General features: G+C 66.6%; 44 protein-coding genes, 1 tRNA gene and 1 pseudogene (2 of these 46 only partly in view). 19 read left to right on the top strand and 27 right to left on the bottom strand.

From position 1 onward, the window contains the following. Together murJ and secB are read right to left on the bottom strand one after the other, a co-directional pair. Window positions 1-1,082: the 5' portion of a murein biosynthesis integral membrane protein MurJ gene (gene murJ / locus NZL82_RS12895; protein ID WP_261270150.1), read on the bottom strand. Its footprint begins 496 nt before the window's first position; 1,082 of the gene's 1,578 nt are visible here — the first part of the coding sequence; the start codon lies at window positions 1,080-1,082; the stop codon falls past the left edge of the window. A gap of 13 nt (window positions 1,083-1,095) precedes the next feature. Beyond that, window positions 1,096-1,611: a protein-export chaperone SecB gene (gene secB / locus NZL82_RS12890; RefSeq protein WP_261270204.1), complete on the bottom strand. Its 516-nt coding sequence runs from the start codon at window positions 1,609-1,611 to the stop codon at window positions 1,096-1,098. Window positions 1,612-1,803: 192 nt separating this feature from the next. On the opposite strand from secB, the gene NZL82_RS12885 reads away from it, so the two are divergent. From NZL82_RS12885 to NZL82_RS12875, 3 genes are read left to right on the top strand one after another with little or no spacing between them, the layout of a single operon-like run. After that, the gene (locus NZL82_RS12885; protein WP_261270149.1) at window positions 1,804-2,454 is read left to right on the top strand and encodes a Tim44/TimA family putative adaptor protein; all 651 of its coding nucleotides are present in this window, start codon (window positions 1,804-1,806) and stop codon (window positions 2,452-2,454) included. Between the two features lie 24 nt (window positions 2,455-2,478). After that, window positions 2,479-3,837, top strand: coding sequence for a murein transglycosylase A (locus NZL82_RS12880; protein WP_261270148.1), 1,359 nt, complete (start codon window positions 2,479-2,481; stop codon window positions 3,835-3,837). Window positions 3,838-3,862: 25 nt separating this feature from the next. Then, window positions 3,863-4,390 carry a Smr/MutS family protein gene (locus NZL82_RS12875; RefSeq protein ID WP_261270203.1) on the top strand — a complete coding sequence of 176 codons (528 nt, stop codon included), beginning with the start codon at window positions 3,863-3,865 and terminating at the stop codon, window positions 4,388-4,390. On the opposite strand, the gene dapE is transcribed toward NZL82_RS12875, so the two are convergent. After that, a complete protein-coding gene (gene dapE / locus NZL82_RS12870; protein ID WP_261270147.1) occupies window positions 4,368-5,483 on the bottom strand; it encodes a succinyl-diaminopimelate desuccinylase in 1,116 nt (371 codons plus the stop codon). The genes NZL82_RS12875 and dapE overlap by 23 nt on opposite strands. Before the next feature lie 118 nt (window positions 5,484-5,601). Between dapE and NZL82_RS12865 the strand changes: the two genes are divergently transcribed. Beyond that, window positions 5,602-5,772 carry a hypothetical protein gene (locus NZL82_RS12865; RefSeq protein WP_261270146.1) on the top strand — a complete coding sequence of 57 codons (171 nt, stop codon included), beginning with the start codon at window positions 5,602-5,604 and terminating at the stop codon, window positions 5,770-5,772. Between the two features lie 78 nt (window positions 5,773-5,850). On the opposite strand, the gene NZL82_RS12860 is transcribed toward NZL82_RS12865, so the two are convergent. The 6 genes from NZL82_RS12860 to rpmH form a co-directional block, all read right to left on the bottom strand. Next, window positions 5,851-6,513 carry a glutathione S-transferase family protein gene (locus NZL82_RS12860; protein WP_261270145.1) on the bottom strand — a complete coding sequence of 221 codons (663 nt, stop codon included), beginning with the start codon at window positions 6,511-6,513 and terminating at the stop codon, window positions 5,851-5,853. Window positions 6,514-6,615: 102 nt separating this feature from the next. Then, complete coding sequence (yihA, locus tag NZL82_RS12855) at window positions 6,616-7,290, bottom strand: ribosome biogenesis GTP-binding protein YihA/YsxC (RefSeq protein ID WP_261270144.1); 675 nt, start codon at window positions 7,288-7,290, stop codon at window positions 6,616-6,618. Beyond that, a complete protein-coding gene (yidC, locus tag NZL82_RS12850) occupies window positions 7,287-8,984 on the bottom strand; it encodes a membrane protein insertase YidC (RefSeq protein WP_261270143.1) in 1,698 nt (565 codons plus the stop codon). The genes yihA and yidC overlap by 4 nt, the downstream gene beginning before the upstream one ends. Before the next feature lie 18 nt (window positions 8,985-9,002). Continuing rightward, window positions 9,003-9,215: a membrane protein insertion efficiency factor YidD gene (gene yidD / locus NZL82_RS12845; RefSeq protein ID WP_042490341.1), complete on the bottom strand. Its 213-nt coding sequence runs from the start codon at window positions 9,213-9,215 to the stop codon at window positions 9,003-9,005. A 2-nt stretch (window positions 9,216-9,217) separates the two neighbouring features. Then, window positions 9,218-9,616: a ribonuclease P protein component gene (gene rnpA / locus NZL82_RS12840; protein WP_405051376.1), complete on the bottom strand. Its 399-nt coding sequence runs from the start codon at window positions 9,614-9,616 to the stop codon at window positions 9,218-9,220. Between the two features lie 59 nt (window positions 9,617-9,675). Then, on the bottom strand, window positions 9,676-9,810 hold the full coding sequence (gene rpmH / locus NZL82_RS12835; RefSeq protein WP_261270201.1) for a 50S ribosomal protein L34: 135 nt from the start codon (window positions 9,808-9,810) through the stop codon (window positions 9,676-9,678). Between the two features lie 198 nt (window positions 9,811-10,008). Here rpmH and NZL82_RS12830 point away from each other — a divergent pair, with 198 nt between their 5' ends. The 4 genes from NZL82_RS12830 to NZL82_RS12815 all read left to right on the top strand — a co-directional run bounded on the left by NZL82_RS12830 (window position 10,009) and on the right by NZL82_RS12815 (window position 12,406). Next, the gene (locus NZL82_RS12830; RefSeq protein WP_261270142.1) at window positions 10,009-11,523 is read left to right on the top strand and encodes a YifB family Mg chelatase-like AAA ATPase; all 1,515 of its coding nucleotides are present in this window, start codon (window positions 10,009-10,011) and stop codon (window positions 11,521-11,523) included. 21 nt (window positions 11,524-11,544) lie between these two features. Continuing rightward, window positions 11,545-11,802 (top strand): hypothetical protein, encoded by a 258-nt coding sequence (locus NZL82_RS12825; protein ID WP_261270141.1) that lies wholly within the window; start codon window positions 11,545-11,547, stop codon window positions 11,800-11,802. 206 nt (window positions 11,803-12,008) lie between these two features. Next, the gene (locus NZL82_RS12820; protein ID WP_261270140.1) at window positions 12,009-12,263 is read left to right on the top strand and encodes a hypothetical protein; all 255 of its coding nucleotides are present in this window, start codon (window positions 12,009-12,011) and stop codon (window positions 12,261-12,263) included. Window positions 12,264-12,321: 58 nt separating this feature from the next. Continuing rightward, window positions 12,322-12,406, top strand: a tRNA-Leu gene (locus NZL82_RS12815). 207 nt (window positions 12,407-12,613) lie between these two features. Here the strand turns inward: NZL82_RS12815 and katG are convergent. The 10 genes and pseudogenes from katG to NZL82_RS12765 form a co-directional block, all read right to left on the bottom strand. Further along, window positions 12,614-14,878, bottom strand: coding sequence for a catalase/peroxidase HPI (gene katG, locus NZL82_RS12810; RefSeq protein ID WP_261270139.1), 2,265 nt, complete (start codon window positions 14,876-14,878; stop codon window positions 12,614-12,616). A gap of 93 nt (window positions 14,879-14,971) precedes the next feature. Then, a pseudogene (locus NZL82_RS12805) lies at window positions 14,972-15,144 on the bottom strand (transposase); the annotation flags it as partial. A gap of 76 nt (window positions 15,145-15,220) precedes the next feature. Then, window positions 15,221-16,006, bottom strand: coding sequence for a uroporphyrinogen-III C-methyltransferase (gene cobA, locus NZL82_RS12800; protein ID WP_261270200.1), 786 nt, complete (start codon window positions 16,004-16,006; stop codon window positions 15,221-15,223). Then, window positions 15,999-18,593: a nitrate reductase gene (locus NZL82_RS12795; protein WP_261270138.1), complete on the bottom strand. Its 2,595-nt coding sequence runs from the start codon at window positions 18,591-18,593 to the stop codon at window positions 15,999-16,001. Before NZL82_RS12795 ends, cobA begins: the two co-directional genes overlap by 8 nt. A gap of 127 nt (window positions 18,594-18,720) precedes the next feature. Then, on the bottom strand, window positions 18,721-19,059 hold the full coding sequence (gene nirD, locus NZL82_RS12790; RefSeq protein ID WP_261270137.1) for a nitrite reductase small subunit NirD: 339 nt from the start codon (window positions 19,057-19,059) through the stop codon (window positions 18,721-18,723). Continuing rightward, complete coding sequence (gene nirB / locus NZL82_RS12785) at window positions 19,056-21,533, bottom strand: nitrite reductase large subunit NirB (RefSeq protein WP_261270136.1); 2,478 nt, start codon at window positions 21,531-21,533, stop codon at window positions 19,056-19,058. Before nirB ends, nirD begins: the two co-directional genes overlap by 4 nt. Next, window positions 21,533-22,744, bottom strand: coding sequence for an alginate export family protein (locus NZL82_RS12780; protein WP_261270135.1), 1,212 nt, complete (start codon window positions 22,742-22,744; stop codon window positions 21,533-21,535). Before NZL82_RS12780 ends, nirB begins: the two co-directional genes overlap by 1 nt. 3 nt (window positions 22,745-22,747) lie before the next feature. After that, the gene (locus tag NZL82_RS12775) at window positions 22,748-23,995 is read right to left on the bottom strand and encodes a NarK/NasA family nitrate transporter (RefSeq protein ID WP_261270134.1); all 1,248 of its coding nucleotides are present in this window, start codon (window positions 23,993-23,995) and stop codon (window positions 22,748-22,750) included. 367 nt (window positions 23,996-24,362) lie between these two features. Continuing rightward, window positions 24,363-25,571, bottom strand: a complete 1,209-nt coding sequence (locus NZL82_RS12770) for a CmpA/NrtA family ABC transporter substrate-binding protein (protein WP_261270133.1) — start codon at window positions 25,569-25,571, stop codon at window positions 24,363-24,365. Continuing rightward, a complete protein-coding gene (locus NZL82_RS12765) occupies window positions 25,568-26,149 on the bottom strand; it encodes an ANTAR domain-containing response regulator (protein ID WP_261270132.1) in 582 nt (193 codons plus the stop codon). The genes NZL82_RS12770 and NZL82_RS12765 overlap by 4 nt, the downstream gene beginning before the upstream one ends. A gap of 190 nt (window positions 26,150-26,339) precedes the next feature. Here NZL82_RS12765 and NZL82_RS12760 point away from each other — a divergent pair, with 190 nt between their 5' ends. The 3 genes from NZL82_RS12760 to NZL82_RS12750 all read left to right on the top strand — a co-directional run bounded on the left by NZL82_RS12760 (window position 26,340) and on the right by NZL82_RS12750 (window position 31,594). Next, complete coding sequence (locus NZL82_RS12760; protein WP_261270131.1) at window positions 26,340-27,347, top strand: arabinan endo-1,5-alpha-L-arabinosidase; 1,008 nt, start codon at window positions 26,340-26,342, stop codon at window positions 27,345-27,347. Further along, a complete protein-coding gene (locus NZL82_RS12755; protein WP_261270130.1) occupies window positions 27,344-28,387 on the top strand; it encodes a glycoside hydrolase family 43 protein in 1,044 nt (347 codons plus the stop codon). Before NZL82_RS12760 ends, NZL82_RS12755 begins: the two co-directional genes overlap by 4 nt. A 297-nt stretch (window positions 28,388-28,684) precedes the next feature. Then, window positions 28,685-31,594 carry a TonB-dependent receptor gene (locus tag NZL82_RS12750; protein ID WP_261270129.1) on the top strand — a complete coding sequence of 970 codons (2,910 nt, stop codon included), beginning with the start codon at window positions 28,685-28,687 and terminating at the stop codon, window positions 31,592-31,594. A gap of 78 nt (window positions 31,595-31,672) precedes the next feature. Here the strand turns inward: NZL82_RS12750 and NZL82_RS12745 are convergent, their stop codons facing one another. From NZL82_RS12745 to NZL82_RS12725, 5 genes are read right to left on the bottom strand one after another with little or no spacing between them, the layout of a single operon-like run. Then, entirely contained in the window at window positions 31,673-33,118 is a 1,446-nt protein-coding gene (locus tag NZL82_RS12745) for a GH1 family beta-glucosidase (protein WP_261270128.1), read from the bottom strand. 57 nt (window positions 33,119-33,175) lie between these two features. After that, window positions 33,176-34,981, bottom strand: a complete 1,806-nt coding sequence (locus NZL82_RS12740; RefSeq protein WP_261270127.1) for a glycoside hydrolase family 9 protein — start codon at window positions 34,979-34,981, stop codon at window positions 33,176-33,178. After that, entirely contained in the window at window positions 34,978-36,603 is a 1,626-nt protein-coding gene (locus tag NZL82_RS12735; RefSeq protein WP_261270126.1) for a tryptophan halogenase family protein, read from the bottom strand. Before NZL82_RS12735 ends, NZL82_RS12740 begins: the two co-directional genes overlap by 4 nt. Continuing rightward, window positions 36,600-38,075: a tryptophan halogenase family protein gene (locus NZL82_RS12730; protein WP_261270125.1), complete on the bottom strand. Its 1,476-nt coding sequence runs from the start codon at window positions 38,073-38,075 to the stop codon at window positions 36,600-36,602. The genes NZL82_RS12735 and NZL82_RS12730 overlap by 4 nt, the downstream gene beginning before the upstream one ends. Next, the gene (locus NZL82_RS12725) at window positions 38,072-39,607 is read right to left on the bottom strand and encodes a tryptophan halogenase family protein (protein ID WP_261270124.1); all 1,536 of its coding nucleotides are present in this window, start codon (window positions 39,605-39,607) and stop codon (window positions 38,072-38,074) included. Before NZL82_RS12725 ends, NZL82_RS12730 begins: the two co-directional genes overlap by 4 nt. Window positions 39,608-39,839: 232 nt before the next feature. On the opposite strand from NZL82_RS12725, the gene NZL82_RS12720 reads away from it, so the two are divergent. After that, window positions 39,840-43,289 carry a TonB-dependent receptor gene (locus tag NZL82_RS12720; RefSeq protein WP_314732889.1) on the top strand — a complete coding sequence of 1,150 codons (3,450 nt, stop codon included), beginning with the start codon at window positions 39,840-39,842 and terminating at the stop codon, window positions 43,287-43,289. A gap of 255 nt (window positions 43,290-43,544) precedes the next feature. Here the strand turns inward: NZL82_RS12720 and NZL82_RS12715 are convergent, their stop codons facing one another. The 3 genes from NZL82_RS12715 to NZL82_RS12705 all read right to left on the bottom strand — a co-directional run bounded on the left by NZL82_RS12715 (window position 43,545) and on the right by NZL82_RS12705 (window position 48,736). After that, on the bottom strand, window positions 43,545-44,123 hold the full coding sequence (locus tag NZL82_RS12715; protein ID WP_261270123.1) for a hypothetical protein: 579 nt from the start codon (window positions 44,121-44,123) through the stop codon (window positions 43,545-43,547). Between the two features lie 106 nt (window positions 44,124-44,229). Then, window positions 44,230-46,587: a TIM-barrel domain-containing protein gene (locus tag NZL82_RS12710; RefSeq protein ID WP_261270122.1), complete on the bottom strand. Its 2,358-nt coding sequence runs from the start codon at window positions 46,585-46,587 to the stop codon at window positions 44,230-44,232. An 82-nt stretch (window positions 46,588-46,669) separates the two neighbouring features. After that, on the bottom strand, window positions 46,670-48,736 hold the full coding sequence (locus NZL82_RS12705) for a phosphocholine-specific phospholipase C (protein WP_261270121.1): 2,067 nt from the start codon (window positions 48,734-48,736) through the stop codon (window positions 46,670-46,672). 350 nt (window positions 48,737-49,086) lie between these two features. Between NZL82_RS12705 and NZL82_RS12700 the strand changes: the two genes are divergently transcribed. The 7 genes from NZL82_RS12700 to NZL82_RS12670 form a co-directional block, all read left to right on the top strand. After that, window positions 49,087-49,935: a TorF family putative porin gene (locus tag NZL82_RS12700; RefSeq protein ID WP_261270120.1), complete on the top strand. Its 849-nt coding sequence runs from the start codon at window positions 49,087-49,089 to the stop codon at window positions 49,933-49,935. 108 nt (window positions 49,936-50,043) lie between these two features. Continuing rightward, a complete protein-coding gene (gene kdpF / locus NZL82_RS12695) occupies window positions 50,044-50,133 on the top strand; it encodes a K(+)-transporting ATPase subunit F (protein ID WP_037531783.1) in 90 nt (29 codons plus the stop codon). 13 nt (window positions 50,134-50,146) lie between these two features. Further along, window positions 50,147-51,850, top strand: coding sequence for a potassium-transporting ATPase subunit KdpA (kdpA, locus tag NZL82_RS12690; RefSeq protein WP_261270119.1), 1,704 nt, complete (start codon window positions 50,147-50,149; stop codon window positions 51,848-51,850). A 15-nt stretch (window positions 51,851-51,865) separates the two neighbouring features. Next, window positions 51,866-53,902, top strand: a complete 2,037-nt coding sequence (gene kdpB / locus NZL82_RS12685; RefSeq protein WP_261270118.1) for a potassium-transporting ATPase subunit KdpB — start codon at window positions 51,866-51,868, stop codon at window positions 53,900-53,902. Window positions 53,903-53,914: 12 nt separating this feature from the next. Then, window positions 53,915-54,487: a potassium-transporting ATPase subunit KdpC gene (gene kdpC, locus NZL82_RS12680; RefSeq protein ID WP_261270117.1), complete on the top strand. Its 573-nt coding sequence runs from the start codon at window positions 53,915-53,917 to the stop codon at window positions 54,485-54,487. Then, entirely contained in the window at window positions 54,484-57,150 is a 2,667-nt protein-coding gene (locus NZL82_RS12675; protein WP_261270116.1) for a sensor histidine kinase KdpD, read from the top strand. The genes kdpC and NZL82_RS12675 overlap by 4 nt, the downstream gene beginning before the upstream one ends. Then, window positions 57,150-57,671 carry the 5' portion of a response regulator transcription factor gene (locus NZL82_RS12670; protein WP_261270115.1) on the top strand. It continues 162 nt past the right edge of the window, so only the first 522 of its 684 coding nucleotides appear in the window; its start codon is at window positions 57,150-57,152; its stop codon lies off the right edge, out of view. Before NZL82_RS12675 ends, NZL82_RS12670 begins: the two co-directional genes overlap by 1 nt.

Below are 57,671 nucleotides of genomic sequence, written 5' to 3'. Positions count from 1 at the left end.
GCGGTATAATAGCTGTTGGTCGCGGTGAACTTGCCATGCTCGAACAGAGCGGCGACGATCGGCTGGCCGCAGACGATCAGCGCGACCGTCGCGGGCAGGGTGAGCAGCAGCGCCAGCTCCATGCCCCGGTTCTGCGTCTCCATGGCCTCGACCTCGCGGCCCGCACCGAGCTGGCGCGAGACGGTAGGGAGCAGGACGGTGCCGAGGCCGATTCCGATCAGCCCCAGCGGCAACTGGTTCAGCCGGTCGGCGGCGTAGATATAGGACACCGAGCCGGCCGGCAGGAAACGTGCGGCCAGTGCGGTCGAGATGACCAGATTGATCTGCACCGCCCCCGCGCCGGCGGCGGCGGGCAGGATCAGCTTCATCAGCCGTTTGACGTCGTCGTTGATGACGGGCCATCTCAGCTTCAGCCGCACGCCCGCGCGACGACAGGCCCACCAGAGCCAGACGAATTGCAGCAACCCCGCGACCGATACCGCGATCGCCTGATTGCGCGCGGTCGCCATCGGGTCATGCGTGTGAAAGAACAGCAGCGCGACGATCAGCGTCAGGTTGAGGAGGATCGGGGCGGCCGCATTCACCCAGAAACGGTGAAGCGAATTGAGGATGCCGCCCAGCAACGACACCAGGCTGATGAACAGCAGATAGGGAAAGGTCAGCCGGTTGAGCAGGACGATATAGTCGAACTGCGCGGGGCTTCCCTTGCCATAGCCGAAGGTCTGGACCCAGGTGACCGGCCAGGCCGCCAGCTCGACCAGCGCGGTCATGACGATCAGGACCGGCAACAGGACCGACAATGCATGTTCAGCAAAGGCGAGGCCATGCGCCAGACCAGACCCTTCCTCGTCCTTGTCACCTTCCGCCACCTTGCGGTTGAACATCGGGATGAAGGCGGCCGAAAAGGCGCCCTCCGCGAAGAGGGCGCGGAACATGTTGGGCAGGCGAAACGCGATCTGGAACGCGTCGGAAGCGAAATTCGCCCCCACGAAGCGGAAGAACAGCGAATCGCGAACCAGACCAAGCACGCGGCTGGCCAGAGTCAGCCCGCCGACCGAGCCCAGCGCCTTGGTCAGGTTCATCGATCAGTCCGGATCAGGCGTGGCCGGTTTCCGGGGTGTTGGGCTGGGCGGTGCCCGCCTGCGCCTCGGCCTGCTGGAGATAGAGCTGCGCGAAGTCGATCGGCTCCAGCATCAGCGGCGGGAAGCCGCCGTCACGGACCGCATCGGCAAGCACGCGGCGCGCGAAGGGGAAGAGCAGGCGCGGCGCTTCACCGAGCATGAAGGGCTGGATCTGATCGACGGGCACGTTGCGGAAACCGAACAGGCCCGCATAGCTCAGGTCGACGATGAAGGCGGTCTTGCCCTCGGACTCGGCGCGAACCTCGATCTTCAGGACCAGCTCATGGACTTCCTCGCCCACCTGGCTGGCGGCGATGTTGAACTGCACGTCGATGCCCGGCGCGGCTTGCGCCTGATAGATGCCGGGCGCGTTCGGGTTCTCGAACGACAGGTCCTTCACATATTGCGAGATCAGACCGGCGGCGGGACCGGCATCCTCGCCCTCGCCGGTCGGCGCTTCGAAGCCCTGCGGCAAACCCTGTTCGTCCATCGTCGATACCTTCTTGCGTGAGATCAAGGGGAGTAGGGAACCGAAAGGGCGGGTTCGCGCGTTCGGCCCAATGGCCGTTGCGCGTAGCAGCGGGCAGGCACGGATTCAACCTTGCCCTCTTCTGTCGGGAGCGCGGGTTTTCATTGTCGGCCCGTGCGCCTATATCGGTCCTGATAGTGAAAGGCGCCTGTGTTGTTATTCTACGTCGTTCTTCTCGCGATGGTCGCGCTCTTCCTGGCATTGCGGCTGTACAGCGTGCTGGGCAAGCGTACCGGCCATGAACAGCAGCCGCTGCCGCGCAGTGCGGACGATCGCCCGCTGCCGGTGACGCTGCCGCGCACGACGGAGGCCGCACAGGGAACGGTGGCGGTGGTGAACCGCAACATCGATCCGCGCGCCGAACAGGGACTGCGCTCGGTGATTTCGGGCGAGCCGGGTTTCGACGTGACCCAGTTCCTGGGCGGTGCGCAGGCGGCCTATCGCATGACGCTGGAAGCATTCTGGAAGGGCGATGAGGACGCGCTGGCCGATCTGGTCGAGGCGGACGTGCTGGCCGCCTTCTCCGAAGCGATCGAGCAGCGGCGCGAGGCCGGGCAGACGCTCGACAACCGCCTGATCCGCGTCGACAGTGCCAAGATCGTCGACGCCCAGGTCGAGGGCCGTCAGGCGCGGATCACCGTCCGCTTCGACGCCGACATCGCCGCCATCACGCGCGATGCCGAGGGCCATGTCATCGCCGGTTCGCTGAGCGATGCGGTTGAGACCCATGACGTCTGGACCTTCGCCCGCACGCTGAAGAGCGGCGACCCGAACTGGAAGCTTGTCGATACCGACGAAGCCTGACGCGGTTACGGGGGATAGGGGGCCTTGAAGGGGTTTCGCGTCGCGGCGATCGTCGCGCTTTCGATCAGCGTTTCGGCCTGTGCCGGGCGGATCGTGCCGCCCGGTGCGTCCGGTGACTATCCGTCGCGCGCGCCACATCAGCCATCCACCCGTCCGGTGCCGCGCCCCCAGGCCGGCGGGTCGGCGGTGCAACCGAACGGCCCCAGCGTTTCGCGTGTGCCTTCGGGGCCGGTACGCATCCTGCCGTCTACGCCGCTGCCCGCGACCCCGGTGGCCGCCGTGCCGGGGGCGACCAATGCCGCGCAGGCGGGACTGATCGCCGGACCGGCGGTCGCCACCCTGCCGATGAGCGAACCCCAGGCGGAGGCGGCACGGGCGGCGTTCCTGCTATCCTGCCCCGGCCTGATGCGGCGTACCGACACCAGCGGCTTGACGCAGGGTGCCGATTGGCAGCCGGCCTGCCAGGCCGCCGCCAACGTGCCGAACGGTGGCGCCCGCGACTTTTTCGCACGCTATTTCGAAGCGGTGCAGGTCGGCGACGGGCGTTCGCTCGCCACCGGCTATTACGAGCCTGAAATCGCCGGATCGCGGGATCGGCGTTCGGGTTACGAAGTCCCCATCTATGCGCGGCCGCGCGACCTGATCGACGTCGATCTCGGCGCCTTCTCGACCGATCTGAAGGGCAAGAAGGTTCGCGGCAAAGTGCAGGGCACCAGCCTCGTTCCCTATGACGATCGGACCGCGATCGAGCAGGGCTCGCTGGCGGGCCGTGCGCCGATCCTGGCCTGGGGGGCGGACCCGGTCGAGGTGTTCTTCCTGCAGATCCAGGGCTCGGGGCGGCTGCGGCTGCCCGATGGCGGGATCATGCGGATCGGCTATGACAGCCAGAATGGCCGCGATTACACCGGTATCGGCGCGCTGATGAAGGCACGCGGCCTGCTGGGTCCCGGCCAGACCTCGATGCAAGGGATCGTGCAGTGGCTGCACGACCACCCCGAAGAGGGCCGGGCGATCATGCGGGAGAATAAGAGCTTCGTCTTCTTCCGCGAATTGTCCGGCGCCCCGCAGGGGGCGATGGGCTATGCGGTGACGGGGCAGGTCAGCGCCGCCGCCGACCCCAAATTCGTGCCGCTGGGTGCGCCCGTCTTCCTGTCGATGGACCGGCAGGAGGCGACCGGCCTATGGGTCGCGCAGGACACGGGCGGCGCGATCAAGGGCTCCAACCGCTTCGACACCTTCTGGGGTGCGGGGGAGACGGCACGGGCAGTGGCGGGTGGCATGTCGGCACGGGGCACGGCGTTCCTGCTGCTGCCGATCGGCACGCTGGCGCGGGCCGGGATCGCCAGCCCGAACGGGACCGTCGGTGCGACCCCTCAACCCTGACGAAGCGCAACTCTGGGCGCGGGTGATGGAGACGGTGCGTCCGCTGCGCGCCGCCGTCGTTCCCGCGCGTCCCGCACCTCCGCCGCCCACCATGGAGGCGGTGCTCCACGAAACGCCGGGTGCACCCAAGGTGCGGGTGAAAGGCCGGGGACCGCCGCTACGCCAGCCGGCACCCGTTCCGGCCGCGCCCAAAAAGGGGCCGGGTGAGACGCTGGACGGCGGTTGGGACAAAAGGCTGTCGCGGGGCAGCGTGATGCCCGACAGTTCGCTCGATCTCCATGGTCATACGCTGGCCTCGGCCCATGCCATGCTTGACCAGGGGCTGGGGCGGGCCATTGCGCGCGGCGACCGGGTGCTCCTGCTCGTCACGGGCAAGCCGCCGCGTCCCGAAAGCGAGCGACCCCATGCGCGCGGCGCGATTCGTGCCGCGATCAGCGACTGGCTGGGTGCATCGCGCCACGCCGATGCGATCGCGGCGATCCGTAACGCGCATCCCCGACATGGCGGGCAAGGCGCGCTCTATATCGTCTTCAGGCGCCCGCGCGAGCGATGACGCCCGCATAGATCCGGGTCAGCGCGTAAAGATCCTCGACCGCCACCGCCTCGTCCACCTTGTGCATCGTCGCGTTGAGCAGCCCGAACTCCACCGTCGGACACAGTTTCGACAGGAAGCGTGCGTCGGAGGTACCGCCGGTCGTCGACAGTTCGGGCTCGATCCCGGTCTCGGCACGGATGGCGTCGGCGATCATCGCGGAGAATGGCCCCGGCTGGGTCAGGAACGCCTCGCCCGAAATGCGTCCGGTCACCTGCGCGGCGGGGGCATGGGATTGCGCGATCGCGGTGATCCGCTCGATCAGCGCTTGGCCGCGCTGTTCGTCGTTGAAGCGGATCGACAGCCGCGCCTGCGCCGACCCCGGAATGACATTGTGCGCCGGATTGCCGACATGCAGGTCGGTGATCTCGATATTGGACGGCTGGAACCAGGCATTGCCGGTGTCGAGCGTCACCGCCTCGATCTCCGCCAGGATCGCGACCAGCGGGGTGATCGGATTGTCGGCCAGATGCGGATAGGCGACATGCCCCTGCCGCCCGGGCACGGTGATCCAGATATTGACCGAACCCCGCCGCCCGATCTTCATCATGTCGCCCAGCCGGTGTGCGGAAGTCGGCTCGCCGACCAGGCACAGGTCGGGAGCCACGCCCCGCTCGGCCATCCGGTCGATCAGCGCGCGGGTGCCATAGATGGCGGGGCCTTCCTCGTCGCCGGTGATGATCAGCGACAAGGGGATGCCGGGCGTGGCGGGAAGCGCCGCGACGAAGGCGGCGACCGCGCCCTTCATATCCACCGCGCCGCGCCCGAAGAGCAGGCCGTCCCGCACCTCGCCGGAAAAGGGGGAGCCCTGCCACCCATCACCAGCGGGAACGACGTCGACATGTCCGGCAAAGGCGAGATGCGGTCCCGAACCGGCCCGCGTCGCCAGCAGATTCTCGACCGGGCCATCGGGGGCCTCGCCAACCGTGAAGCGATCGACGGCAAAGCCCAGCGGCTCCAATGCGGATTCCAGCACGTCGAAGACGCGACCCCGCGCGGGCGTGACGCTGTCGGCGCGGATCAGGGACTGGGCGAGGTGCAGGACGTCGGTCATGCCGCGGGCATAGGCAGCGGCGCGGCGAACGGCAATTCCCTCAAGTCGAGGATCGTCACGCGCAACGGACCCCGGACGCCCCGGCATCGTTCTGTTGCCGGTAAACAGGAGAGACGCGATGAACGACCCGGATCATAAGGGGCATAAGGCGGGCGGACGGCTGGCGATGTGGCTGGTCATCGCGGTGGGGATCGCGGCGATCCTGCTCTATGTCTTTGCCTCGCGCGTCGCCGAACCGGCGACGGAGCAGCGTGCGCCGCTGAACGAGGTGAGGCCGACGGCGCAGTGAAACGGGACGGGGCGGGGGCATGTGCATGCGCAAATCACCCCGCCCGCCATCCGGCCGAAACCGCGCAGGCTGCCGAAATCAGCGCACCGGCTGCTCGAACCGCTCGATCACCCATTCCTCTTCCTGTGCGGCGGCGATCCAGTCCTGCATGAACGGGTGATGAAGCACGGCGTCCATATAGGGTACGGCAAAGCGCGCGACCGGAAGCTGATAGGTCACGATCCGGGTGATGACCGGCGCGAACATGATGTCGACCGCGCCGAACGCGCCGAACAGGAAGTCCCCCTCGCCACCGAAGCGCGCCCGCGCCTGCGCCCATAATTCCATGATGCGCTTCAGGTCGACGACCACATCCTCGTCCGGCGTCTGGGCCGGATAGACCTGACGGATGTTCATGCTGTGCTTGCGGCGAAGCGCGACGAAGCTGGAATGCATTTCCGCCGCCATCGAACGCGCCATGGCACGGGGGGCGTCATCGGCGGGCCAGAAACGATCGCGCCCGACCTTGTCCGCGAGATAGTCGATGATGGCGAGGCTGTCCCACACCACTGCATCGCCGTCCCACAGGATCGGCACCTTGCCCGATGAGGGGGCGAATTCGGCTCCCTCGCGGCGCTTGTCCCAATCCTCGTCATAGAGCGGCACGACGACCTCCTCGAAGGGCAGGCCGGAATGCCGACAGGCGAGCCAGCCGCGCAGGGACCAGGAGGAATAGGCCTTGTTACCGATGATCAGCTTCATGGCCCAAGGCGTAACAACCCCGGCCGGGCCTAGCAACCGCACAAAAAAGGCCCGTTCGGGGAACCGAACGAGCCTTTGTCGATGTCGCGAAAGGGCGGAGAATCAGCCGATCGCTTCCAGCACCGCCGCGCGGAGTTCTGGGATCCCCATGCCGCCCTCGCTGGAGGTGGCGAGGATGTCGGGGTGCGCGGCGGCGCGTTTGCGTGCCTCGGCCTGGGTGCGCTCGACCACGGCGGCGAGTTCGGTCGCCTTCACCTTGTCCGCCTTGGTCAGGACGATGCGATAGCTGACCGCGGCCCGGTCGAGCATCTCCAGAATCTCACGATCCACTTCCTTGATGCCATGGCGCGAGTCGATCAGCACCAGCGCGCGCTTCAAGGCCTGCCGCCCGCGCAGGAAATCGTTCACAAGGAAGCGCCACTGCTTCACCATGTCCTTGGGCGCCTTGGCAAAGCCATAGCCCGGCATGTCGACCAGCCGCAGCGTCGGCGGCGTGCCGACGTCGAAGAAGTTCAGCTCCTGCGTCCGGCCCGGCGTGTTCGAGGTCCGGGCCAGGCCGTTGCGGTTGGTCATCGCGTTGAGCAGCGACGACTTGCCGACGTTCGACCGGCCCGCCACCGCGACTTCCGGCACGATCGGATCGGGCAGGAATTTCAGCGCGGGCGCGGACTTCAGGAAGCTGACTGGCCCGGCGAACAGCTTGCGCGCCGACTCGACTAATTCCTCCGAAAAACCGGTCGGTTCTTCGGAGGGGAGGGGGGTGGGAAGCTCGCTCACTTGGCGACCGGCTGCTTCAGGCCCGGATGGCGGGCATAGAGCAGGCGCTGCTGCAGGATCGAGATGCAGTTGGTCGTGATCCAGTATACCTGAAGGCCGACCGCGAACGGGGCCATCACGAACATCAGCACCCAGGGCAGGATCGCGAAGACCTGCTTCTGCGCATCGTCCATCGGCTGCGGGTTCATTTTGAACTGGAAGTACATCGAGATGCCCAGCAGGATCGGCACCACGCCGATCGCGATGAAGTGCGGCGGCACGAAGGGCAGCAGGCCGAACAGGTTGACCGGGGTCAGCGGATCGGGCGCGGACAGATCCTTGATCCACAGGACGAAGCCCTGGTGCCGCATCTCGATCGTCAGCATCAGCACCTTGTAGAGCGCGTAGAAGATCGGGATCTGGATCAGCGTAGGCAGGCAGCCCGCCAGCGGATTGACCTTCTCCTGCTTGTAGAGGGCCATGACCTCCTGCTGCATGCGGACCTTGTCGTCCTTGTAGCGTTCCTGCAGCGCCTTCATCTTGGGCTGCACCGCGCGCATCGCCGCCATCGAGGCGAACTGGCGCTGTGCGATCGGGAACATCAGCGCGCGGATGGTGACGGTCAGCAGGATGATCGCGACGCCGAAATTGCCGACCAGGCGGAACAGCCAGTCGAGATAATAGAAGATCGGCTTTTCGAGGACGCGCAGATAGCCCCAGTCGAGCGCGTAATCGAGCTTCGTCGCGCCTTCCTTGTCGGTATAGCGGTCGAGCAGCGCGACTTCCTTGGCGCCGGCGAAGAAGCGGGTGGTCTGGGTGATCTGCTTGCCCGGTGCCAGCGTCTGCGGCTGAAGCGTGTAGTCAGCCTGATAGGTCTGGCCCGCGCCCGCGCGGAACTGGCCGTCGAATGCCTTGGACTGGTCGGGGATCAGCGTCGCCAGCCAATATTTATCGGTAAAGCCCAGCCAGCCGCCCGTGGTGGTGAAGCGGGTCGGGGCCTTGTCCAGGTCCTTCCAGTTGGGGCCGTAATGCGCGGTGCCGTCATTGACCGACATCGGGCCGACATGGATCGTCCAGGTGTCCGGATCGGCGGAGATGCCGCGATTGACATAGCCATAGGCCGCGACCGGGACCGCCGCATTGCCGGCATTGGCCACCGTCTGCTGGACGGTGAACATGTAATCCTTGTCGACCGACAGGGTAATCTGGAAGCGCTGGCCCGTCGCATTGGCGGCGGTCAGCGTGACCGGCTGGCCGGGGCGCAGCACGGGCGCGCTGGCGGTCCACACCGCATCGGCGGCGGGCGGGTTCAGCCCGTCGGTGCGCCAGCCGAAGCCCGCGAAATAGGCGCCTTCCGCACCCGCCGGCGACAGCAGCCGGATCGGCGGCGAATTCTTGTCGACCGTCTGCTTATAGTCGAGCAGGACGAGGTCATCGATCCGCGCGCCCTTCAGGTTGATCGAGCCCTTCAGGCGCGGCGTTTCGATCGCCACGCGCGGGGTTTCGGCCAGCACGACGCGGCGGTCGCGAATCGCGCTCGGCGTCGTGGCGGTTGGATTGGCCGTCGAGTTGGCCACCGGCACCTGCTTGCCATCGACGATCTTGGTCGCGGGCGGATTGCTCGGGAAGAACTTGTTCTGGATGAGCGGCCATCCGAACAGGATCAGCGCCGCGATCACCGCGAACACGACGAAATTCTTGCGGTCTTGGTTCACGTGGAAACCCCAGTAGTGTCAGGGGACCGGGTCGGGCCCGTGCCCGCCCCAGGGATGGCACCGCGCAATGCGCTTGAGCGCCAACCAGCCCCCTTTGACCGCGCCATAGCGGCCAATGGCCTGTATTGCATAGGCCGAACAGGATGGTTGATAGCGGCAAGTGGGCGGTAAAATGAGCGAGGGGCCAAGTTGCCAGCCCCGCGCGATGAGAATCAAGGCCCGCGCGAACAGGGTCACGCGGGCTCTTGAGACGATGTCGCGGCCGGGGTCGTGGGCTGGCGATGCGCGCCGCCACGGGGGCCGCGCCCCTTGCCGCGACCATGGTGGACGCGCGGTTCGCGCGGCCTCTGATCGCTGGCGGTTTCGGGGGAGGCGGCGCGGGTCAGCGCCTTGGCCAGCTCGGCGGTGAGCGCGGCATAATCGCGCTCGATCCCGCCTTGCCGTCCGATCAGGACATGATCCGCGCCGGATATGCCCTTGATCGGCAAAAGATCGCGCGCGAGCGCCCGCAACCGGCGTTTCATCCGGTTGCGAACGACGGCATTGCCGATCTTCTTGGTGACGGTGAAGCCGACGCGAATCGCGGCGTCACCGTCATCGCGCGGGCGTACCTGCAGCACGAAGCCGGGCATCGCCACGCGTCGCCCGCCATTGGCCGCGAGGAAATCGCGGCGGCGGGTCAGCGTCGTGATTACGCCGACAGCTTCTTGCGGCCGCGCGCACGACGCGCCCGGATCACCGCACGGCCGCCGGGGGTCGCCATCCGCGTACGGAAGCCGTGACGGCGAGCGCGCACCAGATTGCTCGGCTGAAAGGTCCGCTTCATCGTTCATTCCTTGGATACGTCTGAATAAAAACGGCCGCCACGAGGACGGCCTTGGTGGCAAGCCGCTTACGCAAACCGGGCTTCCAAGTCAATCGGGTGAACGCGTCCGTCCTACGTCATCTTCCCCTTGCGGCCCGCGCCCATCCTTTGCAGGGATGCCGAGCGGGCGGGGGAGTGCCCGTGCGAGGGGGAAAGCACATGGCGACCATCGTGTCCACGGTGGCCTATCTGGGTCTGGAGGCGCGCGCCGTCGAGGTGCAGGTCCAGCTGATCGCGGGCCTGCCCGCCTTCAATCTCGTGGGACTCGCCGACAAGGCGGTCGGGGAGAGTCGCGAGCGGGTCCGCGCCGCCATCGCCGCCATGGGCCTTGCCCTGCCGCCCAAGCGGATCGCGGTGAATCTATCGCCCGCCGACCTGCCCAAGGAAGGATCGCATTTCGACCTGCCGATTGCGCTCGCGCTGCTCGCGGCGATGGGGGTGATCGACGCCGAACTGCTCGCCGATCATGTCGTGGTGGGCGAACTCGCGCTCGACGGGCGGATAGGGCCATCGCCGGGCGTGCTGTTGGCAGCCATTCATGCGGGTTCGGTCGACAAGCGGCTGATCTGCCCCGCCGCGCAGGGGGGCGAGGCCAGTTGGGCCGGGGGCGGATCGGTGATCGCCGCGCCCGATCTGCTGTCGCTGATCAACCATCTGAAGGGTCATATCGTCCTGCCGCTGCCCGAGGGCGGTTTGGTGGACGACGGTGTGTCGGGTCCCGATCTGTCCCAGGTGAAAGGGCAGGAGAATGCTCGCCGTGCGCTGGAGATCGCGGCGGCGGGCGGGCATAATCTGCTGATGAGCGGACCGCCCGGATCGGGAAAGTCGCTGATGGCGGCGTGTCTGCCGGGCATTCTACCGCCGCTCGACGCCGCCGAGGCGCTGGAAGTGTCGATGGTCCAGTCGGTGGCGGGAACGCTGGCCGAGGGGCGGCTGACCCGGACGCGACCGTTCCGCGCCCCGCATCATTCCGCATCCATGGCGGCACTGACCGGCGGCGGGCTCAAGGCCCGCCCCGGTGAAGTCAGCCTCGCGCATCTGGGCGTATTGTTCCTAGACGAGCTACCCGAGTTTCAACGCGCGGTGCTCGATTCGCTGCGCCAGCCGCTCGAAACCGGAACGGTCAGCATCGCGCGTGCCAACGCCCATGTGACCTTCCCGGCGCGGGTGCAACTGGTCGCGGCGATGAACCCGTGCCGCTGTGGGCATCTGGGCGATGCGGCACTTGCCTGCGCCCGCGCCCCGCGCTGTGCCGCGGATTATCAGGCGAAGATTTCGGGGCCCTTACTCGATCGAATCGATCTGGCCGTCGAGGTCCAGCCGGTCCGCGCGGTCGATCTCTTCGCGCCCGCCGCCGCCGAAACGTCGGCGGTGGTCGCCAGGCGCGTGGCGGCGGCACGGGCGCGGCAGACCGAACGCTATGCCGACGCCCCCGTGACGGTTCGCACGAACGCCGAGGCGGACGGCGCGCTGCTGGAACGCTGGGCGACGCCGGACGAGGCGGGCCGCAATTTGCTGGCCGAAGCGGCGGAGCGAATGCGCCTCACGGCGCGCGGCTATACCCGCGTCCTGCGCGTCGCCCGCACCATCGCCGATCTGACCGGCGCGGATCAGGTCGGGCGTATCCATGTCGCGGAGGCATTGAGCTATCGCCAGCGACCGCCAGTGAGTTAATAGGACAGGGGGCAATTCCCGATGCGGTCCGAAACGTTGCGGTCGTTGCCGTATCTCGTTCGCAGCAAACGAGAACTTGGCTTGATGCTGAAAGGCGTGAAGCCGCTCGCGATGTTCGTCGATGGGCGGGATTGTTTTTCGGCGGGCGTCATCCGCTACCTCAGGCTTTTCGACCGTCGTGTCGCGGCTGGTCGGATCATCCGGCGTGACATGGTCACCGAAGCCTCAGCCTATCAAAATCATGCCGTTCACCGAATGCTACTGGTTCTACTAGGCTAAGGATAGAGAATCGACACCATGATCGCGCTCAAGGGAAGCCCCGAATGGACGCCAGACCATGAGCGTTGCGAAGGTTAGGTTCTTGGCCATGAGGACCGGATGAACGATCACTGGCATGATCTCATAGCCCGTCATGGCCGGGCGGATTCATGAGGGGCCCGGTCAGGCCACGGCATGCCATCTTGTGGCTTGGCGGCATCTTGTTGATGCTGGCCGGTCCGCCGCTGACCTGGCTGGCGATCCTTTGGTCCGATCCGACTTCGTCCGGGCTGCGCGGTCCCGTATTCGTCTATGGGCTGGCCCTGTTGTCGGCCACGCCGGGAGTCATCGGCTTATCCATGTTGCCGCTAAGGTCATCGACCAAATGGCTGATCCTGCCGCTCTATCTCGTTGCGATGGCTTTGGCCTTGTTGACGACATTGGTCTATTTCGTCTGCATCGCCACGCATGATTGTCCGTGACGGGTGACAATCGGCGCTTGCACGGATCATCGCCCTCGTCTAGCAGCGCCTCTTCGCTGCCCCTGTGGCGAAATTGGTAGACGCATTCGACTCAAAATCGAACGCCGCAAGGCATGCTGGTTCGAGTCCGGCCAGGGGCACCACTTCCGGTCGAAACCGGGCACCATGGAAATGGCGGTAACGCCGTCCCGCACCACCGCGCTTTCCAACGCCGCTTTGCTGCCCTGGATGTGGATGGCATGTTTGTCCACGCGGACATTGTCGATCAGCAGCCGGACATAGGCTTTTCGCAGCGCCGGGTTACAGAAATGTGGGGCCGGCAAGACACACCTGCCGGCCCCCGTCTTTGATCAGAAGCGATCCGCGTTCATCACCTTGGTCCACACCGCGGCGAAGTCGTTGACGAACTTCTCCTTGGCGTCGTCGGCGGCGTAGACTTCCGCCACTGCGCGCAATTCGGAGTTAGAGCCGAAGATCAGATCCACCGGCGTCGCGGTCCAGCGGGCCGCCCCCGTCGCGCGGTCCTTGCCCTCGTACAGCCCTGGCGTCGCCGACTTCGTCCAGACCGTGTCCATGGTCAGCAGGTTGACGAAGAAGTCGTTGCTGAGCGTTCCCGGACGGGTCGTCAGCACGCCGTTCTTCGATCCGCCGCTATTGGCGTCGAGCGCGCGCAGGCCACCGACCAGCACGGTCATTTCCGGCACGGTCAGGTCGAGCGCATCGGCCTTGTCGACCAGCGCCTCTGGCGCGCTGACCTCCGCCTTGGGCCCATAATAGTTGCGGAAGCCGTCGGCGACCGGTTCCAGATGGGCAAAGGAGGTGACGTCGGTCTGTGCCTGGGTGGCGTCGACGCGGCCGGGGGTGAAGGGGAGGCTGACCGGCACGCCGCCGGCCTGCGCCGCCCGCTCGACCGCCGCATTGCCGCCCAACACGATCAGGTCAGCCATCGACACCTGCCGACCGCCGCGAGCGAAGTCCTTCTGGATCGCGGTCAGCTTGGCCAGCACGGCCTTCAACTCGGCGGGGTCGTTGACCGCCCAGCCTTGTTGCGGGTCGAGCCGCAGCCGCGCGCCGTTCGCCCCGCCGCGCATGTCCGTGCTGCGGAAGGTCGAGGCCGAGGCCCAGGCGGTGCGGATCAGCGCCGAACCCGACAGGCCCGAGGCCAGGATCATCGCCTTCAGCTTGGCCTGATCCTCCGCACCGATGGGTGCGAAGCTGGCGGCCGGAAGCGGGTCCTGCCAGTTATAGGTCTCACCTGGGATTTCGGTGCCCAGATAGCGGGCACGCGGGCCGAGGTCGCGGTGGGTCAGCTTGAACCACGCACGGGCAAAGGCCTTGCTGAACAGTTCGGGATTCTTCTGCCAGCTTTGCAGGATCTTGCGGAAGGCAGGATCGTCCTTCAGGGCCATGTCGGTGGTGAACATGATCGGCGCATGACGCACATTCGGCAGATGCGCGTCGGGGACGAGCTGTGCCGCCGCCGGGTCGGTCGGCACCCACTGGGTCGCACCGGCCGGGCTCTTGGTCTTGACCCAGTCGAAGTTCAGCAGATTGTCGATATATTGGGTGGTGAACTGGGTCGGCGTGGCCGACCAGGCGCCTTCGAGACCCGAAGTGATCGTGTCCTCGGCATTGCCCTTTCCGCACTTGTTCGCCCAGCCCATGCCCTGCTGCTCGATCGCACCGGCGGTGGGTTCGACGCCGAGACATGCCTTTTGCGGATGCGCGCCATGCGCCTTGCCGAAGGTATGGCCACCCGCGATCAGTGCCAGCGTCTCTTCGTCGTTCATCGCCATGTTGCCAAAGGCGTGGCGGATGTCGGCGGCCGCGCCGATCGGGTCGTGATTGCCGTTCGGCCCCTCGGGGTTGACGTAGATGAGACCCATGGTGGTCGCCGCCAGCGGACGCTTCAACGTGCCGTCGGGATTGGACCGCTCGGTGCCCATCATCTTGGTCTCGGGACCCCAGAAGACGACGTCGGGCTGCCAGGCGTCGACGCGACCACCGGCAAAGCCGACCGTCTTGAAGCCCATATCCTCCAGGGCGACATTGCCGCTGAGCACCATCAGATCGCCCCAGCTGAGCTTGCGGCCATATTTCTGCTTGATCGGCCATACCAGGCGGCGGGCCTTGTCCAGGCTGACATTGTCCGGCCAGCTGTTCAGCGGGTCGAAACGCTGCTCGCCGCCGTCCGAACCACCGCGACCGTCACCGGCGCGATACGTGCCCGCGCTATGCCACGCCATGCGGATGAAGAAGGGGCCGTAATTGCCATAGTCGGACGGCCACCAGGGCTGCGACGTGTGAAGCACCTTGCGGATGTCGGCCTTGACCGCCGCCATGTCCAGGGTGTTGAATTCCTTCACATAGTCATAATCGGCGCCATAAGGGTTGGCGCGCGTGTCCTCATGCTGACGCAGCGCAGTCAGGTCGAGGCGGCTGGGCCACCAGTCGCGGTTGGTCATGCCGCCGGGCTTGGCGACGACCGGCGCGGGCGGGTCCTGCGTCACGGTCTTTGCGGCGGTCGGCGCCTTGGGTTGGGGTCGATCAGTTTGCTGCGTCGGGGTGGCAAGCGCGGCCACCATCGCAATCAGTGAAACTGGTGTAATCAGCATAAGGCCCCCTTTGGAGTTGGTCTGTTTCGGGTGCCGATTAAGAAGCCGGCCTCGTCATACAAAGCGACTAAACCCGATCACAGTCATCGATTGCATCTGCCGCCGCGCTGCGCCTGTCTTCACGATGTGCGAACGCCGTTGAACATCTCCGGCCGTACCTGCTCCCGCTGCCCCGCATACTCGCGTTGCAGTAGCAGGTACGGCGCGAGCAACGACCCTTCCTCGTCGCTCACGTCAGAGGGATAGGGCTTGCGGCAAATGCTCATCCCATCACGGGTGAATCAGCCAGCTTCTCCTTTCCATGACAGCCCCTAGGCGATCGGCCAGGGGCGCCACTTCCGATCAGGACCGGGCACCCAGTTCCTCGACATCACCGATACGGCATGACGCGGGGGCGCGGCGTGCGCCCACCGCTTCGCCGATCAACAGCAGCGCAGGATCCTTCTCGCCGATGGTGCGGGTCAGGAAGCCCAGCGCATCAAGGCGGCCGGTGATGAGCCGCTCGGTGGGCAGCGACACGTTGACCGCGACCATCACCGGGGTTTCGGGCGGCATGCCCGCGATCATGAGTTCGCGCGCGATGGTCGGGGCGGCGGCACGGCCCATATAGACGGCCAGCGTCGCATCCGGTGCCGCCAGCGCCGACCAGTCGAGGTCGAGCGTCTCCCCCTCGCGCCAATGGGCCGTCACCAGCGTAAGTTGCCGGGACAGGCCGCGCAGGGTCAAGGAGATCATGCCCGATGCGGCGGCAGCGCTCGCGGCGGTGATGCCGGGGCAGATGTGCACCACGATCCCGGCGGCGCGGCAGGCGTCGATTTCCTCCGTGGAGCGACCGAAGATCGACGGGTCGCCGCCCTTCAGCCGGACGACGCGCTGGCCGGACAGGGCCGCTGCGACGATCAGGCTGTCGATCGTGCCCTGATCCTTGGAATGACGGCCCGATCGCTTGCCCACGCTCGATCGCTCGGTGCCGTCGGGAATCAGCGCCAGCACGTCCGGTCCGACCAGCGCGTCGTAGAAGACGATGTCGGCGGCGCGGATCAGCCGCTCGGCCTTGCGGGTCAGCAGATCGGGGTCGCCGGGGCCCGCCCCGACCAGCCAGACCGAACCGGGCGAGAAATCATCCATGCGCATGAGCAGGCTCCAGGGTTTCGGCGAGCAGCCGGGCGAGGGCGGGGCGGCAGGAGCCGCAATTGGTCCCGGCACCCAGCGCCGCGCCGATCGCGGCGACGTCGGCCAGATGCTGATCCCGGATCGCGGTGACGATGGTGCGGACGCCGATGTCGAAACAGCTGCAGACGATCGCTCCGCGCTCGACCTGCTGACCCGGCCCGCGACCGGCAAGCACCGTCGGGGCGACCTCGGCCGCGCTGAGTTGCGCGATCAACCAGTCGCGGCTCGGCAGTTCGCCGCGTTCGGTGACGAACAGGACGGCGGCGAGGCGATCCTGCGCGATCACCGCGACGCGCCGCGAGCCGCGAGCAGGGTCGGTCGCCTCGATCCGCTGGCCTTTGGGGAGGAGCGTCTCCAACGCGACCGGATCGCCATCGCCCGCCATTTCCCACAGCCAGCCGCCGGGTACCGCGATGCGCGTCGCCCATAAGCAGTCGGGCAGATCGGTCGCTGCACCGGCCACGATCGCAAAACCGCGCCAGCGGGTTGCCACGGGCGCGATGCTCGCGGGGGTGCGCTTGAAGCCGGGCTGACCCGAATAGGGGTCGGTCAGCGGTCGGGGGAGCAGGCCGGCGCGGCCGCCGCGCGCGGTTTGGTCGGTCCAGTGGATGGGGACGAACAATTCGCCCACGCGCTGTCCGGCGCTGACCGAAACGCGAAACAGGCTGTCCCCCTGCGGCGTACCGACGCGGGCGAGGGCTCCATCGATCAGGTTCAGCCGCGCGGCGTCGTCGGGGTGGACTTCGACCAGCGGTTCCTCGCGATGGCGCGCCAGCTTGGGGGCCAGGCCAGTGCGGGTCATCGTATGCCATTGGTCGCGGTAACGCCCGGTGTTCAGCGTCATCGGCCAGTCGCGAAGCGGCGCGGAAATCGGCTTCTGCGCCACGGGCACCAACCGCGCTCGGCCGTCCGGCGTCGGGAAGCGGCCATCGGCGAAGGGGGTGCCACCCCAGCGGAACGGCTCCATCGCCTCATATTCGGCGTTACCGGCGCTCGACAGGCCGGACAGCGTGAACAGGCGTGCGCCGTCATTCTCATAAGCGGACAGGCGGCAATGCTCGCGCCAGATCTCGGCCGCACGGTCATAGGCGAAGGCGGTCTTCCAGCCCATGCGGCGGCCGACTTCCTTGACGATCCACCAGTCGGGTTTCGCTTCGCCCGGCAGGGGGAACAGCGCGCGTTGTCGGCTGACCGTGCGGTCGCTGTTGGTGACGGTGCCGTCCTTCTCGCCCCATGCGGCCGCGGGCAGGCGGACATGGGCGTGGGTGGAGCTGTCGGTCTGCGCGACCACGTCGCTGACCACGACGAAGGGGCAGGCGGCGAGCGCATCGCGCACCGATCCGGCGTCGGGCATCGACACGGCGGGGTTGGTCGCCATGATCCATAGCGCCTTGATCCGGCCTTGGCCCAGTTCGCGGAACAGGTCGACGGCCTTCAGCCCCGGCTTGGGCGCGATAGCGGGGGAGGCCCAGAAGCGTTGCACCCGCGCGCGATTCTCCGGCGCGAAGTCCATATGCGCGGCCAGTGTCGAGGCGAGCCCGCCCACCTCGCGCCCGCCCATCGCATTGGGTTGTCCGGTGATTGAGAAGGGGGCCGCGCCAGGCTTGCCGATCCGCCCCGTCGCCAGGTGCAGGTTGAGGATCGCGTTCACCTGATCGGTGCCGGTGGTCGACTGGTTGATTCCCTGGCTGAACAGCGTGACGGTGCGCGGGGTGGCGGTGAACCATTCGTAGAAGCGGCGAAGGTCGGCGGGCGCCACGTCGCAGGTCCCGGCGACCGACCACAAGTCGCTGCCATTCTCCAGTGTCGCCCAGAAATCCTCGGGCACCACGACCGAGGCGGCGAGAAACGCCTCGTCCACCGCGCCCGCGGCGCGTGCCCAGGCCAGCGCGCCGTTCATCAGCGCGACGTCGCTGCCCGGTCGGATCGCCAGGTGCAGGTCCGCCTGTTCGGCCGTTTCGGTACGGCGCGGATCGATGACGACAAGCTTCGCGCCGGCATCGCAACGCGCCCGGATGCGCTGATAGACGATCGGGTGGCACCAGGCGGTGTTGCTGCCGACCAGCACGATCAGGTCGGCGGCGTCAATATCGTCATAGGTGGCGGGTACGATATCCTCGCCAAAGGCGCGGGTATGGCCGGCGACCGCGCTCGACATGCACAGGCGCGAATTGGTGTCGATATTGGCCGAGCCGATGAACCCCTTCATCAGCTTGTTGGCGACATAATAATCCTCGGTCAGCAACTGGCCGGAGACGTAGAAGGCGACGCTGTCCGGCCCATGCTGCGCGATGGTGTCGCGAAAGCGTTTCGCGACGAGGTCGAGCGCCTTGTCCCAGGAGGCGCGGCGCTTGCCGATCATGGGGTGGAGCAGGCGGCCTTCGAGGCCGACCGTTTCGCCCAGATGCGTGCCCTTCGAGCAGAGCTTGCCGCGATTGGCAGGATGGTCGGGATCGCCTTGGATCCGCACCTGCCGTTCGCCGGTGACGGTCGCCGCGATGCCGCAGCCGACGCCGCAATAGGCGCAGGTGGTGCGGATCATAAGCCCTCTCCCCCACGGGGAGAGGGTTGGGTGAGGGGCAGGGGCCTCGCAGAGGGGGCGGTCTCGGTGAGACACCCGCCCCTCACCCCGACCCTCTCCCCGGAGGGGAGAGGGAGGTGGTTACTGCTCACGCCGCCGCCTTCAGCGTGCTGGCGCGGCAGATCAACACCCGCCCGCCGCTGATCTTCACCGGTACCACCGGCGTGCAGCCCTTGTCCTCGCCCAGCGCCTCGCCGGTGGTCAGGCTGATCCGCCAATTGTGCAGCGGACAGGCCACCGCACCGCCATGGACGATGCCCTGGCTCAACCGGCCATGCTTGTGCGGACAACGGTCGAGTAGCGCGAAGACCTTGTTCTCGCCGGTACGGAAGACGGCGATGTCGTGACCGCCCTCGACCTGGACCGTGCGGGCGCCGCGCACCGGGATTTCGCTCACCCAGCCGATGTCCAGCCATTCGCCAATCATGCCAATTCCTCCTGCGGGGTGAAGCGCGCCATGGGTGCGTGCATTTCGCGATCGGCCCCGGCGGCCCGCGCCGCCCAGGGGTCGTCCTGCATGAATTGCTGCGAATAGAAGAAGCGGCGCGCCAGCTCGGCGCGCTCGTCCGCGTCGGGCAGCAGTCGCGACTGGATATAGGCGAGGCCCACACGCTCGATCCACGGCGCGGTCCGCTCCAGATAGCGGGCTTCCTCGCGGTAAAGCTGGATGAAGGCGGCGCACATCTCCATCGCCTCCGCCTCGGTCGCCACCTTGCAGAGCAGGTCGGTGGCGCGGACCTTGATCCCGCCATTGCCGCCGACGTGCAGCTCATAGCCGCTGTCGACGCAGACCACGCCGAAGTCCTTGATCGTCGCCTCGGCGCAGTTGCGCGGGCAGCCCGACACCGCGATCTTGAATTTGTGCGGCATCCATGACCCCCAGGTCGCCCGCTCCAGCTTGACGCCGAGACCGGTCGAATCCTGCGTGCCGAAGCGGCACCATTCGGAGCCGACGCACGTCTTCACGGTGCGCAGCGACTTGCCATAGGCATGGCCCGAGACCATGCCCGCCGCGTTCAGATCGGCCCAGACGGCGGGCAGATCCTCCTTCTTGATGCCGAAAATGTCGAGCCGCTGGCCGCCGGTCACCTTGACCATCGGCGCGTTGAACTTCTCGACCACATCGGCGATCGCGCGCAATTCCGTGGGGCTGGTGATCCCGCCCCACATGCGCGGCACGACCGAATAGGTGCCGTCCTTCTGGATGTTGGCGTGCATCCGTTCGTTGACGAAGCGGCTCTGCTGGTCGTCGACATATTCGCCGGGCAGCGCGCACAGCAGATAATAGTTGAGCGCCGGGCGACACGACGAACAGCCGTCCGGCGTCGACCAGTGCAGCTTCTGCATCACTTCGGGGATCGCGCGCATTCCCTGCGCGACGATCTCGCGACGGACATCGTCATGACCGAAGCTGGTGCATTTGCACATGGTCTTCGGCCCGGCCTCCACCTCGTCGCCGAGGGTGAGTGCGAGCAACGTCTCGACCAGCCCGGTGCACGAGCCGCAGCTTGCCGATGCCTTGCAGGTGGCGCGCACCGCGTCGAGGCTATGTGCCCCCTTGGCGATGCACGACACGACCTGGCCCTTGGTGACGCCGTTGCAGCCGCAAATCTCCGCCGTATCGGAGAGCGCCGCAACGGCGGCCTTAGGGTCCGCTTGCCCCCCTCCCGAGGCGAAGGCCTGGCCGAAGATCAAGGCGTCGCGAATGTCGCCGACGCTCTCGCCCTTTTTGAGCAGGTCGAAATACCAGTTGCCGTCGGCGGTGTCGCCGTACAGCACCGCGCCGACGATCCGGTCGTCCTTGACCACGACGCGCTTGTAAATGCCGCGGCTCGCGTCGCGCAGCACGATGTCCTCCGCGCCGTCGCCGCCGCTAAAATCACCCGCCGAGAAGACGTCGAGTCCGGCGACCTTCAGCTTGGTCGCAGTCGCGGTGGGGCGATAGCCCGAAGGCGCGCCGGTCAGCGCATCGGCGAGGCTACGGCACATGTCCCAGAGTGGCGCGACCAGGCCGTAGACCTGTCCGTCATGCTCGACGCATTCGCCGACCGCCAGGATGCGCGGATCGGAGGTGACCATATGGTCGTCCACCTTGATACCGCGTCCGACCTCCAGCCCGGCGGCGCGGGCCAGCGCGACGCAGGGGCGGATGCCGACCGCCATCACCACCAGGTCGGCGGAAATCTCGCGCCCGTCCTTCAGGCGGATTGCCTCGACCTTGCCGTCGCCGACGATCTCGGCGGTATCGGCGCCGCACAACACGGTCTGGCCGCGCGCCTCCAGCGCCTGCTTCAGCAGCCAGCCCGCCGCCTCGTCCAGCTGCCGTTCCATCAGCGTCGGCATCAGATGGAGGACGGTGACGGTCATGCCCCGCAGGCTCAGCCCGTGTGCGGCCTCAAGGCCCAGCAGGCCGCCGCCTATCACGACCGCGCTGCCGCCCCGCTCCGCGGCGGCGAGCATATGCTCGACATCCTTCATGTCGCGGAAGCTGATGACGCCGGGCAGGTTGTGGCCGGGCACAGGGATGATGAACGGGTCGGAGCCGGTCGCGATCAGCAGCCGGTCATAATCCAGCACCATGCCGCTCTTCGCCGTGACCGTTCGCGCCGTCCGGTCGATCGCGGTGACGGGATCGCCGCTGACCAGGGTGATGCCGTTATTGGCATACCAGTCGAGCCCGTTGATGACGATCTCGTCGAACGTCTTCTCGCCCGCCAGCACAGGCGACAGCATGATCCGGTTATAGTTCACCAGCGGCTCGGCGCCGAAGATGGTGATGCGGTAACGGGCGGGATCGCGCGCCAGCAATTCCTCGACCGCGCGGCATCCGGCCATGCCGTTACCGATTACGATGAGGTGCTCGCGGGTATCGGTCGCCGCGACGACGGGGGTGTGTTCCATCAGATGGTCCAGTCCAGTTGGAGCCAGAATTTCTTGGTATCCGCGCCGAAGCGATCCGCCTGATAATCGGCGTAGCGCAGCGAGGCGGTGGTGCGGCCGACCTTGCCTTGCGCCAGCACGTCGATCTCGTTGCCGTAGTGACGGATCAGCCGATCGCTCTCGAAACGGTGCCAGATGGCGGACAGGCTGACCGCCTTGACCGCGCCGACCTGCTTCCAGCCCCACCCGGTGCTGGCATAGAGATCGCGGATGCCGTCGGGCGGGGTAGTGGTGAACTTGTCGGCCCAACCCTGGAACTTGAAGATCGAGGACAAGGGCGTCTGGAAGCTGGTCAGCGCCTGGCCCTTATCGGCACCCAGCACCTCGTAACCGCCGCCCAGGCGCGGGCCGTTCAGATCGAGCGCCACATCGGCCAGCCAGTAATCGGCCGAATAGCTATTGGGATTGCGGTGATAGTCCGACTGGCGCGCCCAGCTCGCCTGATAGGACAGCTTCGCCTTGCCCAGCGGCCGGTTGCCTGCCAGACGCGCGCCATAGGTCTGGCTCGACAGGCGGAAACCCTGCACCGCGGCCTCGTCCTCGTCGATCAGATAGGCAAAGCCAGTCAGCGTGCCGATCGGAGAGGCCCAACCGAGATTGGCGAGCACCGTGTTGCCCCCGACTGAGCGGGGACGGATGCCGTTGCCATCGATGCCCCAGACGGTGCGGACGCCCCAAACATAGCTGACATCCGCCTTCACGCCCTTCACCGGGACCAATTCGGCACGCACCGCGTCGAAGGTCTGGCCATTGTTGCGGATCGCAGCCTGACCAACGAAGCGTTCGTCATCCAGTGCGATACGCTGGCGCCCCACGGTCAGGGTCAAGGGCGCCGACTTGTACTGCACCTGTGCGCGGTACAGGCCGATGCTCTGCGGATCGCCGATCAGCGGGCGGTTGGGATTGGGGTGAACGCCATCGAAATAGTCGGGGACGATGGCCAGGTTGCCCTGCGCCTCCGCCAGGGCCGACCATGCGCCGGAGGTCGCGACCACCCCGGTCCGGATGCGGGCGGTGACCGCATCCGATGTCTGGGGAAGACCGTCCTGATCGACCTGCTCCCACCGCAACCGGGCTTCGGCCAGCGGCTTCAGCGTGACCGTCTGCGCGGCGGCGGGCGCCGCCACGAGAATGGAGGCCGACAGCAGGAGAGGGGAGGAAAAGGCGCGCATGGTTCAGATCCGCACCGTTCCGGCGGTCGCCCAATCGCGCCGCCAACGGGCCTTCACCAGCGTCAGTCCAGTGACCGCCAGGATACCGAGCGCCGCGAAGATCAGGAAGCCGGGCGAGAAGCTGCCCGTCCACTGCTTGGCGAAGCCCAGCGAGGAGGCGAGGTAGAAGCCGCCGATGCCGCCCGCCATGCCGACCAGGCCGGTCATCACGCCAATCTCGGCCGCAAAACGCTGCGGCACCAGCTGGAACACCGCGCCGTTGCCGACACCCAGCGCCAGCATCGACAGGACGAACAGCGCCAGCGAGGCGGTGAAGCCGTCGACCAGCGATACGCCGGTCAGGGTTGCGGCGGCGACCAGGAATACCGCGGTCAGCGCCTTCACGCCGCCGATCGCATCGGCGAGCGCGCCGCCCATCGGCCGCACCAGCGAGCCGGCGAAGACGCAGGCGGCGGTGGCGTAACCCGCCTGGATCGGGGTCAGGCCGAACCGGTCGGTGAAATAGATGGGCAGGCTGGCCGCGAGCCCGACGAACCCGCCGAAGGTGACGGCATAGAAGCCCATCAGCCACCAGGCATCGGCCTGCTTCAAGGGCGCGAGATATTCGACGAAACGGCGCGGCGGCGGTGCACCCGGTGCGTCCTTCGCCATCACCATATAGGCGATGAAGACGAGGCTCAGCGGGATGCAGGCCAGACCCAGCACCGCGTTCCAGCCGAACAGCTTGGCGAGCGCGGGAGCGAAGAGCGCGGCGAGCACCGTGCCCGAATTGCCCATGCCCGCCAGACCCATCGCCTTGCCCTGATGCTCGGGCGGATACCAGCGGCTGGCAAGCGGCAGCGCTATGGCGAAGCTGGCGCCCGCAAAGCCGAGGATCACGCCCAGCGCCAGCGTACCGCCGAAGCTGCTGACCTCGAGCATCCAGGCGGAGAAGAGACCCGCGATCACGATGATCTGGCTGATCGCGCCTGCACGCTTCGGCCCGATCCGGTCGACCAGCAGGCCGTTGACCACGCGCAGGATCGCACCCGCCAGCGTCGGCACCGCGACCATCACGCCCTTTTGCGCCGGGGTGAGGGCGAGGCTCGTCGCGATCTGCGGCGCGAGCGGCCCGAGCAGCACCCAGACCATGAAGGCCAGATCGAAATAGAGAAACGCCGCGATCAGGGTCGGCGTATGCCCGCTCGACCAGAAGCCGCCGTCATCGGCCGCCTTTTCCTTTTTGCTGCCATCCCAAAATGCTGTCGCCATTGTGCTACCCCCGATCCAAGCCCAAACGGAAAAAGCCGCCAGGACGTAAACCCGTGGGTCACATCCTGGCGGCTTCGTTGCCTCCAAGCGAAACGCGGGATGATCCCGCTTCCGCCAGCGCGCTACCCCGTCGTTGGAGCGGCGATCGCTGCTATCTCGTGCCCGACTCCATTGCCGGACGGATCGGAAATTGCCTGATTCGCCGTATCAGCGCAAGAGGCTTTCGCAATCGCAGCAAAAACACTCATTTCTCCCCTGTAAGGGGAGGTGGCGCGCGCAGCGCGTCGGAGGGGTGTCACCCTATCGAGAGCGGGACACCCCTCCGTCAGGGCTCCGCCCTGCCACCTCCCCTTACAGGGGAGAAATTTCAAGGCAATTCCGCGAGATACCCCGGAATATCGTCCGGATCGAACGCCCGCCCGTCGAAGAAGCGGTCGCTTCCCAAGACGAGCCGGCCTTGCGTCGAGCCCGCGCCGATCGGCTCGACCAACGCGCCCTCCAGCTTGGAACTGGCGCCCGGCAACGGCGCGCCCGAGCCTGCCAGCGCGGCGCGGTACAGGTCGGGGCGGAACACTCCCTGCGCAGTCGCGGCGTCTTCGGGTGAGAAGGGCAGGCCCCAGCGCACCATTTGCGCGTAAAGCCAACCCGCCTGGCTGCGCCACGGAAAATTCGCTGCTTCGCGATACTGGAACATGAAGTCGGGATAGTGGATCGGCTCGCCACCAGGGACGAGGCGAATGCGATCGGTGATCGCGCGCAGGATCGCATCGACCGGTGCGTCCAGATATTCCGGCCGCGCGAGGATGGTGGCACTGTCCTCCACGGTCGCCGGATCGACGAAATGCGCCGCCGCCGCATGAAGCGCACGGATCAGCCGCAGCACGCCGTCGCGTCGCTCCTCTGCCCGGTCGCCGCGCAGGGCGAGCACCTTTTCCACCCCGCGCCGCCAGATTTGCGCGGTGGCGAGCGCGATCCGGCCGACGCCGCGATCGACCGCGATCGAGTTCCACGGCTCGCCGACACAGATGCCGTCCACCTCGCCCGCCGCCAGCGCATCGGCGGCGAAGGGGGGGCTGGTGACGATGATCTCGACGTCGCTGTCCGGGCGGATGCCGACCCCGGCCAGCCAATAGCGGAGCATATAATTATGGCTGGAATGGCGATGCACGACGCCGAACCGCAGCGGCCGGCCCGCCGCACGCCGTTGTTCCGCCACCCGCGCCAACGCGGCCCCGATCGCGATCGGATCGCCCAGCGCCTCGCCCAGGCCTACCGCCTCGCCCAGCGCGATCGAAAAGGTAATGGCATTGCCGTTCAGCCCCAGCACGAACGGCACCGCCATCGGCACTGCCGGCCGGTCGCGGCCCAGCGCGGTCGAAATGGCGAGCGGCGCGACCAGATGCGCGGCATCGGTATGGCCATAGAGCAAACGGTCGCGCACCGCCGCCCAGGTCACGTCGCGGACCAACTGGACCTCGATACCCTCGGCCTCGGCAAAGCCCCGTTCGCGCGCCAGGATGGGAAGGGCGGCATCGACCAGCGGCAGGAACCCGATACGGAACATGTCGAGGCTCATGGCAAACCTCCCATCAGCTGCTCGCTGGTCACGATCGCCTCCGCCACGTCGGCGATGCGGCGATTGCTGGTCATGGCGTGGCTGCGCAACAACGCATAAGCGGCGGGTTCGGCAAGGCTCCGGCGGCGCATCAGGATCGCCTTGGCCCGGTCGATCACCTGCCGGTCGGCCAGCGCGGTCTTCGCTTCGGCCAACTCGGCCTGAAGCCGGGAAAAGGCCTGGAAGCGGCGCACCGCCAGATCGAGGATCGGCTTGATCCGCTGCTTGGCCAAGCCGTCGACGACATAGGCGGACACGCCCGCATCGACCGCCGCCATGGTCGCCTCGGCATCGGACTGGTCCACGAACATCGCGATCGGCCGGTCGAGTGCGCGCGACATGGTGAAGAAATCCTCCAGCACGTCGCGACTGGGGTTTTCGAGGTTGATCAGCACCACCTCGGGCGCGGCGCGCTCGACCTGGGCGGCAAGGGCCCCGGCGGGATCGATCACCACCAGATCGGTCAGCCCCGCCTCGCGCAAGCCATCGGAAATGATCGCGGCGCGCGTGCTGCTGGTATCGATGATGGCGATCCGCATGGCCGCTTGATGCCGTGTCATCCCGCGCTCGACAAGGGGATGCCGAACGACAAAGCAGCTTGCCTTGGCATATGTCCGACTATAGTCGGGTAGGGTGCCGGATCGACGCCGTGCGATCTCAATGACATGGACATAAGAGAGGACGCCGCCGCGCATGCGCCAATTGGGCCGATCCAGGAGCCTGTGTGTCATGCGCCTGATGCTCTTGACCGGTGCCCTGGTCCTGGCGGGACAGACGCTGCGATCCGCACCGCGCGACCTGACGCTGTCGGGCGACATCGTTCCCGCGCACGACCCCGTCCTGATCCGTGAGGGGCGCGTCTATTACTCCTACTCGACCGGGCAGCGCGGTCGCGGGCCGCTGGTGGCGCGGATGTCGCGGGACCTGCGGCGCTGGACGCCATTACCCTCTCCCCTGACCGCTATTCCCGATTGGGCGCTGGCGGCGGTGCCGGGTGCGAAGGATATGTGGGCGCCCGACATCGCGCGGGTCGGCGGGCGCTATCGGCTTTATTACTCGGTCTCCGGCTTCGGCAAGCAGCGTTCGGTGATCGGTCTGGCGACCGCTGCGACCCTTGATCCGGCGCGCCCCGATCATGGCTGGCGTGACGAGGGACCGGTGATCGCCTCGCAGGAGGGGGACGACTATAATGCGATCGACCCCGCCTTTGCCCGCGATCGGCAGGGGGGCGAGTGGCTCGCCTTTGGCAGCTTCTGGAGTGGGATTCAGTTGGTTCGGCTCGATCCGAAGACGGGAAAGCCCGCGCGTGACGCCAAGCCCGCGATGATCGCGCGGCGTATGCCGGGGCAGGGCGTGAATGCGATCGAGGCGCCGTTCATCATCGATCATGGCGGCTGGTACTGGCTGATCGTCTCGTTCGACTTTTGCTGCCGGGGAACGAAGAGCAGTTACCATCTGCGGATCGGTCGCGCGCGATCGATCGAGGGGCCGTATCTCGACCGATCGGGGCGCGCCATGCGGGAGGGCGGCGGCACCGTGTTGCTCCGGGCCGATGCCGAGGGACGTGACCGGTTTCGCGGTCCGGGCCATGCCGGCGTGCTGCATGACCGGGACGGCCGCGATTACCTGATCCACCATGCCTATGACGCGGCGGCCAAGGGGGCCTCGACGCTGCGGATCGCCCGGCTTCGCTGGGACGAAAGCGGTTGGCCCATCGTAGAGAAGGAGACGCCATGACCAAGATCGAGTTGACCCGTCGTGCCCTGGTGGCGGGTGGTGTGGCGCTGGCCGCGGCGCCCGCATGGAGCCGGAAGTCGAAGGCCGGCCTGGCCGAGCGGGTGACGAACCCGCTGGTCCGGCAACGCGCCGATACGCAGATCGCGCTTCAGGCGGACGGGCTCTATACCTTCATGGCCTCGGTCCCCGAATATGACCGGGTGATCCTGCGCCGAGCCAGGACCATCGGCGGTCTGGCCACCGCGCCGGAGACCGTGCTGTGGCGGCGGCCTGCATCGGGCAGGATGGCGGGCCATATCTGGGCACCCGAAATCCACCAGATCGATGGTCGCTGGTATGTCTATGTCGCGGCGGGTGATGGCGGCGATGTCTTCCATATCCGCACCTATGTGCTGCAATGCGACGGGGCCGATCCGGTGACGGGCAAATGGTCGCTGCTGGGTCAGTTGGAGACGCCGTGGGACACGTTCACGCTCGACTCCACGACCTTCGTGCATCGTGGCACCCGGTATCTGGCCTGGGCGCAGAAGGAACCGGGGATCGACACCAACTCCAACCTCTATCTCGCGCCGCTCGCCACCCCGACGACCCTTGCGGCGCGTCCCGCCCGGCTGACCGTGCCGACGCTGCCTTGGGAGGTTCAGGGGTTCAAGGTCGCGGAGGGGCCTGCGCCGCTGATCCGCAACGGCCGCATCTTCATGACCTATTCGGCGAGCGCGACCGATGCGCGTTACTGCATGGGCATGCTGACCGCGCGCGACGATGCCGATCTGATGGACCCCGCCGCCTGGACCAAGTCGCCCGAGCCAGTGTTCCGCACCGATGCCGCGCGGCATATTTATGGCCCAGGCCACAACAGCTTCACGGTCGACCGGGCGGGCAGGGACGTGCTCGTCTATCACGCCCGCGATTATGAGCGGATCACCGGCGATCCGCTCTACGACCCCAATCGCGATACGCGGGTTCAGCGATTCGGCTATCGCGCTGATGGCACGCCGGAATTCGGGCGGCCCGTCGCCAATGGCCCGATCTTGATCTAGATCGTCAGGTCCGGGGGCATGGCCCCCGGCCTACCATGTCGCTTTGCCAAAAAGACCGACAAGAGGCGATAAGTGTCGTCGCCATGGAAGCAGAATCTAAAATCTCCAAATACAATATGTTAGCACATTGATTGCGCTAACATTGCTGCGGCTGCGAACTTCATTGGTGTGACCGAAAATCCACGAAGTGAAGTCTGTCTCATTATTTTGTCATGCATGGCTTGACCGAATGAGGGGATAGTCTGACAAATGACCCCAAGAGGTACCGAAAGTTCGGACCATATGAGGGGAGTTCTGATGAGGCATCACGTCCTGTTGCTGTCGGTTGCGCCGTTGGCGCTGATCGCCGCGCCCGCTTCGGCCCAGACCGGCAACGCTGCCAGCACCACACAGACGTCCGATCCCAATGCGCCGATCGAAGCCCAGACGCAGGTGGGAATCCAGCAGGATGTACAGGAAGTTCCGGATCGTAGCCCGGTCCAGTCCTCGACCACCGGCCTGGAGGACGAGCAGGCCGACCCGCGCGACATTGTCGTCACCGGCTACCGCGCCAGCCTGGGCAGCGCGCAGGCGATCAAGCGTAACTCGGATGCGATCCTGGACGCCATCGTTGCGCAGGACATCGGCAAATTGCCCGACAATACGGCGGCGGAGTCGCTCGCGCGCGTGACCGGCATCCAGGTCAACCGGTACAGCGACGAAGTGACTCAGGTGCTGGTGCGCGGTCTGCCGGACGTGGCGACGACCTTCAACGGTCGCGACATCTTCACTGCCGAGAATCGCCGCGCCGCGCTTCAGGATTTCCCGGCGGGCGCACTTGCGGGTCTAGAAGTCTATAAGTCGGGCACCGCCGATCTGCTGGAACCCGGTCTGGCGGGTCTGATCAACGTGCGTTCGCGCCGCCCCTTCGATTTCGAAAAGGGCCTGACCGTCGCGGGCGGTATTCGCGGCACCTATAACGACCAGTCGAAGAAGTTCGACCCGCTGGGCAATCTGCTCATCAGCCAGCGGGCGGATACGGCAATCGGCGAGATCGGCTGGTTGATCAACGCCGCCTATACCCAGGCGCAATATCGCAACGCGGTCCGCTGGGCCGATGGCTATGTGACCAGCCCCAGCGCCAATTCGACGATCAGCCCCGCCTCGGCCGGTCGCGGCTGGCAGATCCCGGTCAATGTGGGCGTCTTTAACGACAGCGGCAAGCGTTGGCGCCCGGCCATCAATGCCAGCGCGCAGTGGCGTCCGGCGCACAATCTCGAAATCTATTATGACTTCCTGTACCAGAGCTATCGCGGCGAGATCGCCAATGACTGGCTGCGCGTGCCGGTCCTCGACGGCGCGCCGAGCTATACCAATGTCGTCCTGCGCGATGGAGAGCCGCGGCAGGTCGATAGCCTGACCAAGACCGGCGGTATCCGGCCCGAGGCGTATCGCAGCACGGCGAGCGCCTATACCAACACGTATCAGGTGGCGGGCGGAGCCAAATGGGATTTGGGCCCGGCCCATTTCTCGACTGACCTGGCGTATACCACGTCGGAATATGGCAGCGACGAATGGAGTTTCGACAGCGCCTTCTCGCGCGCGCCGACGGCTGACGTCCGGTTCTTCGTCGACAACGGATCGTCCTTCTCGCTGCCGGGCTTCGATCCGGCCGACCCGAACAACTATATCTGGCGCGGCTATTATGAGCGCACCTATCGCGTTCAGGGCAAGGGCTGGCAGTGGCGCGGCGATTTGGATTTCGAGACCAACCTGTCGCTGTTCCCCAAGCTTCAGATCGGTGTCCGGTGGACCGATCGCGATGCCTCGCTGCGTCAGGGCAATCGCTATGCCTATACCGAATGGCTGGCGATCCCGCTGAACCAGACGCCGACCGGCGACCTGGCGCTGACGCAGAACGCCTTCCGCGGCAATCAGGGCTTCACCAGCTGGCTGATGCCGACGCGGGAGGGGATTGCGGGGAACGCCGCCCAGCTTCGCCAATTCTCCTATGAAGCGTTGCAGAGAATCGTCGCGGGCAATCCGACCGACCAGGGTTATCGCGATGCGTTGAACCGCTTCGCCTCGCCGACGGTCCAGCTCGATCCGCTTTCTACCTTCCTGGCTCGCGAAAAAACCTATGCCTTTTACGGCCAGACCAAATATGAATTCGATATCGGGACCTTCCGCTTCGACGGACTGATTGGTGCGCGCGTTGTCAACACGGTCGGCCGCTATAGCGGCGTGTCGAACGTCACGTTCAACGGCGTGACCCGCGCCGAGCCGCGTAGCGTGAAGGCCAATTATGTCGACATCCTGCCCAATGTCAGCCTGCGCGTGCGTCCGACGGACAAGCTACAGGTCCGCTTCGGTTTCACGATCACCCGGACGAAGCCGGAATTCGGCCAGCTGAATCCGGCCATCTATATTTCGCAGAACACCGCGACGCCGGTGGCCGACCCCGTGCCGGACACGCGGTTCGGACCTGGGCTTCAGGGGCGTCCCGATGCCTATGGCAATGGCGGCAACCCGGACCTCCAACCACTGACGTCCAAGAACTTCGACGCGACGGTCGAATATTATTTCTCGCCGACGGCTTCGATTACCGCGGCGGCCTTCTACCGCGATCTGAAGGGCTTCATCAGCAACTATACCAACCGGACGCTTGACCCGGTCTATGGTCTGCTGGAAATCACCCGTCCGGAAAATGCGGGCAAGGGGCGGATCAAGGGTTTCGAACTGGGCGCACAGACTTTTCTCGACTTCCTGCCGGGCCTGTGGAGCGGGATCGGCGTCCAGGCCAACACGACCTTTCTGGTCGGCGAACAGCAATATCCCGCCAACGTCTTCCGCAGCGTAGGTGGGGCCACCGAGCCGCCCTTCGTTCGTATTCCGAATCTGTCGCGCTGGACCTATAACGTCGCGCTGTTCTACGAAAAGGGTGACGTCTCGACCCGGCTGTCGTTCAACAATCGCGATGCGTTCCTGAACAGCAACTTCGTCAACGCTCAGGGCGTGTATAACGGTGAGGGCACGACCCGCATCCAGCGGCTGGATTTCTCGTTCAACTACAACATTATGAAGGAAGTCACGATCACGTTCGACGCGGCCAATATTCTGGCGCAGCCATTCAACAACTATGCGCAATATGGCGATGGTCTGTCCTATCCGCGCGATATCCGCGACGAGGGCCGCTATTATGGCGTGGGGCTGCGCTTCCGCTTCTGATCCCTTTCCGTGATGGAATAAAGAAAGCCCGCCGGTCACCATGGGACCGGCGGGCTTCTTCGTTTCGCTGAGGAATAATCAGACCAGCGCGTTGCGGCGGATCAGTTCCTTATACCATTGCGCGCTCAGCTTCGGAGTGCGCTTCTGGGTGGCATAGTCGACATGGTGCAGGCCGAAGCGCAGGGCATAGCCATCGGCCCATTCGAAATTGTCCATCAGGCTCCACAGGAAATAGCCCTTGAGCGGGTATCCCTCCGCCGCCGCGCGACGGAACTGGCCCAGATAGTTGCGCAGATACATGATCCGGTCGCCGTCATCGACCATCCCCTTGTCGTTCAGCACGTCGTCGGCCGAGGTGCCGTTCTCGGATATGTAGATGGCCTTGGGCTTCCACATCTCGCTGACCGCGCGCACGCCCCAATAGGCGGCTTCGGGACCGACATAGAGCCAGGGCGAGGCCATGCGCGGCGAGTGCGCCAGATGGGGCAGGGGCGTATAGCCGCGCGGATCGTCGGGGTTCGCCTTGACGAAGGTCGGGGTGTAGATGTTGAGCGCGACGAAATCGAGCGGGCTGCCGATCGCGGCCATGTCGCCCGCCTGCACCTTGGGCGCATCGGCCCCCGCCGCCGACAGATAGCTGTCGATATATCGGCCTTCCATGACGGCGGTCAGGAACATGGCGTTTTCGTCGCGCATCGCCTTCTTGGTCGCCTCGATATGCTCGGGCGTCTCGATGACGGGCACGAAGATGCTGGCATTGTCCGCGATGCCCACCTCGGTCCCGGCCTTGGCATGGGCGCGGATCGCCTGGACGCCCAGGCCATGGGCGAGGACGCCGTGATGGCGGACCTGGTTCACCTGGCCCTGCGGCAGTTTCAGCCCCGGCGCGTGGATGCCGACCATATGCCCGAGATCGGTGAAGCAGCGCAGTTCGTTGACCGTCATGAAGCGGTGGACGCGATCGGACAGCTTGCCGGCCATGAACCCGGCATAGTCGGCGAACGCCTTGGCGGTGTCGCGATTCTGCCACCCGCCGGGCAGCGCCTGGGGCAAATCCCAGTGGAACATGGTGACGTTGGGCTGGATACCCGCCGCCAGCAACCCGTCGATCACGCGGTTGTAATAGTCCAGGCCCTTCTGATTGGGCTTGCCGCGCCCCTCGGGGAAGATGCGCGACCAGGCGATCGACATGCGGTACGCCTTGACGCCCAGATTCTGGAGGAGCGCGATGTCGTCCTTGTACCGGTGATAGCTGTCGCAGGCGACGTCGCCGGTGTCGCCATTGGCGACCTTGCCGGGGGTGTGCGAGAAGACGTCCCAGTTGGTCTGCCCGCGACCGTCCTCCTTCACCGCGCCCTCGATCTGGTAGGAGGCGGTGGCGCAACCCCAGAGGAAGTCCTTGGGAAAGCTCAAATCCTGTCCTTGAGCGGCGGCGGCACGAGCGGCGGCCAGGCTGCCTCCGCCCGTGGCGAGCGCGGCACCGCTCATCGCCATGCCGGTCTTCATGAAATTGCGACGGTCCATCTAAAATCCTCTCTGCAAATGATATGGTTTTTGTGATCGGAACAGGGGGCGACGGGGTCAGCGCGTAGGGGCCAAGGGGCGGGTCAGGTCGGTCGCGACCCAGACCAGCGGCGCGTTCCAGTTGATCGCGACCTCGTTATGGGCATAGGCGCGCGCATCGTCGATCCAGCAGCGTTGGCCGATGCAATGCCCCTTGAGCGGAGCCGATGCCGGTTCGGGAAAGCTGGTGCTGTTCGCGCCCCCGCTCAACACGCCCGGCGGCGGTCCGGGGGTCTTCGCATCGAACTGATGCGCCCAGAAGCGATGATGGGGGTTGGTCATCGGTTTCCACCCGAAGCCGCTGACATAGCTTTGATCGAGCGGGTTGCGGCCCAGCACATAGTCCATCGCATCGACGGCGGCGTCGCGATAGCGTTCCTCGCCCGTGAACCGCGCCGCCAGCGACAGGATCATCGCGCGACCCATCAGGACGCTGTTCGAGCCCCAGCTATAGGCGGTCGAGGCGTAGGGGATATGATAGCCCGACCGGGTTTCCTCCTCCACAAACCGGTCGGCGAGCGCGATCAGTTTGGCCCGTGCCGCCGTCCGTTCGGACGGGACGACGCCGGTGGCGGTCGCCAGGGTGATGGTGCCCAGCGCGGCGGTCCCGGCCCAGCTCGGCTCGGCGGTGAGCGGCGCGTCGTGGAGCGGCATTCGCTTCAGCGCCTCGGCCAGTTCGGGCATGCCGGTCGCGGCATAGAGTTCGGCGGTCGCCCAATACAGTTCGTCCGACAGGTCGCCATCGCCATAACCGCCGCTGCCATTGAATGCCTGCGCGGCATAGATGTCGGGGTTGCGCAACGCGGCCCTATAGGCCTTGCCCGCCGCGACGAGGCAACGCTTGGCAAAGCCGTCATCGATCCCCCGCCAGATGCGGGCGCATTGCGCGGCGGTGGCCGCAAGGTTCAGCGTCGCCGCCGTGCTGGGCGGATAGAGCAGCCGCTCTTCCCGATCGTCGGCCGGCGCGGTGGGCAGCCTGGTCCAGTTGCGGTCGGCGATCTTGTGATGCGCCATGCCCCCGGCATCGACGGGCGTCAGCCGGTATGGCCCGCGTCCCTGCCGCCCGACCGGCAATGCCAGCGTCTGCCCATCGGGCACCTGCATGGCGAGCAGGAACCGCATTTCCCACCGTGTTTCATCGAGCAGGTCGTTGATCCCGTTCCCGGCCTCGGGCAGTGTGGCGCTGCCATCGGGGAAGGGGGGCGATGCCGCGTCGATCTCATAGAGATTCTGCAGCATCCATAGCGAGATGCCGCCATTGACGACATATTTACCCTGGTCGCCCGCATCATACCATCCGCCGGTCACGTCGAGCCTATAGGGGCAGCCCGGCCAGTTCGTGCCCGCCAGATCGGGGCCCTTGAAGCAGGTCACGACCTCGCGCACATGACCCGCCGCGCGCGCCCATTGCGGGCTACCGGCAAAGCGTGCCTCGATCGCGACACCGGCGCGCTGCTGATAGAAGAAGTTGAGCGCCGCGCGTGCCAGGGGACGGTACAGCCCCGCCTCAATCGCGAAGGGGTGGCTGACCTGACCATCGACCCGCAGGCGATAGGTGCCGGGCGTGGCAAAGCTGCCGAAGTCGATCCGATGGACCTTGTCGCCCGATGCCGCGTCGGCGCCGAAAGGTGCGGTCCGCCCTTGCGCGACGACATGACCGCCTTCGTCCAGCAATTGCCATGGCAGCGGCGCCGATCCGATGGCGGCGAGGATCGCGCGCTTGGCCGTGTCGGGGCGGAATCCGATCTGGTTGAGATGCGGGCCAGGGGCGTCGCTGGCGCCGATCCCGATCAGCGCCAGCAGGGGAAGGACGATCCGTTTCATAACAGGGGACCTCGCGCGCCGGTCGCGCCTAGTGCGGTGCGGGTGAAATCGAAACCGCCGCCCGGTGCATCGGACGCTCCGGTCAGGCCGGGGGCCAATGGGGAGGGCGCGGTCATGCGCAGGAAATCGCCATGGCTCGGCAATCGCGCCGCCGTATCGGCATAGCCGCCGCGTATCTGCTCCAGCGCCTGCGCGACCAGATCCTCGTCCAGCGCATCGGCGGCAGGCTCCCAGCTTTGCGGGACCAGACCCTGGCCCAGGCACACCGCGACCCAACTGGGATTGGCGAACAGGTCATAGCCTTCGCGGAACAGCCGCCCCTTGCCCGCCCATAGCGCCATCTTACGCGACAGGCTTTCCGGCACCTCCATGGTGCGGACCCGGTCCCAAAAGGGTGTGTCGGTGCGCCGTGTGGCCTTGTAATGCAGGATGATGAAGTCGCGCACATCCTCGTACAGGTCGTGTATCTGGCGATTGAATTCGTCGCGCTCGGTGGGATCGAAGCGCGTGTCGGGGAACAGCGCGATCAGCCGCTGGATCGCCGCCTGCACCAGATGGATGCTGGTCGACTCGAGCGGCTCCAGAAATCCGCTCGACAGACCAAGCGCCACGACGTTGCGGTTCCAGCTTTTCCGCCTCCGTCCCGCCGTGAAGCGCAACTGGCGCGGTTCGCCCAGCAATTCGCCCTCCAGGCTGTCGACCAGTTGCGCGCGCGCCGCTTCGTCGTCCAGAAATTCGCTGCAATAGACCAGGCCATTGCCCATCCGGTGCTGCAGCGGGATGCGCCATTGCCACCCGGCGTCGCGTGCGGTGGCGCGGGTGAAGGGATCGGGCTCGCGCGGGTCGGGCAGGGCGCACGGCGCCGCGACCGCGCGGTCGCAGGGCAGCCACCGGGCATAGCTTTCATACCCCGTCTCCAGCGCTTCCTCGATCAACAGACCGCGAAAGCCCGAGCAGTCGATGAACAGGTCGCCCTCGATCCGCCGTCCATCGGCCAGCGTCACCGCCTCGACATGGCCATCCTCGGGGCGCAGATTCACCGCGTCGATCCGCCCCTCGATCCGGGTGACGCCGCCGCGCTCGGCATAGCCGCGCAAGTAACGGGCATAGAGCGAGGCATCGAAGTGGAAGGCATAGAACAGCTCGCGGATCGGCGAGCGGGCATCCGCCTTGGCGCGGCCGAAGCGTCGCTGCCGCGCCGCGACCGCGCTCATCGACCAGTCGGCGATGTCGGGAATCGCCCGGCGGTTGCGCTCGCGCAGCCAGAGCTGGTGGAAATGCACGCCCTGAAGGTCGTGGCCGAACCGACCAAAGGGATGGAAATAGCGCTCGCCCTTGTCGCCCCAGTCGACGAACTCGATCCCCAGCTTGAACGTACCACCGGTCGCGGCAAGAAAGTCATTCTCGTCCAGCCCCAGCATTTGGTTGAAGGTAATGATCGGCGGGATCGTCGCTTCGCCGACGCCGACCGTACCGATTTCCTCCGATTCGATCAGCGTCACCTGCGTATAGCCGTTGTTCAACAGCCGGGCGAAGGCGGCGGCGGCCATCCAGCCGGCGGTGCCGCCGCCGACGATGACGACGCGGCGGATGCTATGGTCATGGGGGGGCGTCACGCTCATCGGGCAAGGCGTCTCATCTGGGCCGCGCGCCATTCGGCGTGGGCGGGGATTTGGGGCAGAGCGTCGGTAATGGCGTCCGACAGGCGGCTCATGACCGCCTGCACCTCGGTCGCCGACACGCCATGGACGAGCGGATCGATACGGCGCGGCAGGAACCCCTGGCCCAGCAATATCGCGGCCCAGCTGTCCCGCGCGAAGGTTTCTTCCTCGTAAAAGGGCAGGCGGCCCCGCTCGGCGAACTGGCTCAGCGTGTGGGCGAGGCTGGCGGGGGGCTCGGCTCGCGCGACCGCCTGCCACATCGGCTCGGGGCGGCGTGCGGTGCGGTAATGGGCGGCGAGGAAATCGCGCATCCGCTCCGCCTCGGCCAGTGTCTGGCGGTTGAAGTCCGCCGCCTCTACCGGGGCCATGGCACGGTCGGGCAGCATCGTGATCAGCCGGTCGATCGCGCTCAATGCCAGATGGAGATTGCACCATTCCAGCGGCTCGATCTGGGTCGCGGCATCGCCGATCGCGATGCAATTGCCCCGCCAGGCCTGGGGGCGCGTGCCGGGGCGGACCGTGATGGGGGGCGCGACCGACGAGCCATCCTTCGCCAGCATCGCCGTCGCTTCGGCATCGGGCAGATGGGCGCTCGAATAGGCAAGGCCGGTTTGCTCGCCGCTCGACCATTGCCAACCCGCCCGATGCGCGGAGACGGTGGTCAGTACCGGAGCCCCCTCGCCAGACGGACGCCTGCCGAGCAACACCCGGTCGCAGGGCAGCCACGCGCTCCAATCCTGCCGATCCGCGTCGATCGCGCCGCGCAGCATGGCCGCCGGGCCGCTGGCATCGATGAACAGGTCCGCGGTCAGCGTCCGGCCCTGCTCCGTGGTGACGGAGGCGACGTGGCCGCGATCGTCCAGGCGAACCTCCGCGACCGCACCGACCATGTCCCGCACACCGATATGCTGGCCAAAGGCGCGGATCATCGCCGGATGGCGGGTCGGGTCGAGGGTCAGGCCGAAGTCATGCGCGCCGAAGATACCGCCGGACGCGGGCGGGGCGAAACGGCCATCGCGAGCGATCCGCGCGGCGGGGGAATAGGCATCGAAAGGCTGCGCCATGCCATTGCGTGCGGAACGTACCCAATGGAGGTGGAACGCCGCCGGACCAATGGCATGGCCATAGGGGCCATAGGCATGGACATAATCGGGCAACCCCTCCGCCCAGCCGACGAAGCGCGTGCCCAGGCGATAGCCTGCCCCGGCGCGCGTCACCCCGTCATCCACGCCGATGCCCAGGTCGGCCTGAAACCCCGGAAGCGAGGGCAGGGTGCACGTGATGCGGTCTGCCAACGCCGCCGCCGCGACTGGTGTCGCCAGCAGGGTTACGTCGAGAAACGGCGCGCGGCGCTTCAGCGCGGCGGCGGCGTACCAGCCGGTCAGCCCGCCGCCGACGACCAGCACGGTCCGGATCGGTCCCGCCGCTGTCATGCCGCGTCCACCATCGGGCAGTAGCGCGCCAGAAAGCCGCGATGATCGGGCCGCATGGCGACGTCGCGCGCAATCTCGACGCGAAGATCACCCACGGCACGCAGCAGGTCGGCGCTGCCCGCCACATCGGCGCGCGGGTCCCATCCTTCGGGCACGATGCCCTGGCCCAGATAGACCGCGATCCAGCTGGCATCCAGGAACACGCCCTCGCGATACTTCACGACGCGGGCGCGTCGGCGCCAAAGGTCCAGCTTTTCGGCCAGACTATCGGGTATCTCCATCGTCCGGACGTAATTCCAGAACGGCGAATCGTCCCGGTCCGTCGCGTGGTAATGGAGGATCAGGAAGTCGCGAATTCGGTCATATTCCAGATCAATGATCCGGTTGAACTCGTCGCGGTCGGAGGCACTGGCCTGCCGGTCCGGAAACAGTTCGATCAGCGCGGTAATCGCCTGCTGGACGAGATAGATGCTGGTCGATTCGAGCGGTTCGAGAAATCCGCTGGCGAGGCCGATCGCGACACAATTGCCGACCCAGCTCCGGCGACGCCGCCCCGCCTTGAAACGGAGCAGGCGGGGGGCGGCCAGCGGCTCGCCCTCGATCGCCTGTTCCAGCGCGAGGGCGGCGTCCCCATCGGCGATGAAGTCGCTGGCATAGACATAGCCATTGCCGGTCCGATGCTGGAGCGGAATGCGCCAGCGCCATCCGGCGGGCATCGCGATCGCGCTGGTATAGGGCGTGACGGCGGTTTCGGTCCGGCACGGCATCGCCACCGCCCGGTCGGTGGGCAGCCATTTCGACCAATCCTCGAACGGCTCCGCCAGCGTCTGGCCCAGCAGCAGCGAGCGGAAGCCCGAGCAGTCGATGAACAGGTCGCCCTCGACCCGCTCGCCACCTGCCAGCGTGACCGCGCGGATCAGCCCGCTCTTGCCGTCTCGCTCGACATCGACGACCATCCCCTCGGTCCGTACCGCACCGGCCTCCTCGGCCAGACCACGCAGATAGGGGGCGAAGAGCAGCGCGTCGAATTGATAGGCATAGCCGAAGGTGGATGGTAACGATCCCTCGCCGCGAACGGGATGGTCGAACCGCGCTTCGCGCGCCAACTTGCAGGCATAGGAGAGTTCATCCAGCGGCGGCAGGTCATGCCCCTCGCGGCGCAGCCGCGTCCAGTAATGATGGAAGTCGATCGCGCCACTGCCGCGCCCGAAGGTGCCGAACGGGTGAATATAGCTATCCCCGATTCGGCCCCAATCGCGAAACTCGATCCCCAGCTTGAAGGTCGCCCGGGTGCGCGCCATGAATTCGGACTCGGGGATGCCAAGCCGTTCGTTGAAAGCGCGAATATGGGGCAGGGTGGCCTCGCCGACACCGACGACGCCGATCGCCTCCGACTCGATCAATCGGACGGTGCACTGTCCCGAAAGGAGACGGGCCAGAGCGGCGCCTGCCATCCATCCGGCCGTGCCGCCGCCCACGATGACGACCCGCACCCGTTGTTGCGTCACCTTTCGTTCCCCCTCCAGACCCATGAAAATCGGGCCGTTTCGTCATTTCATGCCGTGCCGCACGCCGCTCCGCAATCCGCCAGGGACCTAGCGTTGCAGGAATGGCGCACCTCCGACCGGATCGGACGTTTATAAGTAAAGCATCTTGTCGAAACATTGCTGGTAGCGCAATCACGAGTCCAAGGATCGCGTCGATGAGCGTGATTTCGACCTAAATAACGACGCCAAGGTGGCGCGTACAAAGGGGGGGATGACCATGATGCGCAACGTTGCGCCCTTCAATGCCAATCGTTTCCATCGGCTTCTCATCGGCGCTTCCGCCGGTGCCTTGTGCGTCGCCGGGTTGAGCATGCCCGCCATGGCGCAGACCGCCGATCCGCAAACGACGGCCGATTCGGACCAAAGCTCGACCTCGCCGACCGGTGCGGTTGCGGGCCAGGGTACCGCCGGTTCGACCACGCCGCGCACCAGCGCGAGCGCCGAGGCCGCCGGCGCACAGCCGCCCGCAGGCGACGATGTCGTCGACGAAAAGGAAGTCGTCGTCACCGGCATCCGCCAGAGCCTGGCCAATGCGCAGTCGATCAAGCGCAACTCCGACACCGTCGTCGACGCGATCACCGCCAGCGACATCGGCGCGCTGCCCGACCGCTCGGTGACAGAGGCGCTCCAGCGCGTTCCCGGCGTGTCGATCAGCCGCTTCGCCGCCGCCAACGACCCCGACCACTTCTCGGTCGAAGGCTCGGGCGTCGCGGTGCGCGGCTTGACCTTCGTCCGTTCCGAGTTCAACGGCCGCGACACCTTCTCGGCCGGTATCGGCGGCCAGGCGATCAACTTCTCCGACGTCCCCGCCGAACTGCTCGGCTCGGTCGAGGTGTACAAGAACGCCACCGCCGAACTGATCGAGGGCGGCCTTGCCGGTACGGTCAATCTGAATACGCGCAAGCCCTTCGACAACAAGGGCTTCCACCTGGGCTTCACCGCCGAGGGCAATTATGGCGACTTCAAGAAGAAGTGGTCGCCGACCGGCTCGCTGCTGGTCAGCAACACCTGGGATACGGGCATCGGCCGCCTCGGCCTGCTCGGCAATATCTCCTATTCGCGCGTCCGCAGCCGCGCGGACAGCATCCGCATCACCAACATCCAGACCCGCGACAACACGCTGGCGCTGGCGGCCAACTCGACCACGGCGCAGAACTGTCGCAACCCGCTGCCCGGCACGGTCGACCAGACCACGCTGCCCGTCGGCGGCACGACCGGTTTCGCATGCGGCGCGGCCAGCACCGCGGGCGCGGACGGCTATCTCGACCCGGCTTCGCTGCGCTACGCCCCGATCGGCGGCCAGTTTGCGACCCAGGAATTCGATCGCAAGCGTGACGGCATCGCACTGGCCGGTCAGTGGCAGAGCCGGGACGAGCGGACGGTCCTGACCGCTCAGTTCCTGCGCACCCACACGATCAACAACACGTCGGAGCGGACGTTCGAGACCGCGCCCGATCTGGCCGAATACAACACCTATCCGGTCGGCTGTCTTCAGAACAATCTGGGGCCCGCCAACTCGACGATCGCGCAGTGCCCCACCGGCACGACCAAAAATTATGTTTATGACGCCAATGGCCTGTTCCAGTCGGGCTATATCACGGCGCCGGGCAACGGTTATCGCGCATCGTGCAGTGGCAATGCGACCTGCTGGGTCCCGACCGGCGGTACGCAGCAGTCGCTGGCGCGCGGCATGACCCGTGACGAGAACACCGTCACCGACTTCGGCCTGAACCTGAAGACCGAGTTGAACGACCATTGGTCGGTCAACCTGGACGGCGACTATACCCGCGCCAAGAAGACCAGCACCGACCTGCGCGTGTTCGGTTCGACCTTCGCGGACTCGGAACTCGACCTGTCGGGCAACCTGCCGGTCGTGATTCCGCACAAGCCCTCCACGCTGCAGGCAAGCTGGGCGACGCCGAACCCGACGCTGAACCAGCAGAGCGATGCTGATTACTTCGCCAACCGGAACGTCCAGTTCTGGCGCGCGGCGATGGACCATCTGGAGGAGAGCACCGGCCGCGAATATGCGTTCAAGGCCGATGTCGACTATAAGTTCGACGACGGCAGCTTCTTCACCCATGCCAAGTTCGGCGCGCGCTACGCCGATCGTGCGTCGGAAGTGCGCTACACCACCTATAATTGGGGTGCGCTGTCGGAAGTGTGGTCGGGTACCAACCCGGTGTCGTTCGCGCAACAGCCCGGCCAGACCGAGCTCTACACCTTCCCCAATTTCTTCCGTGGTGCGACCAACGGCTCGCCGTCGGCCTATTACTACACCGGCAACATGACGGAGAATTATCAGCAGGCCGCCGCCTATTTCCAGTCGATCGGCAATCTGTGGAAGACGGCCAATGGTTCGACCGCCACGACGTGGTCGCCGCTGGCCCAGCGTGCGGGCGTCGTCGCGGGCACGCCGTATCTGCCGTCCGAAATCCAGCTCGTGAACCAGCAGGACAAGAACGCCTATGCGCAGCTGAACTTCGCCACTCCGGGCAATTTGTTCGGCGATGTTCGGATGAGCGGCAATATCGGCGTCCGCTATGTGCTGACCGACGTGACGTCGTCGGGCTCGATCGGCGCGCCGACGCGGGATCAGACCGGTACGACCGATGCGTTCGCCACCCGTTGCGCCATCGTCACCACGACCCGTCCCGACGGTACCACCGTCACGGGCCGTCCGGCCGGCATCTGTCAGCTGGGCGAGGCCGCCTATAACAACATCCAGGCCTTCTCGACCGGCGTGACCCTGCCCGATACGGCGCGGAGCCAGTATCACTACTTCCTGCCCAGCGCGAACCTGAAGTTCGGCATCGGGCGCGACGTGGTGCTGCGTCTGGCGGCGTCGAAGGTCATGACCCGTCCGGACTTCGCGAACATCCGCAACTTCCTGCAACTGGGCTTCGATTCGACCAGTGGTCAGATCACGGCGACCGCAGGCAATCCATACCTGAAGCCCGCGACCGCGTGGCAGTTCGACGCGACCGTCGAATGGTATTTCGCCCGCGTGGGCCAGCTGTCGGTCGACGTCTTCTACAAGTCGGTGAAGAACTTCTTCTACCAGTCGGTCACGACCCGCGACATCACCAGCAACGGCATCACCCAGTCTGTGCTGGTGCGTGGTCCGTCCAATTATGAGGGCGCCGGCAAGATCAAGGGTGCCGAGGTTGCCTATCAGCAGACCTTCGACTTCCTGCCGGGGCTGCTCAGCGGTTTCGGCGCCAGCGGCAGCTATACCTATATCGACAGCTCGGGCCTGCCCAACTCGTTCCTGAACGGCGGTGCACCGGCCAACAACTCGAACATCAAGCCGGGCAACCTGCCGCTTGAGGGCCTGTCGAAGCACACGGTGAACGCCGCACTCTTCTACGAAAAGGGTCCGGTCTCGCTGCGTGCGGCGTATAACTGGCGCTCGAAGTATCTGCTGACCCCGGCGGACGTGATCTTCCCCTACACCTCCATCTATCAGGATGCGGGCGGTCAGCTCGACGCGTCGGCGTTCATCAACATCAACAAGTATCTGAAGATCGGCGTGCAGGGCGTGAACCTGGCCAATCAGGTCATCAAGACCCAGCAGGCCTATATCAGCGGTTCGACCGCGACCGCGCCGCGCTCGTACATCGTCAACGACCGCCGCTTCTCGTTCGCGCTTCGCGGCACCTTCTGATCCGCGGTAAGGGCCGGGCCCTTCGGGGTCCGGCCGGGATGACGAACAAAACACCGCCCGCTTCCACTTCGGAGGCGGGCGGTTTTCTATGTCAGCAAGATCCCTACCCGCCGTTCTACCCGAGCGAAGTCGAAGGCCAAGGAGCGCCCTCCGCCAAGAGGCGCGTCCGGGGCGTGCACTTCGACTTCGCTCAGTGCGAACGGCTGTTTGGAGTAGGGCCGGCCGGGGCAATCACGTACCGCCCCGACCACCGGCTCAGTTACGCGGCAGCTTCGACCGGTCGAAGTTCGGCCCCAGGTCGATCAGGAAGGCCGGGCCGACCTCGATCACCTGCTTGGCTCCAGCGAGCTGGACCGAGATATTGGCCTTGCCCGCTGCAAAGGCCTGGGCCGCGACGCCGGTCACGAAATAGCGTTTCCACGTCGATCCGACCTGAAGCGGTTCGCTGGTGATCGTCGGATAGGGAGGCTCTGCGCCGCCCATGGCGACGGGGATCGTCACCGTCTGTCCCTCGGCCGCATCCGGCGCACGCAGGAAGACCATGGTCATCAGCGTATCGCCCGCCGCGATCGGCTTGATCGTCGGATAGGTCACGCCGCTGTCCCAGGGATTGGCGCCCGCCTTGGTCACTTTAATCTGCACGGCATTGCCGCCGGGAACGTCGGATGCGGGGACCTGCTTGGCAGTCTGGTTGGGGCCGTAAGGGGCCCAGCCGATGCCGGGTGCGTTCACCGCCTTGTCGAAGATGCTGGGCTGGGCCGCCGCGCTGGGGGCTGCCTGGACGGCCGCTCCCGCCGGCAGGGCCGCGATCAGCAGGGCCATAAATCCGATCATGATCCTTCTCCTCCTCTTTCGGCCGGTTTGTCCGGTCCGTCCACAAAAACGATTGTATTCCTTGGGTTAAAAATGGCCCGGCCCCCTTGGGGAGCCGGGCCTGATCTTACTGGCCGACGATTTTGACGAGCGGTTCGACCGATTGACCGGTCGGCAGGCGACCGCTGGCGGTCAGGCGGCGGGCCTTGTCGTCCCACCGCAGCGTCGCGCTGCGTCCGCCCGTCTTGCGATAGGCGTTGGTGGTGCCGTCATCGTCATACAGCGTGAAGCTGGCGTCGCGGCCCGGATAGACGCGGATGCTCTCCAGCCCTTGCGCGGTGGCGGTGCTGGGTACCTGCACCCCCATCGGTACGATCGACCCGGCGCGCACGAATAAGGGGATATGATCGATGGGCGCGGCGGCGTCGATCCACTGGCCACCCGTGTAGCGCTTGTCGGTCCACCAGTCGTACCAGTCGGCCCCGGCGGGCAGGTACACCCGGCGCGATGTCTGGCCCTGTTCGGTGACGGGTGCGACGAGGAAAGCGGGGCCGAACATATATTCGTCGCCCAGATCCTTGACCGCCGGATCATTGGGGAAGTCCATGAAGAGCGCGCGCATGAAGGGCGCGCCGGTCTGGCTGGTCTGCCGCCCCAGCGCATAGAGATAGGGCATCAGCGCGTAACGCAGCCGCAGGATGTTCGCGAGAATGGGCTCGGCAGCGGTGCCATAGTCCCACAGCGCGGTGCCCGGCCGCTGACCATGGATGCGCAGTGTAGGCGTGAAGGCGTTATACTGAAACCAGCGGACGAACAGCTCCGGATAGTCGCGGTACGACGGTGCCATCGCGGTCGCCCCCGACGGGTCCACCAGCACCGGGCGTTGCGCCTCCGGCCCGTTCGGCCATTGCCAGCCGCCCGTATCGCTCGACCAGTATGCGATGCCGCTTGCCGTCATGCCGAGGCCTGCGGGCACCTGACGCTTCAGCGCTTCCCAATTGGACTGCACGTCCGACGACCAGAACAGGCAGCCATTGGCCTGCGTCCCCAGATAGGCAGCGCGGCACAGGATCATGTTGCGCATGTCCGGACGGTCGCGCGCCGATCCATCCGCGACGCTGGACGTGTGGAGCAGCGGATAGACGTTGCGATAGCGGTCGCCCGACCCGATGGCATAGAAATGCCCTTCCGGCACCAGATCGGGTTCGGTCTCGTCCAGCCAGGCATAGTCGAAGCCTTGGGAAAAGATGTTGTCGCGGATCTTGCCCCAGAACCACGCCCGCGCCTCCGGGTTGGTGCTGTCGATCAGCGCGCCCGCGCGGTCGGAGCGGATCGGCAGGCCGTCGACCGGATTGCCGTCCTTGTCCTTCATCAGCCAGCCCTTGGCCGCCAGCGTGTCGAACCAGCGGCTCTCGCGCTCGAAGCGCGGCCAGATGCTGATGATGCTGTGCATCCCCATCGATTTGAGATGCGCGTTCATCCCCGCCGGGTCGGGAAAGGCGGTGCGGTCGATGTCGAGTTGTCCCATCCGCGTCCAGTAGAACCAGTCGAGCACCATGACGTCGAGTGGCAGGCCGCGCTTGCGGTAACCATCGGCGATCTCGGTCAACTGGCCTTGCGTCTCATAGCGGGCTTTGCTCTGGATGAGCCCGAAGGCGGCCTTGGGTGGCAGCGGCGTCGCGCCGGTCAGTTTGGCATAGCCCGCGTAAAGTTCGTCGGTCGTCTTGCCCGCGATGACGAAGAAGGACACGCGCTCGCCCACATTGGAGGCGAATTTGGTCGCGTTCAGCAGGCCGGGCGAGACGGTGGTCGCGGAAGGATTGTCCCACAGGATCGCATAACCCTTGTCCGTCACCATGAAGGGCACGCAGACCGACTCCCCGCCGGGGCGGTCATAATCGTGACGGCAGTCGATGGTCCGTCCGCGCAGGTTGAGAGCGCCGTCCTGATATTGACCGAGGCCGTAATAATGGGTGTCGGGGGTATCGGCGAAGCTGGCGCCGGCGCGGAAGGTCTTCTCGCCCGAGACGGTGTGGGGCGCCATTTCCCACCCGGTCATCCGGGTCAGCAGCTTGCCGTCGGGTCCGGCGAAGCTGATCGAGACGGGCGGGAGCGAGGGCGCGAAATAGCGCTCCATCTGGCTGGGCGGCTTGGGCCAGGGCTGGGCAGCAACCGTCACGGTCATGCCGGGCGAGGCGAAAATGTCGCCGCTCGTATCGCTTCGGTGCGACCAGCCGCCGGTATCGCTCTTCGCGATCAGGCCATAGCCCGGCTTGGCCTCCGCTTCGGCGCGATCGGTGGCGATGGTGACGCGGACGATGCCGGGGCCGTAGGGCTCGACCGAGACGAGCGCGCCGTTGCGCTCGACGGTCGCCAGCGGGTCGGCGGCCAGTGCGAGGGGCGCGACGCCCGCCAGTAGCGCCGACGCGGCCCAGGCCCAGCGCCACCGACCGCCCAGCGCCTTGGCGCACGCATTGCCCCGCATATTCATCCCCTCGAATAACGAAATTGATTTGTTTGAAGGCTACCCTATCGCTGCTCCGGCGAGTGGGGAAGGGGAAATGGCGTCAGGCGCGGAACGGGTCGCTGACGGTCGCGCGGCCCGGCCGGTCGTGCCGTCCCGCCAGGCACAGGCGGTACTGCGGATCGCTCGCTCGGGTCAGCGTCACGTCGTACCAACCCAGTGCCGCATGCAGTGACCAGCGATGGCGGCCGGGCTTGAGCGGCGTTGCGACGGCGGTGGCCTGGCCGGGCTCGACGCGGACGATTGCCATATCGGTCAAGTCTGGTGGAACGGTCAGTGTCAGGCCTTTGTCGTCGACCCCGGTTTGGACGATCGAAGCGGGATTGCGGCCCGCAAAGTGGCGGTGGAACCCGTTCGGGCCCAGCACCCACAGGTCATGTCCGGCGGCGGGATCGGTGGACCAGACATGCTCAATGCTCGTCCCAGCCGCGAGCGTATAGCGGCGCGGTGGCCGATCCAGGGCGTGCCGATCATAGACATGGAACACCGCGCCGGCTCCCTCGGCCTGGAAGCGCAGGCGGATGCCCGCAGGATCGGCAAGCTGGATGACGTTCAAGCGATAGGGCAGGGCGCGGGCCCGGCGGATACCCGGCTCCTGATGAGGCGCGCCGATGGTCGCCGGAGCCTGCGGGCTGACCTGTCCCTTGATCGCGGCGGCGCGGATCGCGCGCCCACGCGGATCGGGCAGTTCGGGCGTCGCCGCATCGGTGGCCGCGAAGTCGAACGCGCTGGTCAGGTCGCCACATATCGCGCGCCGCCAGGGCGAGATATTGGGTTCGTGAAAACCGAAGCGCGCCTCCAGAAAGCGGATGACGCTGGTGTGGTCGAAGACTTGCGAATTGACCCAACCGCCCCGGCTCCACGGCGAGACGACATACATCGGCACGCGCGGGCCCAGGCCATAGGGACGGCCGCGATAGGCGGGCGTGTCGATGTTCGCATCGCCGGTCGAGGGCACGTCATGATATTCGCCGGTCAGTTCGACGGTCGATCCGCCGAGCATCGTTCCATCGGCCATGCGCGACGGCGGGGCGGGCGGGGGGACATGATCGAAAAAGCCGTCATTCTCGTCGAACATCACGAACAAGGCGGTCCGCGCCCAGACCTTTGGATCGGCGGTCAGCGCGTCGAGCAGTTCCGCCGTATAGGCCGCCCCCTGCGCCGGACTGGAGGGGTTGGGATGCTCGGACCCCGCCGCCGTCGCAATGACGTAGGAGACTTGCGGCAAGCGCCCGGCGAGCGCATCGGCCTTCAGTGCGTCGAGCCCGCGCGTGGTCAGCGCCCGGTCCTTCAACGCGGGATCGCCCTTGCCATGATGCGCCTCGCGAAAGGCGGCGAAACCGACCAGCGGGTTGTCGGTGAAATTGTCCGCCATGTCCTGATAGATTCGCCAGTCGATGCCTGCCGCCTGCATCCGCTCGACCGTGGTCGTCCAGCGATAGGGATCGGCCGCGCCGCCATCCTCGGCGAAACTGTCATGCGAATTGCCGATGGCCGGGCCACCCGCCTTGCCCAGCGGATCGTTGGTGCCGGTCCAGAGGAACAGGCGGTTGGTGTTCGTCCCGGTCTGGATCGCGCAATGATAGGCGTCGCAGAGGGTGAAGGCCTCGGCCAGCGCGAACTGGAAGGGCAGGTCGGCGCGGGCATAATGGCCCATGGCGCGTTGCTTCTTGGCCTCGGGCCAGTGTGACATCCGGCCCTCGTCCCAGGCGGCCTGTGCATCCGGCCATGTGTGCGGCGTGCCCTGCATCCGCATCAGCGCGAACTGCTTGTCCGTATCGAGATGGAACGGGGAGACCAGGCGCGGGCCGCCTGGCGCGGTGCGGTCCATCTGCTGCCACACGTTGCGCGGCACTTCGCCGGGCATGGCGGGGGTGAGCGGAATGGGGAAACGGTCGCCAAAGCCGCGCACCCCGCGCATCGTGCCGAAATAATGATCGAAGCCCCGATTTTCCTGCATCAGGATGACGACATGCTCAACATCGCGGATTGTCCCCGTCCGCCGGTCGGGCGCGATGGCGGCGGCGCGGGCGATCGCCGGGGGCAGGGCGCTGGCTCCGGCGAAGGCGGCACCGGCGGAAAGGAGTGAGCGGCGGGAGAATGTGACCATGTCCCGTCATGGCGAAAATCGTTGACGTTTCCGTGACGCTATCCATTCCTCCCCTGCAAGGGGAGGTGGCAGGGCGAAGCCCTGACGGAGGGGTGTCGGCCTCTCGATAGCGAGTGGCAGGTCGGATTGCCCCCGGCAATCCTCGAACCCGCCGGGCGGGTTCGACCTGCCACTCCCCTCCGACGCGCTGCGCGCGCCACCTTCCCTTGCAGGGAAGGAATGTTAGGCCCGACTATATGCCGTCTATATGCGAAACCGGGGGATCGCCCTCGAATTGCTACGCGGGCCCGGCCTAATTGCCTGCCCCTGGAGGTCGCCCGCGATGCGGCGGCCTGTCCATAGGGGCACATATGAAGACCATCACCTTGAGCGCCGTCACGGCGCTGTTCCTGCTTCCCGCCACCGTCTCGGCGCAGACCGCCGAGACTGCGCCGCCGCCCGTGACGGTCAGCGGTTCGGCCGCGATCGTCTCCGACTATCGCCTGCGCGGCATCTCGCAGTCGGATGAACATATGGCGGTGCAGGCCGGTATCACGGCGACCCATGAGAGCGGTGCCTATGTAGGCGCCTGGGCGTCGAACCTGGCGGGGTGGGGAACCTTCGGCGGCGCGAACATGGAGCTGGACTTGATCGGCGGGTACAAGACCAGGATCACCGCAAACGGCACGCTGGATGTCGGGCTGACCTGGTACATGTATCCGGGCGGCGCAAACAAGACGGACTATGCCGAGCCCTTCGCCAAGCTGTCGGGCACGACCGGCCCGGTCTCGCTGACCGCCGGTGTCGCCTATGCGCCCAAGCAGCAGGCGATCGGCAAATGGTATAACAACGGCGCCAGCGCGGCGGCGGGCGTCTATGACCATCCGGGCGCCAAGAGCGACAATCTGTATCTCTGGGGCGACGGCGCGGCGGCGCTCCATGGCACGCCGATCACCGCCAAGGCGCATATCGGCCATAGCTGGGGCATGAACGGCCTCGGCCCCAACGCCACCGCCCCGACGCCGACCGGAGATTACTGGGACTGGTCGCTGGGCGCGGACACGACGTGGCGCAACCTGACGCTGGGTCTGGCCTGGGTCGACACCGACATTTCCGACCGCAAGGCCGCCTATCTGCGGCCGAGCTTCAGCAAGGGGCAGGACGGCACCGGCAATATCGCGGGCAGCACCTTCCTCGCCACCCTCACCGCTGCCTTCTGAGGAGCCGCACTATGGACGATCTGATCTGGTTGCTGGTCATGGCCGGGCTGGTGGCGGCGACGCTCGCTTATGCCCGCCTGTGCGACCACGCGTGAGGAGGGCGGAGCCATGACCCTCGACCTCTGGCTGGCGGCGCTGACCGCGCTTGGCCTTCTCGTCTATCTGGTGGCGGTGCTGATCCGCCCCGAACGCTTCTGAAGGAGGCGGCATCATGACGCTTCAAGGATGGGCCCTGATCCTGGGCTTCGTCGCGATCCTGCTCGCGCTGACCAAGCCGGTCGGCGCGTGGCTGTTCGCGCTTTATGAAGGGCGGCGCACGCCGCTCCACACCGTGCTCGGCCCCGTCGAGCGCGGCTTCTACGCGCTGTCGGGCATCGACCCGGAGGCTCAGCAGGGCTGGCGCCGCTATGCGCTGCACATGCTGATCTTCAACGTCGCGTTGATGGTCTTCACCTATGCCGTGCTGCGCCTGCAATTCTACCTGCCGGGCAATCCGCAGGGGCTGGCCGGGCTGACCCCGCATCTGGCGTTCAACACCGCGATCAGCTTCACCACCAACACCAACTGGCAAAGCTATGCGGGTGAGGCGACCATGTCGAACCTGTCCCAGATGCTCGGCCTGACCATCCACAATTTCCTGTCGGCGGCGACCGGCATCGCGCTGGCCTTTGCGCTGTTCCGGGGTTTCGCGGGGCGCGAGACGAAGAATCTCGGCAATTTCTGGGCCGATGTCACGCGCATCACGCTCTATCTGCTGCTGCCGGTCAGCATCGTCTATGCGGTCTTCCTGATCGCCAGCGGCGTGCCGCAGACCATGGCGGGCGTCGTCAATATCGACACGCTGGAAGGCGTGCGCCAGTCGATCCTGGTCGGCCCGGTGGCAAGCCAGGAAGCGATCAAGATGCTCGGCACCAATGGTGGCGGCTTCTTCAACGCCAACAGCGCGCATCCGTTCGAGAACCCCACCGCGCTCACCAACTTCATCCAGATGCTGTCGATCTTCGTCATCGGCTTCGGCCTGACCTGGTGCTTCGGCAAGGCGGTCGGCAACACGCGGCAGGGCTGGGCGATCCTGGCCGCGATGATCCTGCTGTTCCTGGGCGGCGCGACCGTGGCCTATTGGGCGGAAGCGGCCGCCAATCCCGTGCTGCACCAGCTGGGCGTCGCAGGGAGCAATATGGAGGGCAAGGAGGTCCGCTTCGGCGTCGCCGCCTCGGCCTTGTTCGCGGCCGTCACCACAGCGGCATCGTGCGGCGCGGTCAATGCGATGCATGACAGCTTTACGGCCCTTGGCGGCATGATCCCGCTGTTCAACATGCAGCTGGGCGAGGTCGTCATCGGCGGCGTCGGGGCAGGCATTTATGGCTTCCTGCTGTTCGCCATCCTGGCGGTGTTCGTCGCCGGGCTGATGGTCGGCCGCACGCCCGAATATGTCGGCAAAAAGATCGAGAGCCGCGAGGTCAAGCTCGCCGTCCTCGCCATCGCCGTCCTGCCGCTGTTCATCCTGGGGCTGACCGCGCTGTCGTGTGTCACGCAACAGGGTCTGGCGGGGCCGCTCAACAAGGGGCCGCATGGTTTCGGCGAGATCCTCTATGCCTTCACCAGTGCGGTTGCGAACAACGGCTCGGCCTTTGCCGGCCTGACCGCTTCGACCCCCTGGTATGACGGTCTGCTGGGCGTCGCCATGTGGGTGGGCCGCTTCTTCATCATCGTGCCGATGCTCGCCATTGCCGGGAGCCTCGCCGCGAAGAAGCATGTCCCCGCCTCGGCCGGGTCCTTCCCGACCACGGGTGTGCTGTGGATCGGTCTGCTCGTCGGCATCGTGCTGGTGCTGGGCGGCCTGACCTTCCTGCCGAGCCTCGCCCTTGGTCCCATCGCCGATCATCTCGCGATGATCCGCGGTCAACTCTTCTGATCGGGAGCGCCAGTCGTGGCCAATTCCCCTACCAAGAGCCTGTTTACCGCCGAGCTGGTGCTCCCGGCGATCAAGGCCTCGTTCGTCAAACTCAATCCGCGCGAATTGATCCGCAACCCGGTGATGTTCGTGACGGCCGTGGTCGCCGCCCTTCTGACCGTCCTGCTCGTCGTCGGGCATGACGGGCTGACCACCGGGTTCAAGCTGCAACTGGTCGTCTGGCTATGGCTGACCGTGCTGTTCGGCACCTTTGCCGAGGCCCTGGCCGAAGGGCGCGGCAAGGCGCAGGCGGCGTCCCTGCGCGCCGCCAAGGCCGAGCTGACCGCCAAGCGGCTGACGAGCGCTGGCCATGAGTGGGAGAATGTCCCCGCCAGCGCGCTGAAGATCGGCGATGTGGTGCTGGTCGAAACCGGCGACCTAATCCCCTCGGACGGCGAGGTCGTCGCGGGCGTGGCGAGCGTCAACGAAGCCGCGATCACCGGCGAGAGCGCGCCCGTCATCCGCGAGGCGGGCGGCGACCGTTCGGCGGTGACGGCGGGCACGCGCGTTATCTCGGACGAGATCCGGGTGCGCGTCACCGTCAATCCGGGCCAGGGCTTCCTCGACCGCATGATCGCGCTGGTCGAGGGAGCCGAGCGTCAGAAGACGCCGAACGAGGTCGCGCTGACCATATTGCTCGTCGGCCTGACCATCATCTTCCTGATCGCGGTCGGCACCATTCCGGGCTTTGCGTCCTTTGCGGGCGGCAGCATTCCGGTGGCGATCCTGGCGGCGTTGCTCATCACCCTGATCCCGACGACCATCGCGGCGCTCCTGTCGGCGATCGGCATTGCGGGCATGGACCGTCTGGTCCGCTTCAACGTGCTCGCCAAGTCGGGTCGCGCGGTCGAGGCGGCGGGCGATGTCGACGTGCTGCTGCTCGACAAGACGGGCACCATCACCATCGGCGACCGTCAGGCGAGCGAGTTCCGCGCCGTCGGCGGCTCGGATGTCGACGCGTTGGCCGAAGCTGCGCTGATGGCCAGCCTGGCGGACGAGACGCCCGAAGGCCGCTCGATCGTCGTCCTGGCGCGCGAGCAGTTCAAGGTCTCGATTGTCAGCCTCCCTACGCACGCGGAGATCATCCCCTTCACCGCGCAGACCCGTATCTCGGGCGTGAGGATCGGCGACCGGCTGATCCAGAAGGGCGCGGTTGACTCGATCCTGCGCGCCCATCCGGGTGTGGGGGAGACGGCGGCGGCGACGCAACTGCGTCGCATCACCGACGAGATCGCGCGGGCGGGTGGCACCCCGCTGGCGGTGGCGGAAAATGGCCGCCTGCTCGGCGCCATCTTCCTGAAGGACGTGGTCAAGGCGGGCATCCGCGAACGCTTTGGCGAGCTGCGTCGCATGGGCATCCGCACAGTGATGATCACCGGCGACAACCCCCTGACCGCCGCCGCGATCGCCGCCGAGGCAGGGGTAGACGACTTCCTCGCCCAGGCGACGCCGGAGGACAAGCTGGCGCTGATCCGTCAGGAACAGCAGGGCGGCAAGCTTGTCGCGATGTGCGGCGACGGCACCAATGATGCGCCAGCGCTGGCGCAGGCGGATGTCGGTGTCGCGATGAACACCGGCACCCAGGCCGCGCGCGAGGCGGGCAACATGGTCGATCTGGACAGCGACCCGACCAAGCTGATCGAGGTCGTTGGCCTCGGCAAGCAGTTGCTGATGACGCGCGGCGCGCTGACGACCTTCTCGGTCGCCAATGACGTGGCGAAATATTTCGCGATCATCCCCGCGATGTTCGTGGCGCTCTATCCGGGCCTCGGCGTGCTCAACGTCATGGGTCTGGCGACGCCGCAGTCGGCGATCCTGAGCGCGATCATCTTCAATGCGCTCATCATCCCGCTGCTGGTGCCGCTGGCGCTGAAGGGCGTCGCCTACAAGCCTATGGGGGCGGGGCCGCTGCTCGCGCGCAATCTCGCCATCTATGGTCTGGGCGGCCTGATCGCGCCGTTCGTCGGCATCAAGATCATCGACCTTGTGGTCGGTGGCCTCGGCCTCGCATAAGGAGTTACCATCATGGGTAAGGATTTCACTTCCGCCTTGCGGCCCGCGATCGTGATGACGATCCTGTTCGCCGCACTTCTCGGCATCGCCTATCCGCTGGCGATGACCGGGATCGGGCAGGCCGTCTTCCCGCATCAGGCGAATGGCAGCCTGGTTGAAGTCGGTGGTCGGGTGATCGGCTCCGAGGTCGTCGGACAGGCGTTCGTCAGCGACCGCTATTTCCAGACGCGTCCCTCGGCGGCGGGCAAGGGCTATGACGGGCTCGCCTCGTCGGGCTCGAACCTGGGGCCGACGTCGCAAGCACTGGCCGACCGGGTGAAGGCCGATGTCGCCAAGCGTCGCGCCGAGGGCGTGATGGGCGAGATGCCCGCCGATCTCGTCACCACCAGCGGTTCGGGGCTGGACCCCGATCTGTCGCCCGAAGCCGCCTTGGCGCAGGCCGCCCGCATCGCCCGTGTCCGTGGCCTGCCTGTCGAGCAGGTGCGCTCGCTGGTCGTCGGAAAGACCGAGAAGTCGTTGCTGGGCGACCCGCATGTCAACGTCCTCGCCCTCAATCGCGCACTGGACGCTGCTTCCAAGCGATGACGGCAGGCGAGCCGCGCCCCGACCCCGATGCCTTGCTGCGCGCCGCCGAGCGCGAGGGGCGCGGCCGCCTGAAAATCTTCCTCGGGGCAGCACCCGGCGTCGGCAAGACGTTCGAGATGCTGTCCGAGGGCGCGGCGCGACGCCGTGACGGCGTCGACGTCGTCGTCGCGGTGGTCGAGACGCACGGCCGGGTCGAGACCGAGGCGCTGGTGCGCGGCCAGGAGGTCATGCCCCGCCGCGCCGTTCCCTATGAGGGGCGGACGCTGCACGAAATGGACATCGATGCGGTCCTGGCCCGCGCGCCCCGCCTCGCGCTTGTGGACGAACTGGCGCATACCAATGCGCCGGGCAGCCGCCACCCGAAGCGCTATCAGGATGTCGAGGAACTGCTGGCGGCGGGGATCGACGTCTATTCGACGGTCAATATCCAGCATGTCGAAAGCCTCAACGACGTCGTCGCCAGCTTCACCCGCGTCCGCGTGCGCGAGACGGTGCCCGATCGCATCCTGGAGGCGGCCGAGATCGAGGTGGTCGACATCCCCCCCGACGAACTGATCGAGCGGTTGAAGGCGGGCAAGGTCTATCTGCCGCAGGAAGCGACGCGGGCGCTGTCGCATTTCTTTTCCAAGTCCAACCTGTCGGCGTTGCGCGAACTGGCGCTCCGGCGGGCGGCGCAGGCGGTCGATGCGCAGATGCTCGACCATGTCCGCAGCCTGGGCGTCGGCGGACAATGGGCGGCGGGCGAGCGGCTGGTCGTCGCGGTCAGCGAACTGCCCGGCGCCGACGAACTGGTCCGCGCCGCCAAGCGCGCCGCCGACGCCCTGCGCGCACCTTGGACCGCTTTGTTCATCGACACGCCGCGCACCGCGACCCTGGGCGAGGCGCAGCATCGGCGGCTGGCCGCGACCATGACGCTGGCGACGCAGCTGGGCGCGGCGGTTGCCACCGTGCCAGCACCCAGCGTGGTCGAGGGCATCCGCGCCTTCCTGACCGACGCCCGTGCCACCCAGCTGGTCGTCGGCAAGGCCAAAAGATCGCGCTGGTTCGAGCTGCGCCACGGCTCGGTCGTCGACCGGCTGGTGCGCGAGACGCCGGGCGTCACCGTTCACGTCCTGCCGGTCGGCGAGGCCCCGGTCGAGCGCGAGCGGACCCGGCGGCGCGGGCAATGGGGTTCGCCCATCGGCTATGGCCTGACGCTGCTCGGCGTGGCCTTGGTGACGGGCTTGGCGAGCGCGCTGTTCCATATCCTCAACCTGGGCAATGTCGCGCTGCTCTATCTGCTGCCGGTCATGGCGGCGGCGAGTCTCTACGGCCTGCGCACCGGGCTGTTCGCGGGGCTGGCGTCGAGCCTCGCCTATAATTTCTTCTTCCTGCCCCCGGTGGGCACGCTGAGCGTCAGCAATCCCGAGAATGTCATTTCGATCTTCGTCCTGCTGGGCGTCGCATTCGCGACCAGCCAGTTGACCTCCCGCGTGCGGGCGCAGGCCGATCTCGCGGCAAGCAGCGCGCGCGACAATGCAACGCTGGCGGGCTTCCTCCACCGCTTGAGCGGAATGGCCGACCCGGCCGGGGCGGCGCGTGTGATCTGCGAGGACATTGCCCGGCTGTTCGACGTGCAGGCCGTGTTGCTGACCCCGTCGCCCGCCGGTTTGGCGGTGCAGGCCGCGACCAAACCCGATTACCGGCTGGAGACGATGGAGATGGCCGCCGCGCACTGGGCCTTCGACACCGGCACGCCCGCAGGCAAGGGATCGGCGACGCTGGCCGCGTCCGAATGGCTGTTCCAGCCTCTCAAGGCGGGCGAGCGGGTGCTTGCGGTTCTTGGGTTGGCGAAGGAGGCAGGCGGCGAACCGGTGCGGGCCGACCGCCTGCCGCTGCTGACGGGCCTGATCGCCCAGGCCGCCTTGATCCTCGAACGGTTGCGGCTGGAGGCGGAGGTGCGCGACGTCGATGCGGTGCGCACCCGCGACCGGCTTCGGGCGGCGCTGCTGTCCTCGGTCAGCCACGACCTGCGCACGCCGCTGACGGCGGTGATGGCCGCCGCCGCGCAGTTGCGGCAGGGCGCGACTCCCGATCTGATCGCGACCATCGAGGGGGAGGCGGCGCGACTCAATCGCTTCGTCGCCAATCTGCTCGACATGGCCCGCGTAGAGGCGGGGGCGCTCAAGCTGAGGATCGAGGCGATCGACCTGAGCGATGCGGTGACCGGTGCCGCGCATGATGCGCGCCGTGCGCTGGAGGGCCATGCGGTGCGGCTGGATGTGCCGCCCGACCTGCCGCTGGTCCGTGCCGATCCGCAACTGCTGCATCATTGCCTGCTCAACCTGCTCGACAATGCCGGACGCTATGGCGATCCGGGGACCGAGATCGTCATCGAGGGGCGGCATCGTCACGGAACGTTGCGACTGTCCGTGCTCGACCATGGCCCCGGCCTGCCGCCGGGGCGCGAGGCGGAAGTGTTCGAGACGTTCCGGCGGCTGGAGGGATCGGACCGGGTGGCGGGCGGCACCGGCCTGGGCCTCGCCATCGTCAAGGCCTTTGCCGAAGCCATGGGTTTGACCGTAGAGGCGGGCAATCGCGAAGAGGGCACCGGCGCGGCGTTCGCGCTGGTGTTTCCCCGCGATCTGATCGTGCGCGACGGCGCGCCGGAGGGAATGGCCTGATGCCCGCGACAATATTGGTGGTGGACGACGAAGTCGCGATCCGCCGCCTGCTGCGCAACACATTGGAGCAGGCGGGGCACCGCGTAGTCGAGGCGCGCGACGGGCGTGAGGCGCTGGCGCTTGCCGCGGCCGAGCATCCGCAGGCGGTGCTGCTCGACCTGGGCCTGCCCGATCGGGACGGCTTGAGCCTGATCCCGCTGCTGCGCGCGTCCGAGCGGGTGGTGCTGGTCGTGTCGGCGCGCGAGGCGACGGAGGAAAAGGTCGCCGCGCTCGATCTGGGGGCGGACGACTACGTCACCAAGCCGTTCGACAGCGAGGAACTGCTCGCCCGGCTGCGGGTCGCACTGCGCCATGCCCGGGCGGCGGGAACCGCGCCGACCGTGGTGCGGACCGGTGATCTCGCGATCGACCTCGACCGGCGTATGGTCACGCGCGGGGGCGAGGAACAGCATCTGACGCGCAAGGAATATGACGTACTGGCGGTCCTCGCGCGCCATCCCGGCCGGGTGGTGACGCATGAC

The sequence above is a fragment of the Sphingomonas sp. LC-1 genome (assembly GCF_025371035.1).
Classification (GTDB): domain Bacteria; phylum Pseudomonadota; class Alphaproteobacteria; order Sphingomonadales; family Sphingomonadaceae; genus Sphingomonas; species Sphingomonas sanguinis_E.
This window is presented reverse-complemented; position numbering and strand designations above follow the sequence as displayed.

Coding starts and splice junctions, on each gene's coding strand:
- NZL82_RS12830 (WP_261270142.1), top strand. CDS start 10,009: ATGGCGACCATCGTGTCCACGGTGGCCTATCTGGGTCTGGAGGCGCGC.
- NZL82_RS12775 (WP_261270134.1), bottom strand. CDS start 23,995: ATGGCGACAGCATTTTGGGATGGCAGCAAAAAGGAAAAGGCGGCCGAT.
- NZL82_RS12720 (WP_314732889.1), top strand. CDS start 39,840: ATGATGCGCAACGTTGCGCCCTTCAATGCCAATCGTTTCCATCGGCTT.
- katG (WP_261270139.1), bottom strand. CDS start 14,878: ATGCTGATTACACCAGTTTCACTGATTGCGATGGTGGCCGCGCTTGCC.
- NZL82_RS12760 (WP_261270131.1), top strand. CDS start 26,340: ATGCGCCTGATGCTCTTGACCGGTGCCCTGGTCCTGGCGGGACAGACG.
- NZL82_RS12725 (WP_261270124.1), bottom strand. CDS start 39,607: ATGGGTCTGGAGGGGGAACGAAAGGTGACGCAACAACGGGTGCGGGTC.
- NZL82_RS12745 (WP_261270128.1), bottom strand. CDS start 33,118: ATGGACCGTCGCAATTTCATGAAGACCGGCATGGCGATGAGCGGTGCC.
- NZL82_RS12770 (WP_261270133.1), bottom strand. CDS start 25,571: ATGAGCCTCGACATGTTCCGTATCGGGTTCCTGCCGCTGGTCGATGCC.
- NZL82_RS12700 (WP_261270120.1), top strand. CDS start 49,087: ATGAAGACCATCACCTTGAGCGCCGTCACGGCGCTGTTCCTGCTTCCC.
- nirD (WP_261270137.1), bottom strand. CDS start 19,059: ATGATTGGCGAATGGCTGGACATCGGCTGGGTGAGCGAAATCCCGGTG.
- NZL82_RS12820 (WP_261270140.1), top strand. CDS start 12,009: ATGCTGGCCGGTCCGCCGCTGACCTGGCTGGCGATCCTTTGGTCCGAT.
- NZL82_RS12860 (WP_261270145.1), bottom strand. CDS start 6,513: ATGAAGCTGATCATCGGTAACAAGGCCTATTCCTCCTGGTCCCTGCGC.
- NZL82_RS12755 (WP_261270130.1), top strand. CDS start 27,344: ATGACCAAGATCGAGTTGACCCGTCGTGCCCTGGTGGCGGGTGGTGTG.
- NZL82_RS12705 (WP_261270121.1), bottom strand. CDS start 48,736: ATGGTCACATTCTCCCGCCGCTCACTCCTTTCCGCCGGTGCCGCCTTC.
- NZL82_RS12675 (WP_261270116.1), top strand. CDS start 54,484: ATGACGGCAGGCGAGCCGCGCCCCGACCCCGATGCCTTGCTGCGCGCC.
- rpmH (WP_261270201.1), bottom strand. CDS start 9,810: ATGAAGCGGACCTTTCAGCCGAGCAATCTGGTGCGCGCTCGCCGTCAC.
- NZL82_RS12730 (WP_261270125.1), bottom strand. CDS start 38,075: ATGACAGCGGCGGGACCGATCCGGACCGTGCTGGTCGTCGGCGGCGGG.
- rnpA (WP_405051376.1), bottom strand. CDS start 9,616: ATGCCCGGCTTCGTGCTGCAGGTACGCCCGCGCGATGACGGTGACGCC.
- NZL82_RS12825 (WP_261270141.1), top strand. CDS start 11,545: ATGCGGTCCGAAACGTTGCGGTCGTTGCCGTATCTCGTTCGCAGCAAA.
- nirB (WP_261270136.1), bottom strand. CDS start 21,533: ATGGAACACACCCCCGTCGTCGCGGCGACCGATACCCGCGAGCACCTC.
- NZL82_RS12865 (WP_261270146.1), top strand. CDS start 5,602: ATGAACGACCCGGATCATAAGGGGCATAAGGCGGGCGGACGGCTGGCG.
- NZL82_RS12795 (WP_261270138.1), bottom strand. CDS start 18,593: ATGATCCGCACCACCTGCGCCTATTGCGGCGTCGGCTGCGGCATCGCG.
- NZL82_RS12750 (WP_261270129.1), top strand. CDS start 28,685: ATGAGGCATCACGTCCTGTTGCTGTCGGTTGCGCCGTTGGCGCTGATC.
- NZL82_RS12740 (WP_261270127.1), bottom strand. CDS start 34,981: ATGAAACGGATCGTCCTTCCCCTGCTGGCGCTGATCGGGATCGGCGCC.
- NZL82_RS12875 (WP_261270203.1), top strand. CDS start 3,863: ATGGAGACGGTGCGTCCGCTGCGCGCCGCCGTCGTTCCCGCGCGTCCC.
- NZL82_RS12715 (WP_261270123.1), bottom strand. CDS start 44,123: ATGATCGGATTTATGGCCCTGCTGATCGCGGCCCTGCCGGCGGGAGCG.
- NZL82_RS12735 (WP_261270126.1), bottom strand. CDS start 36,603: ATGAGCGTGACGCCCCCCCATGACCATAGCATCCGCCGCGTCGTCATC.
- secB (WP_261270204.1), bottom strand. CDS start 1,611: ATGGACGAACAGGGTTTGCCGCAGGGCTTCGAAGCGCCGACCGGCGAG.
- NZL82_RS12710 (WP_261270122.1), bottom strand. CDS start 46,587: ATGCGGGGCAATGCGTGCGCCAAGGCGCTGGGCGGTCGGTGGCGCTGG.
- NZL82_RS12765 (WP_261270132.1), bottom strand. CDS start 26,149: ATGCGGATCGCCATCATCGATACCAGCAGCACGCGCGCCGCGATCATT.
- kdpA (WP_261270119.1), top strand. CDS start 50,147: ATGACGCTTCAAGGATGGGCCCTGATCCTGGGCTTCGTCGCGATCCTG.
- NZL82_RS12780 (WP_261270135.1), bottom strand. CDS start 22,744: ATGCGCGCCTTTTCCTCCCCTCTCCTGCTGTCGGCCTCCATTCTCGTG.
- kdpF (WP_037531783.1), top strand. CDS start 50,044: ATGACCCTCGACCTCTGGCTGGCGGCGCTGACCGCGCTTGGCCTTCTC.
- kdpC (WP_261270117.1), top strand. CDS start 53,915: ATGGGTAAGGATTTCACTTCCGCCTTGCGGCCCGCGATCGTGATGACG.
- dapE (WP_261270147.1), bottom strand. CDS start 5,483: ATGACCGACGTCCTGCACCTCGCCCAGTCCCTGATCCGCGCCGACAGC.
- cobA (WP_261270200.1), bottom strand. CDS start 16,006: ATGGATGATTTCTCGCCCGGTTCGGTCTGGCTGGTCGGGGCGGGCCCC.